This is a genomic window from Pseudomonas panipatensis (genome assembly GCF_900099785.1).
Lineage (GTDB): Bacteria > Pseudomonadota > Gammaproteobacteria > Pseudomonadales > Pseudomonadaceae > Pseudomonas > Pseudomonas panipatensis.
On sequence record NZ_FNDS01000009.1, the window covers coordinates 168,353 to 226,023 of the forward strand.

Consider the following 57,671-nt stretch of genomic DNA (forward strand, 5'->3'; position numbering starts at 1 on the left):
CTGAAGGGGAGGGGCTTCCGGCGTGGCGTTGATCCCTGGCAAAGGGCCTCAGGGTAGCGGCTGCGGTACGGGTATCCGCATGCCGTCTGTCAGATTTTGCGAATCTGTTTGTCGGTTGATTCCTTGCGTCGTGCAGGAATTTTTTTCCGCTCAGCGACTCCAACCCTGATCGAGTCAGGTGATGGATGAAAGATGAACCTCAAGTTGCTCCCGTTGATCGGCCTCGCCGTGTTGCTCAGTGCGTGCGGCAAGAAGGAAGCAGAAGTCTGTGCCAGCAAGGATGTGCGCAATCAATTGGTCAAGGTCTTCACCGACGGCCCCCTGGCGGGCCGCGCATCGCTGCTGGCGGACAGTGAACTGAAGGACGCGGTCATCCTCAGCAAGGACCCGGACAGCGGCGTGCTCGAATGCGTCGCCACCCTGAGTGTGCCGGTCGGCAAACAGGTGGTGGAAGGCCCCCTGCAATACCACATCGCGCCGGCGGCCAAGTCCGAACACGATTACCTGCTGCTCTACACCAAGGGTGAGCGCACCGTGGCCCTGGCCAATCGCATCCAGCGGGTGTTCCCCAGCGCTGACGCAGCGCCGGCGCAGTGATCGCTCGCCCTCGCCAATAAAAAAGCCCGGCCATGAGCCGGGCTTTTTTCATCGATACGTCGCTTAGGCGGCGTTATCGAACGGGCGCCCCTTTTTTCTCAGGACCTGCTGGCGACAGGCTTCGCCGAAGGCCTCGAAAATTTTCACCGAGTCGGGGTTCTTCGCCGCCTGCCATTCCGGGTGCCATTGCACCGCGAAGAGGAAGGGCGACAGGCTCGGTGCATGGATCGCCTCGACCAGGCCGTCCTCGGCATGGGCGATGGCTTCGATGCCCTTGCCGAGGGTCTTCAGGCCCTGGCCGTGCAGCGAGTTGACGCGGATTTCATCGCTCTGCAGGAGCTTGTGCAGCCAGCTGTTGGGTACCGGGCGTACGCCGTGGACCGCGCTGTATTGCACATCGACCGGGTCTTCCGTGTTCTCCCGATGGTCGTTGAAACCGGGTTCGGCATAGACCTTCTGGTACATGTCGCCGCCGAGTGCCACGTTGATTTCCTGCATGCCGCGGCAGATGCCGAAAATCGGCAGTCCGCGGGCGATGGCGGCCTTGATCAGGGGGATATCGAACAGGTCGCGATCCTTGTCCTGGGCCTTGCCGGGGGTCTCGTTTTCCTGGCCATACAGCGCCGGGTCGATATTGCTGCCGGCGCCGGTGAGGTACACGCCGTCGGCCATATCCAGGTACTGCTCGAGGTCTTCGGTGCCGCAGCAGGTCGGCATCAGCACCGGCACGCATTCGGCCAGTTCGACCAGCGGCACGATGTATTTGTGGGTCATCACCTGATAGTCGTGTCCTTTGCGCTCTTGGGCGCCCATGGACATCAGCACGACGGGTTTGCGGAGTTTCTGATTCTTATTGCCAATGTTGCTGTTGGACATATGTCACCTTGAGACAGGCGCAGCCTGTCGTTGTTGTGCAGGCGCGTCTGTCGGCAGGCGCTACCTGGGGTTCCGAGCACTGCCGCGAGGGGTGAAAAGGCACCCTTACACGGTCGAAACCTGGCTACCAGCCTGCCAGAGCCGTTAAATATGTCAAACGAATTTGCGTGCGAGCGTCAAAAATAATGGCCGATTATTAATGAAGATAAATATTTAACTAATTGATTTTTATGGATTTTTGTCTTGTTAAAAAATAAAAGAGTCCATTATTTTTGACGAAGACTGTTCGTGATCATGAAAGGATGGGCATGAGGGCGCGGGTTCGCTCGCCGCTAGCGAGGCAGAGCGGTCGGTGCTGGATGGAGGCAAAAGGCTGGAGCGTCTTGCGGAGGATTGGGCGGCGCGGAAGGGCGCGTATGCGGGCAGCCGATAAACCTCACCGCCCTTAGTCGGGGCGGTGGGGAAAGGGCGCTCAGGCGCTGGCGTGGTCGCCAATGGTGCGCACTGAGCGAATACGCACCGTCCTGGTGCTTTGTCGATCCTGGTGACCTGCCTTACTTGCCAGTCTTGATGGTGGTCCAGCTGCGGGTCATCAGACGCTGGGTGTCGGCTGGCAGGCCTGGGAAGGCGTACAGCTTTTTCATGACCTCGTCGCTCGGGTAGATACCCGGGTCCTTGCGGATTTCTTCCTTCACCAGCGGCGTGGCGGCGGCGTTGCCGTTCGGGTAGGAGATGGCATTGCTGATCTCGGCGATCACTTCAGGCTTGAGCAGGAAGTTGAGCCACAGCAGAGCGCCTTCCGGGTTCTCGGCGTCCTTCGGGATGGCTACGGTATCGAAGAAGGCGCCGGCGCCTTCCTTCGGAATGTTGTAGGCCACTTTCACGTTGTTCTTCGCTTCCACCGCACGGGCCTTGGCCTGGTACACGTCGCCCGAGTAACCGATGGCTACGCAGATGTTGCCGTTGGCCAGGTCGGAGATGTACTTCGAGGAGTGGAAGTAGGTGACGTAGGGGCGGATCTTCAGGAACAGATCGGTGGCTGCCTTGATCTGCTTGGGATCGTGAGTGTCAGGCTTGTAGCCCAGGTAATGCAGGGCCGCCGGGAGCATTTCGGTCGGCGAATCGAGGAAGCTCACGCCGCACTGCTTCAGCTTCTCGATGTTCTCCGGCTTGAACACCAGGTCCCAGGAATCCACCGGCGCGTTGTCGCCGAGCACGGCCTTGACCTTGTCCGGGTTGTAGCCGATGCCAATGGTGCCCCACATATAGGGAATCGCGTACTTGTTGCCCGGGTCGCTGACTTCCAGGGTCTTCATCAGGTCCGGGTTGAGGTTCTTCCAGTTGGTCAGCTTGGACTTGTCCAGCGGCTGGTAGACGCCGGCCTTGATCTGCTTGGCGAGGAAGTTGTTCGACGGCACGACCACGTCATAGCCCGACTTGCCGGCCAGCAGCTTGGCTTCCAGCACTTCGTTGCTGTCGTAGACGTCATAGACGACCTTGATGCCGGTTTCCTTGGTGAACTCATCGACGGTGGTCGGCGCGATGTAGTCCGACCAGTTGTACACGTGAAGCACTTTATTGTCCGCCTGCGCCATACCAGCCACAGCGCTCGCCAGAGTTGCAGCGAGCAGGGTCTTGCCGAAGGTCTTGAACATGCGGGTAGCTCCGATTTTTATGCATGCGGGGATGTTGGGTATTCCGCACGGTTCAACAGCAAGAACCATTCCCGATGCTGGCCGTCGGCCATGCGATAGGTGGTCGACCGAGCTGGGCCGGGCGCGGTAGCCCTGACAAGGGGGAGCGCACGCGAGGGGCGGTGGAGTCGGAACTCAGAAGGCAGACACGGATTGTTACAGGTAGTACCGATGTGCCGAATTGCGTCAATCGAGACGGTAACGGGTCAGCTCCGCCGCCGAGAGTACATGCATCCGTCCCGGCTCGATGCGCGCCATGTCTTCCAGCAGGCTGGGCGCTATGTCCATCTCGCGGAAGTAAGCCTCGGGGCTGTACCGGCTGCCGCCCGCGGCGTCGGCCAGCGAGGAGTCGCCATTGGGGAAATAGGGACGGTGCAGGCCGACGTAACCGCGCACCTGCCGGGTGCGCCCAGCGGCTAGCAGATAGACGCAAGTGCCCTGGCACACACCGTTGCTCGGCACCCAGGCATCGAAGCCGGCCTCGCGCAGCAGGCGGCCCATCTTGATCGCCTCCGCCAAGCTGCCACCGATGGAGTCGAGCAGGGCGACCTTGCTGGCGAACTTGCCGGGGTTCTTCTTCAACCCCTCCAGCAGCAACTGGTAGTCACCCGGAGCGATATCCTCGGTCACGCGCACCGCCAGGGTCTGCCCGAGGGTCTTGTTCTGCACCGCCTGCACCTCGACCCTGGCGTGCGCCATGGCGGAAAACAGCAGGGCAATGCCGAGGAGGCACGCGCGAACGGTGGCGGTGGTCATCTGAATCAGTCGTCCTTTACCAGTGTCTGTTTGAAGCGGCCGACGATACCTGCAGACGCGGCATTTGGCACGAGCCACGACGCACCGGCTGCCCTGCGCTGGCAGGGACTTCCGCGAACGCTTCGCTCCCGGGCAAAGGCCGAACCCCGGACAAGGCTTCACTAAGCCCGTGCCTTCTGGTAAAAAGGCACCCCCAAGCGGGCGTCGTATAATGGCATTACCTGAGCTTCCCAAGCTCATGACGAGGGTTCGATTCCCTTCGCCCGCTCCATATCCTCTGTTGAAACCGCTCTAGCATGCGGGTTTCAGCGCGATTATGGTGGGGGTTCTGATTAGGTCGGTCACGAAATCAACCATTTCGAGGACTGCCCCATGTCACAGCGTACCATCAGAACCCCGCACATGATCTTCAGCCGCGAGCGCGGCTTCCTCTACGTCCGCAGCCTGCCCAAGGCCCTCCTCACGGACGATCGCCTGCCCAAACAGGTGCGTTGGCCGCTCGGTCAGAACCATGAAATCGCCCGCGATGTCGCGCGCCAACTCAACGACGCCTTCGACGATTTGCTGCAGCTGATCACGGAGCGTCGCCTGGGTGCCGACTACCTGCTGCAGTCGCTGGGCCAGCTGTACCTGCAACACCAGCGGGTGATGCAGGACATGCGGCTGCCACTGGGCAGCTTGATCACCCCCAACGAACTGGCGAAAGGTGCCCTGGAGCTCGGCTACGAGCGCCTGGCCGACCAGGAGGCGGTGTCCACGGTGCTGTATGCGGACGCGCAGGGTGACTACGTCTTCGTGCTGCTCGATCGGGGCTATGCCGAGCGCCTGGAGATGCTGCCGTTTGAGCGCTACGACGTACCCCTGGGTACCCGCGATCTCGATACGGCGCGCTGGAAGGCCGCGTATCTGTTGGAGGCGCTGGAACAGCTGAAACGCTGGACGCGCGACGGCTACTTGCATGTGCTGCACCCGCTGCTCACCCGTACTCTGGCGTGGGAGCAATTCGTCCGCTGCGTCGGCAAGCCGCGTGAAGAGTCGCTACTGGAGCAGCGCCTGCCGACCACCCTGACTCAGCTGGAGGCGCTGCCGGGCTTGAAGTACCTGGCTTCGCCGCAGTCCGAACTGTTCCGTATTCACCAAGGGAGCGCCGGGGGCTATTTGCTGCGCATCGACTTCCACAGGATGGGAGTCGCACACTTGACGCCCGTGGGCGTCCTCGACCTGGAACTGCAGACGACAGACTGGATCCTCGCCAATCTGCTGTTTGCCGTTATTGCGCCGGATTTGCTCAGTTTCCTCACGGCCATCATCGCTCAGGAAGACATCGATCCGGCGGCGCTGCTGAAGCTGCTCGATCAGATTCATCAGCTCCTGGATGACTACCTCAAAGGGCTCCCCAAGGCCAACGGCTTGCCGGAGCTGCCGCCGCCGAGCGCACCGCAGGCGACACTGCCGGCACAGACGCAGTCCGTTCTGCAGGCCCTCTCGGGGCTGCTGCCCGAGACCCAGGCCATCGCCTTGAACCGCGCGCTGGTGCAGTCGGGGGCCTTTGCTCCACCGGCTGCTGGCGGCCTGCGTTATGCCGCGCTGGTGGAACGGTTCAAAACGCACCATGAGGTGAGTCGGACGTGGACCAACGCGGATACCCGCATCCAGAACCTGGCGCGCCTCGATGCATTGGTCGAGATCGTGGGCCCTGGCGTGGCGATCGAGCAGATCACCCGCGCGGACGTGGTCCGCGTGCGTGATGCGCTGCGCTTGTACCCCAGAGGGCGCAACAAGACCCCCAGCCTGCGGCAGAAACCCCTGGCACAGATCATGGTCGAGGGCGGCTACGAACCCATTCACCCCCGCACGCTGAAGCGCTATTTCGCGATGCTTAAGGCGACCCTCGACTTCGCCGTCGATCAGGGTTTTCTCGAGCAAAGTCCCGCACAGTCGGTGCAGTACAAGGCGCAGGCGGCCGGGCGCAGCAATCGCAGCTACACCCGTGAGCAACTGCGACTGCTGCTCAGCGGGCCGGTGTACACCTTGGAGGCCCCGCCTCGCTGGCGCCTGCACGACTACAAATTCTGGCTGCCGTTGCTGGGGGCTTTTCAGGGGGCGCGTCTCAACGAACTCTGCCAACTGCGCGTGGGCGATGTGCGTCAGGAGGCAGGAATCTGGTACCTGTCGTTGAACACCGAACAAGCGGGAAAACGCCTGAAAAACTCCAGCAGCGAGCGGGACGTGCCGCTTCATCGGCAGGTGCTGGGCGCCGGCTTCCTGGCGTTTGTCGAGCAGCGTCGCCAAGCGGTGGGCGGCGATCGCCAGGCCATGCTGTTCGATGGACTGCCCCCCGTCCGCAATAAGCTGCCCGGCGCCACCGCGAGCAAGTGGTTTTTGGGCAACGGCACCAACTATGGCGGCTACGTGCAGGCGTGCGGATTAGCAGAGCAGGGCAGGACCTTCCATGGTTTGCGCCACAGTTTCATTGCGCAGTTCCGTGCACAGAAACTCGATATCCAGATCGCCAAATCGCTCGTCGGCCATACCGATCATTCGGTGACCGGGCAATACGGTCGGGGTTATCCGTTGGAGGTTCTCCAGGAGGAATTGGATCGCCTGGATCACGGTGTGTCGCTCGAGCATATTCATTATCGACACTACCTGGCATTGCAGGAGCAGCAGGCGCCAACTCAAGGGGGCCCTACTTCTACGGTACGGCGTCCTGTGACGAAAACGCAGAAACGCAACTGGCGGCGGTTTATTCCCCTGAATGCGGCCGCTCGTTGATGTTAAGAGGCCCCGATGGGGCCTCTTTTCTTTTGCGACTAGTTACACCGATTAGATATAGGCGTTGAATTGTCGCGCGGGCAATTTTGATGGCAGGGAAGACGGGGCTTCGATACAGTTGTGCGGATGAAAACTAGTTCGAGAGGGTGACCGTAAATGTCCAGAATCGCAGAATTCCGCGCGGCTGAAAAAGCGTTGGCTGAACAGTTGGCACACCTGGAGTCCCTGAAGAAAGACGCGGGGCTGCAGCAGGAAATTCAGTTTGAAGAAAAGCTCCGCGAATTGATGGGCGCCTACGGCAAGTCCTTGCGTGATGTTGTAGCGATTCTCGATCCGGAATCGGCGCGCGGCGCGGTTGCTCGGGCGGCTGGTGCGGGCCGTGCCAAGCGCCGTCTGCGCGTGGTGAAGGTCTATAAAAACCCGCACACCGGCGAGGTGGTGGAGACCAAAGGCGGGAACCATAAGACTCTCAAGGCCTGGAAGGCCGAGCATGGCAGTGCTGCGGTTGAGTCCTGGCTTCAAGGCTAAGCGCACTCCTATTGGCGATGCGGCCACGTCGGCTGCACCGCTGCCCTCGTGCGCGGCGCTCCTCCAGGGCGCGGCGTACGCTTCCCCTCGTAGTCAGCGCCGCCCGCACGTTCTGGTGGGCTAAATGCACCGCAGCAGAGGTTGCTGTCGTGCGTGCGTCATGTATGCATTGGGCGTAATGCCTGGTGCAGGCGCCTCACTCCCTCGCAAGCGCCGCATCGCTCCCACCTCCACTGCTTCCTTTGCATCGTGCCACTCGCTAATGCCCCGCGCTGGGGCGTTGTGGTCAAGCTCTCGCTCGTGCGTGGGGCTTTCTCCTCGACAGAACCATGTCGTGGGCGCGTATGGTCGAACTCAGTATCTCTGAGGAGAATTCTTATCGTTCTGAAAATATTTTTTTCCCATCTGCACCAAGCATAATTGGCAGCTTGTAAATTTGCGGCCTAGTCCAGCTCTGGAGTTGATGGTCATCGCTTGGCTAAAGTTGTGCTAGTGGGATCTCGTGGGGTGGGCGAAGTTGCTGTGCTAGATGGTTGCAACCGCTTGTGTTTCTCTCGTGTCCTGTGTTTAGAATTTTTTGGCCGCTCACTGGGCGGCCTGAAAATCACTATCCGGAGACTGGAGTTCTATGACGTTCGTATATTCGGTTGATTTCCATGAGGACTTTGCGCAGGGCTATGGAAAGTTCTCGGGCCCTAGCAAGGAGCATGGCTCGACTCGGCGATCACAGTTTCAATGCGTCGGTTGGATTCTCAGCTGCGTTGATAGGGTGATTGAATACTCCCGTGATGCCAGTATCGAAATCTTCGCCAATGGCTATGGAATTGATGGGCTGATAGAGGTTGGTAAGTTACCGAACGAGGTTGCCTATGCGCTGCCGTGGGCAAATAGCTGGGAGGCGCGGTTTAATCTGGTATGGCCGGCGCTTGATGAAAAGCAGAAGCAAATTGCGCTAAAAATGAATTACAGCAAACATGAGAATTTTTGGCCCTATTTTGATGAGGTCACTAAAGACGCAGACACTAAATCGATCTTTGATCGCTACAGAGAGGAGTTGTGTAAGCCCAGAGAGTGTAAGGTTGAGCGCGAGCGTACTTATTACGCTATGATCAAGCCGGATAAGGATATTTCGCTAGTTAGAAATCTTGGTACCGCGCGTCATAATAAAGACTTTTATCATTGCTTTGGGGAGCTTGATAACTCTATAGCTTCTTAAGTTGTCCGATATCATGCCAGTTCTCTAATCGGCAACAGTGAGCACGGAAGCTCCCTCGAATTCTTCCTCTCTTCCTTTCCAACAGGTGCATGCTGCTCATTTCTGAGCGCAGTATGTAACCATCTCCCACAGCGCGCTGACGGCCGCAATTAAGGTCGACAGGCTCGCTACGTGCTTCGCACCGTATCGACGCTCTGCCTACTCCAGTCAGTGGCATGCTTGGATCGATACGCCAAGCGCTCTAGGTCCGCGGGCATCGCAGCAGCCACTCAATATCCTGCATCTCCCATCCGCTGCGCTGTAGGCAGCCAGGGGTTCCTTTGTCTGTTCAGGATTACCTGTTATCGGTCTTCGCCGACCGGACTGTGAGCAGGAGTCGCCTCAACGATTCCCTACCTGATCAAGGCTCTTCTGGCAAGAAAATTATTTTTGAGAAAGTTTGAATAACTGAATGAACTTTTGAGCGCCCGAAAGTCGCTTTGGAACTGAGTTATTCCTAATATTGACAACTTGCCAATAACTTCCAAGAGAGCTCTCTGTGGAAATTGGCTCTTGTCGAAGCGGGACTTTCTAAATACGATTTCTGGGTGTCAATCATTGACGGAGAGGCCTATGAGTGAAACCCAAGAACTGCGCTTCAGTGTGATGCCAGGTGTGGATGTTTGCTGCCGTACACCGGCGGGTGCCCCCTATGCGTTTGAACTGATCAAGGTCCTAGAGGCCCCTATTCGGCAGTTTCAACGGATGCAGTCGGCTCCGCTCTTGAGAGAGTTCGCGAGTGGCTTCATTGAATCGCATATACGAGAGAGTTCACCCAGCGTCAAACATGCGGCCCAATTACGTAGCAGAGTTGGGGGCTTGCTAGAGTTGCTGACGGCAACGGAGCCCGATAGGAGTGTAAGTTCGCTGGGGGCCTCTGATATTACGCTGCTGCGCACTAAGCTGCACCAGCATCTGGAGCGGTACTCGGACGGGCAGGGCTCTACACTGGAGCGCTATTACGCCCTGTTTAATAGCATGGTGCGAGCGGCTAAAGCGGAGGGGTACATTTCAGAGGACTTGGTGGTTGATTCCTCCTACGCGCGTCCTCCCGTGGATGTGACGCCGCCATTTAGCCTGTCGGATTTGCAGAAGTTGTTTGACGGCTACATCTATCAAGTGGGTGGCTACGTAGGTAGAAAACCGTCTTGGGATCCGCAGCCGTTTAAGTTTTGGATCGTGCCTCTTGGTGTATTCTGCGGGCTGAGACTGAACGAGCTCTGCCAGTTACAGCTCAAGGATGTTCAGCCTGAGGAGGCTATGTGGGTCATCCACGTAAACGATGATGGCAAACATCAGAGCATCAAAACGCCGCATGCGCGCCGTAAAATCCCGGTTTCGCAGTTACTGATTGATATGGGATTTCTAGAGTTTGTGGAGGAGCGGCGGAGCGAGTGCGACGGGAAAGAGACAAGCCAGTTGTTTCCAGAGTTGTCGTTTAATGAAATGCATCTGTTCTCCCGCCAGGCCAGTCGATTCCTGATGGGGTATGACCGTGTGGCTGGTTACCTGGATCGTAGTTGTGGCGTCGCGACCAGTGAGGGGGGGTGGGGTGCACGCAGCCTTCGCCGTACGTTTGCGGAGCAGTTGCGGCAACGAGGCGTCTCGGCTGAGGTTATTGCGGATCTGCTGGGCCATGCGGATCCTACAGGCTTGGAGGTTACGAGGCCCCACTATGCAGGTAAAACGTTGCTGGCCGCGAGAAAAGAAACCCTTGAGTTGCACCTAAACTACGGACTGGCGCTGACGCATGTGCGCTGGTCCAACTATCGTGAATTCCGTCGGAAAGTAGGTAAGCGCAAAACGAGAGGCGTTAATCGCTCATATTGATCTAGCACCGCACGCGCAGGATGCGCGGTCCTTATTTTTCCCACCACACTCCATCCATTCTCTAAAAATTCTCTCTCTAAAAAAGCGCCATCGCCATCCTAGGCGATCTGGTCTGACCTCTATTAGCCTTCGAGTGGTTCTTTACTTCGTGTAGGACGAGGCTTATAGCTGAAATCCCTTTCGTCGACTCTGTACACCTCCGCTAATAGCTCAATGAGTTCCTCGTTGGATGGCGTGAAGTTAGTAATCGTAAGTCCAGTCAGCGCGCACGCCAGCCACAGCTTGGTCAACGCTTGCCTGTCTGAACCGTGTATTTCGACACTACCCCAACCCTTATTCTTGGCAAGCTCGGCCATGGCTAAATAGATCGTTTGATTCTGCCGGCTGGTTGTTATGATTTTGTCGCCACGGTCTGAGAATGCCGGCTTTGTACAGCGCTTTTGGTTTCTCCAGTAATAATTCCTGGTGCCGTCGCTAGCGTTCTCGTATCTGAACCGTCGAAGAGCGTTGGTCCAGCTTCTGTTGGGTGATCCCAGTGTGAGGATTTTGCTCTCGGTTACACCTTGACTAGATTTGTGGGACTGTTTTATTTCAAGTTTTGACTCTGTCGGTTTGAGTCTTTCTAGTTCATCGACGATGTCTCGATGCTGCGCTTCGTCAAAATTCAACCTTCTGCTCAGTTTGCTCCATGACCAGTCGCGGTTGAGTTGACTGCCTTTGAAAGTAAGGCCGCTCGTCTTTTGGAATGAGATGCCAGAAATTCGCCCGCTTTGTGAACGTGTTAGAATTATTATTAGGCCGCTTTGTCGGCAGATCTGAATGAACTCTCGGAACTCGATGTTTTCCCCGCTCAGGATTTTGCTGAGTTGGAATTTTATTTTTCTCTTTTCGCTTTGAACACCGGTTCGTTTTTCAATTTGTATTGAGCCATGGTCGAGTGCGATATCGGCTACCTTCTCGCCACGAGATATCCGGTTGGGGGTGCGGTAAAGGCGGTGCTTTATTTCTAATCTCTCAGCCGACTCCTCCCATAGACGATAGTCAAAGCGTGGATTCCATACTTTGCCCTTACTGCATACGGTGGAGAACAACACATGGACATGTAAATGCTGGGTGTCACCATGCACCACGTAAAGAGCCAGTCGTTCGCCCGGCGCAACATCGCCAACCAACTCCCTCGCAATTTCGATAGCTCGTAATGGGGCGACTGGGTCTCTAGGGAAAGCGTCGCAGCCAGGGTAAAAGCTGACGGTTACGCTCTGCGCAATCGATTTGGGGGCCTTCTTATTTGCCCTATGCTGCGCTGTCCATTTTTCAGCCAAGTCGCCAAACCTTTTAGCGTAATCTATTGCGGAGTTACTGGAGTTTGGCGGGAGGGCATAGCTGGCCTCTGCCAGCAATACACGCTCACCATTAAGGAGGGGGTCTCCTTTATCGGAGAGTAAATACTTTACAAGCTTCTGTGCAGAGATGGCGTCAGAAACTTTGGAGGTTTCGATGATCATTGGGACGCCGCCCACAGCAACTCCAGGGAGTGCCAAATTCGTGCAAGGTCATCGGGTGTTATTGAGCTCCCGCTGTTGGCGTGTCTAGCTAGTTGATTCAGATTATTGCCGATCCGTGATAGCTCGTAAATCAGTGCTGCTGGGGCATGATTTTCTCTTCTGACGATAATTTCTTTGCCCAGCAAAACGCTACGTAAGTAGTCAGAAAGGCTCATCTCTTGTCCGGCCGCCAGGCGAACGAGTTCGATTTTTTCCTCTTCTGAAACGCGCACATCAATTCTGAGATTTCTCATGTGTTTGCCTGTTTTCTTATTCTTGTTATACGGCTGAGAACGCAGTGATTGGCCGTCGAGCGCTTCGTTAGGGGAAATGTACACACGTTAGTGCGTGCATTTGTCCTGACGAAACCTTTGCTCGCCGGTCCGATAATTGTTAGCAAAGAGAGTGGGGGAGGGCAACGACTTTTAAGTGGGCAGTTTCGTTGCTTGAGTTATATTTCGGTTGCAGGATTGCCATAGACCCGTATACGGCTAGTCCTGATGGTTGCGCTGGCGCTTGTACCTGGAAGTGTGGAGGCTACGTTCAGTATTGATAAATGGTGCGCGCCTCGGCCACTGAATACGGCTCCAGTGTCGAGAAATACGCTGTTCTCCAGTGCTCTTGCGGCGGGGACTATAGTATGGCCTGAGAATACATAATCGATTCCGCTAATCGGTGTGGTGTTTTGTGAGGTTAACCTTGATCGCCCCTCTAGAGCGCTTTTAATTGTTCTCTGGTCGCGTTTTTCTAGAAGGCTAAGGAATGTTTGCCAGCAGGTAATGCTCTTGGGGAGTTCTGCATGAACAATCTCCAGCGTCATTTGCGGCGTGGAAATCTCGATAGCTATAGGTAGGGGGTAGAGAATTTAGAATTTTTACCTGCTGCTCCTCATCTATCAGTAGCCACCACCACGCGCCGTAGTCGCGGACCAGTCGACTGAGAAGATCAAGGTCAACAGTCTCTTGCGAATGTGCAAGAAGCAGCAAGTGTTCGTTATTCCCACGCACTGCGAAGAAGTATGGCTGGGATAGTAACTCTAGGATTCTCTCGGACTGCTCGCCCCTATCGATGAGGTCTCCCACTGATATGAGGAGATCTTTGCTTTTGTTAAAGTGTATGAGGTCAAGTGCTTCATAAACTAAATCGAAAGCCCCATGAATGTCACCCACTACAAAGACTCTGCGCCCAGACGGGATGCAAAGCCTTAGAACTGGCTGTGGGGTGATTTCACAGGTTTTCATGGCAGTAAATTTTTACTCGAGATTCCGCCATCTCATCTGCTCGAATTGGATCGTCGGTGAATTCCCCGTCAGCAGTTTCCACGACAAAAGATGTGCCTCCCTGTGACGGGAATATCGCTTCAAAGATGTTGAGGATTTTTTTGCATTCCTGTTTCGGCTTTTCCTCATCATGTGAGCAAAACAGGACATAGAGTTCGTGGTCTTTCCAGATCGGATCGGTCGCCAGATTTACCGCATCGGGTAAAGATCGGATTAGGTAGGTTCGCCATATACTGGAGTGCTCGTCTACAGCTCGCAGTAGAAAGCTCCATTGCGACCCCTCAATTTCCACGATTCGGTAGCAGGCACGGTTCAGCCCTCTGTTGAAAATCGCGCCCCGTAATTCTGCATCGGCATCACGGAACGCTTCGAGAACACTAAAGGCCATCAGTCATGACCTCCTTCGTTGAGAGCTTTACGGCGAGAGGCCCGCTTTGGCAGCCGATCGTCCTGCAATTGACGCCCCTGGTCGTCGCTCTGCGCCCATAAGTCGATGTCCCCCGCGAGTCCCAGTACCTCCAGTACTCGTGCGTAGCTGCCCAGTGCAACCCCAGGATCACCACGCTCAACTTTGTTGAGCGTCTCCCGCGAGATTCCCGCCTCCTCGGCGACTGTCACCATGGAGATGTCCCGTCGCAGGCGGGCTAGACGGATGCGCTCGCCGAATCCGAGCAGCAGGCGCTCCAGCATTGGATACAGGTGAGGACGTTCGCGGCCCATTGCATACTCCGTTCAAAAGTGCTTTTAATGTCTATAGTATTTGGCATTAATCGGCTCAAGGCAAGCCTGCCAGCCTGCCAGCCTGCCAGCCTGCCAGCCTGCCAGCTTGGGAGCGAAGAGGGGAGTTCGTCGCCATGACAGCAGTGCCATACCCACCAGAGATCGTCCGAGCGCTCCGTCTGTGGCCTGCGCTAGACGAGAACCCTCCAACCGCCTACCTCGCCGACGTTGGCGAGGTTTTTGGCTATCTCGTTGGTCGAGTGTATGGCGACATCTATTGCCGATTCCTAGACGGGCGCCAGATAAGCACCTCGCCAGTTGTGAGCCTGAGTAGCCAATTTGGCTACCTAGTTGCCTACACGCTCTCCGGCAGCCGTTACGTGATAGTCACCTTCCGTCAGGAGCAGTATCAGTTATTTGAGGGATATTTGCGGCGGCTACACGAGGGTGCGCAATGAAAATACTGATCTTGTCGGATCTGCATAATGAGCTTGATATGTACCGGCATGCTGGTTGTGGTGAGGATGTGGTCATTCTCGCAGGCGATATCGACATCGAGGCTCGGGGCATTCGTTGGGCGGCAGAAAACTTTAGTTGTCCGGTGATTTATGTCTGCGGTAATCACGAGTTTTATCATGGTCATCTCGATAAAACGGTCTTGAAAGTAAAAGGCATAGCGCAGAGTGGAGTGCACTCTCTTGATAACGAAGAAGCTATTATAAACGGCGTCAGATTTCTGGGTGGGACGGCGTGGACTGACTATAAGGCGACCTCCAATTTGTATGAGGCGCAGGAATTGGCAGGGCGGTGCTTGCGTGATTTTCAACTGATCCGGGCTGAGAATTACCGAAAGATACGTCCGCATGATCTGATGCGGCGCGCGGTTGATTTTAAGATTTGGCTAGAAGGTAAACTCAGTGAGCCGTTTCCGGGAAAAACAGTTGTGGTCAGCCACCATGCCCCTTTGCTCGCCTCGCTAAATGGTAGTCCGCACCGTGGAACTCACCTAGATGCGTCATTTTCAAATAATTGGAGCGAGTTGTTCGCGTCAAAAATTGACCTGTGGGTGCATGGGCACACACACCAGTTCTGCGATTATGTTCATGGTGCTACGCGGGTTGTATGCAACCCTCGTGGCTACCCCGGCGAACTAACAGGTTTTAGGTCCGACTTCCTGGTGGATTTATAACCTGAATATGGTGATTTCCGTATATGCCGGCGGAATGGTGTGGGGCTGTCTTGGCTCAACGAACCCTGCTCATGCGTATTGGGGGAGAGCCAGTCGCAGGTATTTTCACTGTCCTCAACGGAGAGAAAGTTAATGAGCGAAAGAGAGCGTCCGGATGCAGAGAATTTAGGTGACATAGACCGGGTAGCCGCGCTTGTGGGGGTTGTATCTGGCGACACGCCCCAGTACGAATCTGTTGCAGGAAGCGGGCTTTCCGATGACGAAGCAGTGGCCCTTGCCAAGGAAGTATCTCCGCTAAAACGGTACTGCCTGGTTAGGGACTGGGTTCTGGTGGACGTTACATTTTCTCGGGGGGAGCGCCTACCAGAAGGATTTATGCCGAGAGTCCTCTATTCCGGATGCATTGTTCGTGATCAGGCCGCCCGATTCCCAGCGGGGGGATGGGTACGAAGTACGTTTGAGGTCAGTTTTACTCGCGGCTGCCTTTTTGAGACGCGAAATACGGTTTACGTTTTGTCTGGTGATGGTAGAAGGGCTACTTGTGATTGGCAGCACCTTGCTGCGCTGTTCTAGTGGTTGTGGCCAATGCAATCTTTGCTCTGTATGGGAGATTGAAGATGATAGTTGGTGATGAAGAAGAGCCTGCACAAGCTGTGAAAGCTTATTGTGACGCTTGCTGCAGGACAGCTGCTGCTGACGGGCATGAGCTGCAACTGGCTGTCCTTCAAGCCACTTGGCGATTAGGCTCAATCCATGATGGCGAGAGTTATCACATTCGTCTCTGTGAGGAGTGTTTTTTTAGAGTGCTTGGAGATCTTCGATTTCAGCGAGCGATTCAGGAACCCTTTGATGAGCCAGCAGAAGTCCTAAGAACCTTTGGGCGAGTTATATAAAAGGAGGAGAGGGGAAATTAGAAAAAGATAAGTAAAGTGAGTAACGCAACTCTGAAGCAGGTTATAGAGCATTGGCATTTCGTCGAGCCGCTACTGGCGCCGCCGCAGTCTGAGTCTCAATACGACGAAGTCGTGGCTATGCTAGATCAGCTGCTGACGTTGATAGGAGATGAAGAGAGCCATCCTCTGTCCACCCTTGCTCAGGCTATAGGAAATTCGATAAGCATCTATGACGCCGAGCGCTTCCCGATCTCAGACGTGGCTCCCCATGAGTTGCTGCGCTATCTAATGGCAGAGCACCGAGTCGCCCGGGACCAACTCCCAGAAGTTGGCACCCGGTCCGTCGTATCGGATGTTCTAGCTGGTAAGCGGCCGCTCAATATGCGCCAGATTCGTGCTTTATCGAATCGCTTCAAGGTGCCGCTCAGAGTGTTCATTTAGAAAATGGCCATAGACCCGAAGCGAGATCAGCATGTGGAGCGCGCGCTAACCTCCGCACGCCTTTCCGGAGTTAGACCTAGCGCAAAATTCCTAGAGCTTGCTGATCGATATCGACGGGGTGATATCTCTCTCGTTGAAATGATTTCCAAGATGAAGAGGCATTATGAGTATCCAGCAGACTAGGTTCTGTAAATAACGGGGTAAACGATGCGCTGGAAATTAACCTGCCGTGATGCTGGTGATGGCAGCGGCGATATGATTGTCGAATTGCCCGAGGGCTTGCTCCAGGCTACAGGATGGGAGGAGGGTGATTCCCTAGAGCTAACGCACGACCCTAGCGACAGCACAGCGCTTCAGCTGAGCAAGGTTGTAATATGCGACGTATGCGACGCAACTACGGCAGAAACAGGGCACGGAGTCCTGGAGGCGCACTGGCGCGATGGCGCGACCGAGGGCATGCGTTTGTGTAGGCCTTGCTTCAACTACGCGATGGCCACGCTGAGGAGAGCGCATCAGGTGAATCATCTATTCGACGACGATGAACCTGAGCGGTAGCAAGAAAGTGCAAATTTTGCACATGCGTAGCGAGTTCTGATCCTCCAGCGTTCCGTTGCCGCTATTGTGGGCGGTCAGGAGTTGCGGGATCCAAGCCTGGATTTGTGCTTCCTGATGGGCACCTGGATATCCGCTTTCATGATTATGGTTTAGCTAAGACGAACCATGGTTATGGCTACCGCAAGGGCAGCTATTGGCGGGGAGCCGCCGCCAGAGATCGGTCAGAAGCGGATGTTGCCAAGGCTCGATTTTGAGGTTTGGAGGCGTCTACGAAACCGGGGGCGGTTCAAGACTCGCTCCAGAACGTCTGGGCGAAGCCCGCATCGTCGGCCAGTAGTAGGTTCATTTTGCCGGTATAGCGTCGTCCCTCTAGGCTTCGGTAGCGAATCACTATGGGGATCAAAGTTCCGCTTTGCCATGCGCCAGGATTGTTCCCTAGGTGGCCAAAAGCGTTAGAGACCGTCCTCCCGTTAGCAATCACCGGAATCACCCTTTCCTCAAGTAAGCAACGCCTTGCGTCCGTAGGAGCGTCCCCATTGCTCGAGTCCACCAGAGCACTCAGGACGTGGTGTTCATCGGCTTTTATTGATATTTCCTTGGCAGGCCTGTTTCCGGTGTTCTCGACGATTATGTTCAAAGCGATCCCTTCATTGCCGCCTGCAACTGAAGTGACGCGTGCGCTAAGAATTGGGCGGTTTGTCCTTTGCCAGAGCCATACCGTAACGCACATGGAGGTAAACGCGATGGTTGCAGAGATGATTGCGATTTCAGTAGATACGTTTGACACTGCGGATCCTTGAGATTCGATTGACATTCATTGGCTCAGAGTGAATCGTCCTTGGTTTCGTAGACACTCGATGAACCCTCCTGGCCGCTTGGTGCCCCTGATGAGAGGCGGTTCCAGATCAATAGCTGACGAGGGGGCGGCTGCTACCGGCCAGAAGCGGATGAGCAAGCTTTCCTTACCCACGTCCGACGTATGACGAGCGACCGCACTCAAATCATGGGAGTGCATATAACTAGCAGATGCGCTGTGGTCGCGTGGATTCCAGGCCTCTGCATTATCGAGACGCTTTGCCGGCTAGTGCTCAATGGGTGATTTCGTGGAAATTGCCGCCGCTGATGATCTACGTGCCCATTGGCGTTGGGGCGAGTGTAGTAGCAATTTGCCTTGTCTTGTCTGAATGCGCACCTTAGGGTGGAACAGAGCTGTTGCATGGCGACTGGGGAGCTTGGCGGTGGGGCGGACATTCGCTTTCGTAGATGAGTCGGGGAATCATGATCTGGACACGACGAAGTCTGGCAGTTCTGGCTATTTCGTTGTCTGCTCAGTGATTGTCGTAGAGAAGAGTCTTCAGCAGGCTAAAGAGCTCGCGGAGGCGATCCGTACACGCAATTTTCAGACTGGCGAAATCAAATCCAGCAACCTTAAAGCGAAGGACTCTGAGCGTCGCAAGCGAATCCTGCTCGAGCTCTCTGAGCTCCCCGTAAAGCTCTTCTTCACTGTGGTCGATAAGAGCCGTGTGCACCGCGATGGTGGTTTGAAATTCAAACAGCCATTCATCAAGTACGTGAACGGGCTGCTGTACCAGCGCCTGTACAACCACTGTGAAAACCTGCACATGACGGTCGATGAGCACGGAGGACCGGAGTTTCAGGCCGGCTTGAAAGGCTACGTCGAGGCACGTTATGTGGATGATCTTTTCAGAGAGGAGGCATTTCAAACTAAGAACAGCAAAGATGATGTGCTGATCCAAGTCGCAGACTTCTTCGCGGGCTCTATCGCTCAGATCTACGAGGGGAAGGCGCCTGATGATGTTAAAGAGGCGTACAAGACCATTCTACGAGAGATCACGCTGGGCATTATCGAATGGCCCCCGAAATATCAATCGCTCTTGTCGCCAGTGAGCGCGGCAGCTTACGCAGATCATCGGGTGCATCAGGCAGCGATCAAGCAGGCCGATAGGTTCACGGAAGAGCTGCCCCCCTACCCCGACGAGGAGCAACGGCTTCAGCTTTGCATCCTGGATTACCTGCGCTTTCGAAGTGAGTTCGTAAGCGACGAGTATGTTTCAACTGCGGAGATCGTCGACCACCTAGCTGATAGAGGATTTGGCGACCTTGGAGAACAGAGGATTCGATCCAGCGGTATTGCAAAACTGAGGGATGCCGAAGTCATCATTGCTAGCTGTCAGAAGGGCTACAAATTCCCTAAAACGCGCGCGGACATCAACGATTTTCTGGAGCTTGCTGCGAGCCAAGTCGTGCCGCTTTTAGATCGAGTCAAGAAAGCCAGGGATGTCTACTTGCTCAGCAGTGTCGGTGAGTACGACGTTTTGGCGGAAGATAGATTTGCACAGCTCAAAAAGCTGTTGTCTTCACTTGATGCTTTCTGCGACCAGGAGCCCCGCACGTAGGGCCAGAAGCCCCGCATATCGTCGCTGAAGACCCTCGTGGGTTTGGTTGAGTTAGGCAATGGAGTGTGATGTATGTCTGAGGCGTTCTACCTCCCTGAGTCGTTGGCGGTTGCCGATGCAGCTGTTGCAGCGGTGCTCCATATGGAAAGTGGGCGCGTGCTGCCGGCCCGTGAGGTCATAGGGCATGACTACGACAAGGCCATTCAACTGCGCATGTCTTTGCAGGAAGGAATTTCGTCAGATGCCCCTCTGTACTGTTGCCCCCTCTGCGTCGTGCCAGTCAGACTCGTCTCTCAAAAGGAGAAGGGGCGCTTCTTCTTTCGGCACGACCTAGAAGATGGGCGCTGCCCTGCAAAGACAAAAGGGAGCCTCGACGAGCGCCAGATATCTGCCCTGAAATACGATGGCGTCCGGGAGTCGGTTGCGCATCAGCAGATGAAGCGCATCATCGCGGAGAGCCTTCGTAACGACCCTGATTTCTCCCAAGTCGAGATTGAGCCCATCTGGAAAGGTCGCGAGAAGAACAGCCGGAGAAGGCCTGATGTTCGTGCCGTTTGGAAGGGCGTCCTGCCGGTAGCATTTGAGGTTCAGCTTTCGACAACATTCCTCCGTGTTATTGCCGAGCGAAGGCAGTTCTACCTGCGAGAGGGGGGGCTGCTCCTTTGGGTGTTCAAGGCTTTCGACGCCAGCGAGTCCCGGCTCACGCAAGACGACATCTTCTACAACAACAACCGCAACGCCTTTGTCGTGTCAGACGAAACCCTGTCTGCCTCGCGAGAGAACAAGACACTTATGCTTGATTGTCTCTGGACAGAGCCAGTCATTGAAATGGCGGCTCGGGCATGGGTCGAAAAGAGTCAGCGCGTCGGATTCAGCGAGCTGACGATTGAGCGTGAACGGCAGCGTGTCTACTTCTTCGACGCCGAAGGCGCAGAAGCGAAAGTCGAAACGGGCCTAGCGGTGTTAGTCGACGACGACCTTCGGCAGGCGTTCCATAGCTTCTGGCTTTCCTCCGAGCACGATCCAGACATCTGGGCGGAACTGCGTGGCAAACTGCGCGAAAAGGGGATCAAGGTTCCGTACTCTTCAGGACATCCAGATGGCCCCTATCACCTGCTGAATACGCTGTACTCGGCGCGAGAGGGGAGGCCGGTAGGTTGGGGGCACGCTCAACTGATCAATGTTGCGCATCATGTTTTTGATCGCTACAAATCGCACCTGTGGGCGATGCGGCTAATGCTGATGGCGCACGATCAAGGAGAACTGATCCGCTCTCAAGACCGCACTAGCAACTGGCGGAATAATAAAGTCAAAACCTACTTGGGCGCATGGAAAAAGGGGAGTGCGGCTTACAAGCCGGATCGGCAATGGGATGGGCTGGTCTCTTTTTTGTTTCCTGAAATCGCAGCGCAGCTTGTCTCCTCGCCTGCCCCGATATGAGCTGCAGTGGAGCCGGCTGGGCTTGCTAGTACCGCCGAGGTCAGTGAGACATCGCCGGCTAGCACCACTGCCGCGATGATTTCCTCCAGCTTTTTGCAACCTTTTCGACTTGGTCGCGCTCCCACTAGCTCAGTAGCTGGATTGGGTCAGTGCCGCATCTATTCCATGCCTGAAATGAGCTGACTCTGCCGCCTAGAGATGCAAACCACGCAGTAGCCGCAGTCGGTTATATATAGCGGTCATGAGAGACAGCTATTGGCCGGTTTAGGCCATCTGCGAACGGCCGCAACGGCTCGGCAGCTGCCTCCCGTCAGGGGCTGAAAGCGGCCAATAGCTTCCGGTGACTATAGTTCGTCTAGCTAGGGTGAGCCCTGGTCATCGACAGCTATCGGTCCTGACTGGGTGAAAGCCATTGCTGAATTCTATCGCTGGGCAGACGGGCAGACGGGCAGATGGCCCGTATGCCCTGCTCCTGCAGCGTTCACTGAACGCTTCCCGCGACTTCGAGATGGAGAGGTAGTGCGTCTCAGACTCAAGGCACGGCATGCAGTTCTCTCCCCATTTTGGCTCGTTCGAAGGGAGCCTTTGGGAGCGAAAAATGACTAGCGGGTGGCAAACATTGCTTGCAGAGTAAGCTAACGTAGGGACGAAGGGTCGGTGTAGAACCCCTGCAATGCGGGTAAAATCTCCCGCGATCGTCGATTTACTACTAGAAAATGCTTTCACTGGGGGCGTACTCGAATTCCTCGAAAGGATTCGAACGGGACAAGCTATGGCACGTGGCGAATTGATGAAAAAGCTGCTGGCTAGCTATGGCCGGGACGAGGAGTTCCGTGCTGTTGCCGAGCAGATCATTCTTGAAGAAGAGCAGAAGAACAATCGTGTTCTTGCCAGGTCTCTTCGTCATACGCTCGACAACGCTACGTCAGCGAACGTTCGTTCAAGCAAACAGGCACCCTCCCAAAAGCTAGCTTCGCTGATCCCGTTCCCCGACGCTGCCGACGATTTCGTTGAGAGAGTCGATCCGGTTCATTCGCACAAAGACATCACCCTTTCGCACGCTAATACGCGCGTTTTTGATGGGCTCCTCCAGGAGTACCGGCGATCCGAAGAAATTCGGCGTCATGGGCTAGCCGTGAGGTCCAAGCTTCTGTTTTGTGGTCCGCCCGGGTGTGGCAAAACTCTTTGTGCTGAAGTCTTTGCCGCTGAACTCGGGTTACCTCTCTTTGTGGTAAAGCTCGATCGACTGATCTCGTCTTACCTAGGCGAAACAGCTGGAAACGTCCGGAAGATCTTTGAGTTTGCCAAGCGGCAACCGTGTGTCCTGTTCCTCGACGAGTTCGATGCATTGGCTCGTTCGAGAGATGACTCAGCAGAGCACAATGAGTTACGTCGGGTCGTGAATAGCCTCTTGCTATTCATTGATCGCATGCAGCCACGGGGCTTCATGATCGCCGCGACCAACCTCGATAGTTCACTGGATCCGGCGATATGGAGACGGTTTGATGAAGTTATCTGGTTCGACAAACCGGATCACGCACTCATCAAGCGCTTCTTGAAGGCCAAGTTCAAGAATGTTGTGATCGACTTTGATCTGGATAGATACGTTGATCGTCTGGAAGGTTATTCTTTCGCGGAAATCGAACGAGTCTGCATTCAAACTATCAAGGCGCCACTAATTGCTCGCCGCAAGGGCATCGCCGAGTCCGACTTCACCGCTGCAATTGCAGACGAGAGTCGTAGGCGGGCTGGACGCGCAAGGCTGTGAGCTAGCAAGCGAAACGTGAGGTCAGGATGGCCCGCTACGATCACCTCCATTTAATTCGACTCCCAACGGAGCTTCCCCGCAGGAAAAAACCGGGTTTCGGAGCGGCAGTCCCCCGGGTCCCCGGAGAGCACAGTGCTCGGCTCACCGATGAGCTGGCACATGCTGTTGATCAACAGGTTGCTCGTAAGCGGCCAGGCATTGTTGACCCGTCGCTCATTCTTCGGGTGAGGATGGCAGAGGGGCTACTGGAGCAGGACTGGCATAATGCGGGGTTTGAGCTCTTATCCAGTGATCCGGACAAGACGCTAGTTCTCTTCTCTTCCAGCGGTGACCTGGCTCATTTTCGTGGGCAACTTGCTGCGTTCGGTGGAGGCATTCCCGCTGGGAAGAAAAATCCTCCTTATGCTGGCTTTGTCTCTGGAATTGAATCTATCGGGGCGGTCGAGCCGCGCGATCGACTCGGCATGCGTCTCAGAGAAGAGGGATTTGGGGGGCTGGACGACATCGATCCAGCTGCTCTAATGCTGCTCGATCTTGAGATATGGAACATCGGGGCGGCCCAAATACGGGGCGCAAAGCTTGATGAGCTCACCGACCTTATTGAGCAGCAGGGCGGCAATGTCTATGACCGGTACAACGGGCCCGCGATCTCTCTGCTGCGCATTGAAGTGCCTGGCCACCTGCTGATCGATCTCCTTTCCATAGAGGTCATCGCGGTCATCGACCTTCCCCCGCAGCCCGATACGTTCACTCGCGATGCTCTCGAACTAAACTTGGCGGATTTCCCGCCTGTCGAGATTATCGAGAACGCCCCGGTCATTGGGATTCTCGACAGCGGCATCAACGCACATCCGTTGCTTGAAGGCGTCGTAGTCGGGGCTATCGGTGTTCCTGAAGAACTTGGCACTGCCGATGAGTTTGGGCATGGAACTCGGGTGGCCGGGGTTGCCGCTTTCGGGGATCTGCGAGCTCAGCTAGCGGAAGGTGGCGATCTGGTTTGCGCAGCGAGAATATGCTCGGCGCGCGTCGTCAATCATCGTGGGGGGTTTGACGACCACAGCCTGATTACCAACCAGATGCGCGATGCCCTGACCACCTTGAACCGAGAGTTTGGCTGCCGGATTTTTAGTATCTCGCTGGCTGACATTAAGAGCGCGCCCTATGCCGGCGGCAAAGTCGGTCCCTGGACAGCCACCTTGGATGAGCTTGCCCGCGAGCTTGATGTTCTGATCCTAGTATCGGCGGGCAATCGTATGCCGCGACAAGGGGAGCGGCAGGAGGAAAGTGTCACTGGATACCCAGACTATCTGCTGGAGCCTTCTAACCGCTTTCTGGAGCCCTCTGCAGCTCTCAACGTCCTGACCGTTGGATCCATCGCTCATGGAAATGGGATTGACCAAGCGCTCCAAGATGCTGGGGTTGGCATTCGACCGATTACCGGTCCATATGAGCCATCGCCATTCTCTCGCGTCGGTCCAGGCATTGGTGGGGCAATAAAGCCAGACCTGGTGGATCTGGGAGGAACACTGGTTTACGACCCGCTTGCCGGCCCGCGTACCGGATACGATCAGCCAAGCGCTGGGATTCTTACGTTGAATCATCGCTACCTTGAGCAGATGCTGAGGACGGCTTCAGGTACCTCATACTCCACACCCATGGCCGCTCATAAGGCGGCCCAGTTGCTGGGGCGTTTCCCCGAGGCTTCGGCAAACCTGTTGAGGGCACTTCTAGTTGGAGCTGCAACAGTGCCGGACCAGGCCAGGCAGCGTTTGATCCATTTGGACCCTGCGGCTACTCGTCATATCTGCGGCAACGGATTCATTGGTGTTGAAAGAGCTGTGTATTCCGATGACGCGCGTGTTGTGCTGTATGCAGAAGATGCTCTTCCCCTGGATAACTTTGCCGTCTTCGAGATCCCGATTCCTGAGCCGTACCTCAATCAACCGGGGGACAGGACGATAACAGTCACCCTGGCATATGACCCGCCGGTTCGACACACAAGAGTTGACTATGCCGGCGTACACATGAGCTACCGGGTGCTTCGTGGCGTGAGCGTAGGTGAAGTAGTGGAGCATTTCCGCTGGAGATCCAAGCAGGAAAGCGCCGCCCCTCCGATCCCCGCCGCCAAGGTTTGCGACATGATTCCCGGGCCTACCTTGCGGGAGAAAGGCACGGTACAAACAAGCTGCGTTACTTTTAAGCGTGGCGAGCTAGCGCAGTACGGGGACACTTACTATCTGGTCGTTCGCTGCGAGTCTGGTTGGGCCGATTTCCTCACTGAGCAGAGATACGCAGTCGTTGTTGAAATTGCCCATCAGGCAGGTGTTCAGATCTACCAGCATGTTGAGGAACGTGTCCGTATCCGTCCGCGGATTTTGCTCTGAGCCTCCGAATCTATCTGTGGCGCGCACCTCTACACTGCGTGTTGATCTGCCTCTACTCAGCTAGAAGCCAACCGATAGCAAGATTCTGCCACTCAAGTTGACAGGGAATGCTGCAGCGCCGGTTCGGCAGTCTGAGGGGGGCCCGTAGGCGCCTTGAGGAGAGGGCTGAGGAGCTAGCAGGGTGTCGGGGATTCGCCCGGTCTGTGCGGTGGGGGAAGTGCCTGGAAACTGAAGCGGGTACGCTTTTACGTCTCAATCTAAGTGCCGGTATCGACGTAGATGCCGATCATGGCCGCCCCGCAGTTGCGGATTGCGCAGGAAGTCTAGGCTCCGTAGCCTCACCGTCGCCCTTTATTGGCAGGCTTTAAATGTTTGGAGGCGGCTAACGCCGGGGCTTGTAGAGCAGCTGTAAACCTTTTTATGAACTGTAAAGCAGCCAGGTTTACAGTGCGGAAAAAGGTTTACAGGCAGCGGGCTGAGGCGGGGTAGGGTGGCCGTAGAGACCTGGGGCTGTTGCAGGTCAACGGCCCCTAGTCTCGATTGCCGTAGTTAATTGATGGCGATGCCCTTAGTTGCTTCTGTAGTACTGCTCGTAAGCAACAGCGTCGTCAGCTTCACGCATCAAGTTGTCGAGTTCCTCCTGAGCTGCGCGGGCGCTTCTCGCCTTCAGTCGAATTCCGTGCCAGTCGTAGTTGCGGGGTTCGTAGCATAGGAGGTAGTAGCGCCGCATATGCGAGCTGTACCAAATCCCCCAATCCTCGGAGTGGACGTCGGCGTCATCGCATACTGATCGCAGATCGGTAGGGAGGCGCAACCCGTATCCGGCATCGCGGTCGGGTCCAACCCAATACCCACGGATATGGCGGATTTGAGTGTTTTCGCCGGTCGGTCCTTGTATGAACTGCATTAGGTCTCCAGTAGGGTTTGCTCACTGAGCAGGCATCCAGATTCGCCATAGCATCCAGCGGTAGGCGAATCGTCACCACCGCGCCCTCTCTACGGGCGTGGCGAACCCCTAGATAAATATCCAGTGATTTCTTGGTCGTCAATAGGCTTGAATGGCCCGCCGTATGGGCTTCCAAGGCGTTATGGGGGCTTCGCCCGATGCCATAAGGGTTTGGCTGTTTTTGCTTGAAGTGTGACTGGTCAGTCGCTGATCGGTCATTGAGGGACTTTCGACCACCTGCTCATCGCCTGGCTCACATGAGCACGGTTCGCTCATCTAGAACGAACCATGATCGACGCCATGAAATCGTCGGCGAAGGGCTGCATCCGACCCATTGCAGCCGTCCGTGACGGCAGGATCCGGTCGCTTTCAGCCCTTTGACAATGGCCGCGTCGACAAGGATTCCGGTCAGTAAGCTACCTGCATTCGACTTAACCGACCTAACGCGGAAACCCTGATTCGTGGGTAATCGCCAGTCTTCCGCCGCCCGTATTCAGCGAGACATCAGCGACTGGTGTGCCGCGCAGCCCGTGCGTGCGCCGTCCCCCACGGCGATTGCGACATTGCCTGCGCCTATCGCTGCATCCCCGCAGGCAAACACTCCGGACACGTTGGTTTCGCGCATCGCATCGACCTTGATGAATTCGCCCGTCGGCCCCGCTTCAAACTCACAACCCAGTTGCGCAGCCAATGGGCTGCCCATACGGGTCCGAGGCTGGGTGAACAATCCGGCAAGTTTGATCACTCGACCGCTGGCGAGGGTCACATCGGCTTGTTCTCCGCCGACCGACAAGACAGGCTCTGCCACTACCGTAACCCCGCGCCTGGTCAGATTGGCCAACTGATCGGCATCCGGCTCGAATACCTCGTTGAGGAATAATGTGGTTGGCCCCCAGTCCGGTAGCATCAGTGCATGGTGAATCGCCAGTGGCGATGCCGCCAATACACCAATTTGTCCGCCGTGAAGTTCATATCCGTGGCAATACGGACAATGAAACACTCGCTGCCCCCATCGTTCTGACAGCCCGGGAACCTCAGGCAGCTCATCCACCACCCCTGTGGCAAGGATCAAACGCCGCGTCGCGAATTGTTGCCCATTCTCGATGGTTACCACAAAGCCACCGTCGCCCGTTTTCGCCTGGACGGCGGGTTGAGAAAGCCACTCCACCGTTGGGTAAGCCAGTAACTGGGCTCGTGCCTCACTGGCTATCGCACCGGGATCGCGGCCGTCCTGACCAAGAAATCCATATGAGTGGTTAGCAAACCGATTGCGGCGCTGACCTGCGTCGAGCACCAGTATTTTTCGGCGCGCCCGTGCCAGTTGCAAGCCTGCGGAAATTCCGGAATAGCTACCGCCGACGATGATCACATCATGAACCATGGATCAATTCCTCTGGATGTTTGACCGGTCGAAAGAAATCTAGATGCAACGTAAGTTGCATGAAATTGGGGTGTCAACAATCTCGTAACTTTTGGTGTATCGAGCGATACTCCCCGACAGTAATTCAGGAAACCGTCCTACATGAGAAATGACACGCGTCTGTCCCGCATGCTGCACGTATTGATCCATATGGCTCGCCATGATCAGCCCGCCACGTCCGATACCATCGCGCAGATGCTCGGTACCAACCCGGTGGTGGTCCGGCGGACCATGGCGCTGCTCAAGGACAAGGGTTATGTGCGCTCAGAAAAGGGGCACCGGGGAGGGTGGACGCTGGCGAAACCGCTGGCGGATATGACCCTGCTGGATATTCATCAGGCCTTGGGCTCGTCTTCGCTCTTCGCCATCGGTTTGTCGACCGACCATCCACAATGCCTGGTCGAACAAGCGGTGAACGCAGCTCTGACAGACGCGTTTGACGCGGCACAGGCGTTGCTTCTAAACCGCTTGGGAAGCATCACACTTGAACAGTTAGCCAGTGATTTCGAGCGGCGCTATCAGGGTCTTTGAACCAGTGTGATCTGCAAACCTGCGTTTCGATGGGACTGGCCGAAAGGCATGCGAATGTCTGCTCTTGGCTTGCTGCCCTTGGCGAGAGTCAGCTGCCTCCCCAGGTTGTGTGAAAACAGCAGAAGGTTTTACACCAGAACCGCTTTGGAGTTGGACCCAACGAAGATGGACGCGCCGATATCGACCAGAGGCTGTTAACAACTGCCAGAGTCTTCTGGGGGCGATCCACTGGGGCGATTTATCACCTGCCTCCAAATCGCCGATTTGCTTCTGCCTCTGCGGTGGTTTCCTAGCCGAAACATTGTCCCTTCCGCGCGCTTGGCCTCCCTCACCCTGTCGTGGCCGGCAGAGGGCGACCCAAATTCGGCAATTGTGACCGGCAAAGCGGGGGGCACGGTTCCCTATCCAAGACTGCGACGAATGCGGGCTCGCCCTTGGCTATGCTTCTCGCATTGAATTGTCCTGATCGACCGGATTCCGTGACCCTGCGCTTACCGGTTGGCGGCGCTATTCACTCTCTCCTTAATGGTTCGAGGAGCAACGAGCCTTGATTGACGTCCAACTCTATCGCTACCACCCGGAGCAGGCACGGCAGCCCTGGATGCAGTCATTGTCGTTGCCCGAGGAGTTCCGTGCACGAATGGTGCTGGATGCACTGGAGTTCCTACACGAAGCAGATCCGACGCTGGTCTACCGGCGCTCCTGCCGGGAGGGTGTTTGCGGCTCGGATGGCATGAATATCAATGGCAAGAACAGGCTGTCCTGCATCACGTCGGTAGCGGAGGCGCTAGACAAGACCAGCACACTGATCATCAGGCCTCTGCCCGGCATGCCGGTCATCCGTGACCTTGTGGTCGACCAGAGCCTTTTCTTTCGGCAATACCAGAGCATCAAGCCCTGGCTGATCAACCAAGAGCCAGCGCCAGCCATTGAGCGTCTCCAATCCCCCGAGGAGCGTTCCAGGCTCGACGGCCTGTATGAGTGCATCCTCTGCGCCTGCTGTTCCTCGCAATGTCCGTCCTGGTGGTGGAATCCGCAGAAGTACGTCGGTCCCGCCGGGCTGCTACAGGCCTGGCGCTTCATCATCGACAGCCGTGATCAGGCCACAGTGGAGCGGCTCGAGCAGCTGGAAGACCCATTTAGCCTGTTCCGTTGCCGCAGCATCGGCAACTGCTCATGGGTCTGCCCCAAGGGACTTAATCCCATGTGGGCCATCGGCAACATTCGCCGGGAGCTGTTGAAAAAATCCACCTAGGCCGTCGGATCGAGCGCGCATTCGCCCATTGCGCGAGGTTGATGCTGCCTCAATCCGAGGATGAAGCAATGGCTTCCGCAATGGTGAGGAAAACGTGACCGGCCGCCACGCTACGGCTGCATGGCAGGCGCGGCAAACGTGAGCAGATGCTGGGCGCCTAGTGGTGAGCGGTGTTTTGCACGTATGTGACTTTCGTCGAGCTGCGGCTACCAACGGGCAATTAGGCGGCAGCCAGTAAACGAGCCTTTATCCGGTTAGCGTTGTTGGCAATATGTCCGTACACGGGCCATGAAACCTGGGAGGCCGTCAGGTTCGAGATACGCCGTGTTCGGGTTCGTCTTCCAGATGGATGCCTTCGACGCCAATTTCCGCTTCCAGGGCCAGCAGGTACTGGCGCAACGCCTGGCGAGTGGCCTCTTCGCGCAAATAGTGATGGACCCTTTGTGCTACCTGGGCGAAGGGCAGGGGCGTGCTTTCGAGGCGCTCGTCGATGCTGACGACGTGCCAGCCGTAGCGTGAAGCCAAGGGCCGTTCGTAAAGACCTGGCGGTAGACGATGCAGGGCCAGGTCGAGTTCGGTGACGGTCTGCCCCGAGGCCAGCCAACCGAGTTCTCCGCCCTGGTCGCGGGAGGGGCACGCGGAATGGCGCTGAGCCATTTCGCTGAAGCGCTCAGGATGCTGCCGCAGTTCTTCCAGCAGGCGCTCGGCGAGATGGTAATGGGCGTCCCGTGCCTGCGCATCGTCCGGGGCCGCCGGCAGGAGGATGTGGCGGACCTTGACCCTGCTGGGCTCGGAGAAGCGTTCGCGGTGCGCCTCGAAGTAGCGCCGGCAGGCGCTATCGTCCGGCTCCGGGACCTTCAGTTCGCGCTCCAGCAGGCTCGCCAGCGCCTGGTCGTCGTCCTCGCTGGTCGGCGCCAGGCCGAGACTGGCGGCGCGTTGCGCCAGCAGTTCGCGCACGACCAGGGCGCGAGCCGCCTTGAGCTGCGCCTCGGCCAGGGAGCCCGCCGGGTGGAAGGGGGTTTCCCGGGCGATGTCGGCCTCACTGAACAAGGTGTCGCCAACGCGGATCACCGGAGCGGGCGTGTCCGGCAGGGTTTCGAGCGAGATCATTTCCATGCTGGGACTCCTCAGCCGCGCCGGCGAACGATCTGGTAGTTGCGTCCGAAGTAGCCCAGCGGAACGCTCCACACGTGCACCAGGCGGGTGAAGGGGAACAGCAGGATGATGGTGAGGCCGACGAAGATGTGCACCTTGAAGATCAGCGGGGTACCGATCAAGAAGCTGGCAGCGTCGCCGTGGAAGAACACGATGGACTGCGCCCATCCGGCCAGGGCCAGCATCATTTCGCCGTCGAGGTGGTGCAGGGAGAAGAAGATGCTGATCAAGCCGAGGCACGCCTGCAACAGCAGCAGGGCGATGATCAGGTTGTCCATCACGCTGGAGGACGCGCGTACCCTGGGGTTGAACAGCCGGCGCCAGAGCAGCATGGCGCCGCCGATCACGCAGAGCACTCCGGCAATACCACCGAAGACGATGGCCATGAGCTGCTTGTGGCCGGCGGAGAGGAACGGTTCGTAGACCCAGTGCGGGGTCAGCAGGCCGACCAGGTGGCCGAAGAAGATCGCCAGGATGCCGATGTGGAATAGGTTGCTGGCCAGGCGCATGTTCCTGTTGGAGAGCAACTGGCTGGAGCCGGTCTTCCAGGTGTACTGGCCGTAGTCGTAGCGCAGCAGGCTGCCGAGCAGGAACACGGTGCCGGCCAGGTAGGGGTAGTAGCCGTAGAGCAGGTGGAGCAGGTAGTCCTCGAACATGGCGAGCCTCCGTTCAGTGGCGGTCCGGCAGGGCGGACGGCATGACCTGGATGACCTGGGGCTGGGTCTCGTACTTGCGCTCGGCCAGGCGCCGGCCCTCGGCAGACTGCAGGCTGCAGTCGCGGTCGGATTCGGCGTTGAAGCGCACCACCTCTTCCTCCCAGACCGCGTCCAGGGCCTGGGGCGTGTTGTCCGGTTGTTCCGCTTCGACCGCCGTGCGCTGCGCGTCTATGGCGTCGGTGGCGCCGATCAGCGCGAGCAGGGCGCGTGGCACCAGCGCGTAGTCGCTGCCACGCTCCTCCAGGCGCGCGGCGAGCAGGGCAAGGATGTGTTGGATGTCGCCCAGCCACTGGCCGATCTCGTCGTGCTCACGGGTGGACAGGTATTCCAGGAACAGCGGCAGGTAGTCCGGCAGCTCGCGTGCGTCGAGCTGGAAACCGGCAGCCTCGTACTGGGCGAGGAGGTCGACCATGGCCTGGCCACGGTCGCGCGATTCGCCGTGCACGTGCTCGAACAGCAGCAGCGAGGTGGCGCGGCCGCGGTCGAACAGGTCGACGTAGTCTTCCTGCAGGTCGAGCAGATCCGTGGCGGCCAGTTCGCGGCACCACTGGGCCAGTTGCGTGCGCAACCCCGCGGGCAGGCGCTCCTCGGCGTCGAGGATGTCGATGGCCTGGGCGCTGGCGGCCTGCAGTTCGGCAACGGGGTAGTCGAGCAGCCGCGCCAGCACGCGCAGGCTGAGCAGGCCCACCGTCGCCCCTTCACAGGGTTCGTGGTTACCCATGGCGGCCGTCCTCCACGGGGTCGAAGGTCTGCACCGGCTTGACCAGGGTGGCGGTCTGCTTGCGTCCTCCGAACAGGCTGACCTGGCTGTTGCCGCCGTTGCAGCCGTCGCCAAAGGTGAAGCCGCAACCGCTGCGTTCGGCGTAGGCCTCGGGGATGTGCTCGCGGTGGCCAGTGGGGATGACGAAGCGGTCCTCGTAGTTAGCGATGGCCAGGTAGCGGTACATCTCTTCCACCTGGTGCTGGGTCAGGCCCACCTGGTCGAGCACTTCAGTGTTCAGCGTCTTGTCGACGTGCTTGGCGCGCATGTACACGCGCATCGCCATCAACCGCTTGAGGGCCAGGATCACCGGCGCTTCCTCGCCGGCGGTGAGCATGTTGGCCAGGTAGCGAACCGGAATGCGCAGCGACTCGATCTTCGGCAGCACGCCGTCGAATTCCAAGTGGCCGGCCTCGGTGGCGGACTGGATGGGGGAGAGCGGCGGCACGTACCAGACCATCGGCAGGGTGCGGTATTCCGGGTGCAGCGGCAGGGCCAGTTTCCAGTCGATGGCCAGCTTGTACACCGGCGAGGCCTGGGCGGCGGCGATCACGTTGTCGGGCACGCCGTCCTTGTGCGCCTGGGCGATCACGGCCGGGTCGTTGGGGTCGAGGAAGATCTCGCACTGGCGGTGGTAGAGGTCGCGGTCGTCCGGCGAGGCGGCCACTTCCTCGATGCGGTCGGCGTCGTAGAGCAGCACGCCGAGGTAGCGGATGCGCCCTACGCAGGTCTCCGAGCACACCGTCGGCTGGCCGCTCTCGATGCGCGGAAAGCAGAAGATGCACTTCTCGGATTTTCCGCTTTTCCAGTTGTAGTAGATCTTCTTGTACGGGCAGCCGCTGATGCACATGCGCCAGCCGCGGCACTTGTCCTGGTCGATCAGGACGATGCCGTCTTCCTCGCGCTTGTAGATCGCGCCGCTCGGGCAGGAGGCGACGCATGCCGGGTTCAGGCAGTGCTCGCACAGGCGCGGCAGGTACATCATGAAGGTGTTCTCGAACTGTCCGTAGATATCCGCCTGGATCTGTTCGAAGTTGATGTCCTTGCGCCGCTTGGCGAACTCGGTGCCCAGCAGTTCCTCCCAGTTCGGTCCCCATTCCACCTTGTCCATGCGCTGCCCGCTGATCAGCGAGCGTGGCCGCGCCACCGGCTGGTGTTCGCCCTGGGCGGCGCTGTGCAGGTGCTGGTAGTCGAAGGTGTAGGGTTCGTAATAGTCGTCGATCTGCGGCAGGTCGGGGTTGGCGAAGATGTTCGCCAGCACCCGCCATTTGCCGCCGATGCGCGGGTTGATCGAGCCGTCGGCGTTGCGTACCCAGCCGCCGTTCCACTTCTTCTGGTTCTCCCACTCCTTCGGATAACCGATGCCGGGCTTGGTCTCGACGTTGTTGTACCAGGCGTATTCGATGCCTTCGCGGCTGGTCCAGACGTTCTTGCAGGTGACCGAACAGGTGTGGCAGCCGATGCATTTGTCGAGGTTCAGGACCATGCCGACCTGGGAACGGATCTTCATTTCGCGGCCTCCTGCTGGTAGTCGTTGCCTTCGCCGTCCAGCCAGTCGATGTTGCGCATCTTGCGCACCATCACGAACTCGTCGCGGTTCGATCCCACGGTGCCGTAGTAGTTGAAACCGTAGGAGAGCTGGGCGTAGCCGCCGATCATGTGGGTCGGCTTGGGGCAGACCCGGGTGACCGAGTTGTGGATGCCGCCGCGGGTGCCGGTGAGTTCGGAGCCGGGGACGTTCAGGATGCGCTCCTGGGCGTGGTACATCATCGCCGTGCCCCGGCGGACCCGCTGGCTGACCACCGCCCGCGCGGCGATGGCGCCGTTGGCGTTGTACAGCTCGATCCAGTCGTTGTCGCTCACGCCGATGGCGCGGGCGTCGTCCTCGCAGATCCAGACTATTGGGCCGCCACGCGACAGGGTCTGCATCAGCAGGTTGTCGCTGTAGGTGGAGTGGATGCCCCATTTCTGGTGCGGCGTCAGCCAGTTCAGGGCGATCTCCGGGTTGCCGTTGGTGCGCGGCGCGGCGACGCTGGCGGCGGCCTTGGTGTCGATCGGCGGACGGTAGACCATCAGACTTTCGCCGAAGGCGCGCATCCAGGGATGGTCCTGGTAGAACTGCTGGCGCCCGGTGAGGGTTCGCCAGGGAATCAGCTCATGGACGTTGGTGTAGCAGGCGTTGTAGCTGACGTGCTCGTCTTCCAGGCCCGACCAGGTGGGGCTGGAGATGATCTTGCGCGGCTGCGCCACCAGGTCGCGGAAGCGGATCTTTTCGTCTTCCTTGGGCCGCGCCAGGTGCGTGTGGTCGCGCCCGGTGATCTTCGACAGCGCCGCCCACGCCTTCACCGCCACCTGCCCGTTCGTTTCCGGGGCCAGGGCGAGGATCATCTCCGCCGCGTCCACCGCCGAGGCCAGCTGCGGTCGACCGGCGGCCGGGCCGTCGGGCTTGCGGTAGTTGAGCTTGCCGAGCAACTCGACCTCTTCCTGGGTCTGCCAGGCGATGCCCTTGCCGCCGTTGCCGATGCTCTCCAGCAGCGGGCCCACCGAGCTGAAGCGTTCGTAGGTTTCCGGGTAGTTGCGCTTGACCTCGATGAGCGAGGGCATGGTCTTGCCGGGGATCGGCTCGCATTCGCCCTTCTTCCAGTCGCGCACTTGTGGCTGGGCCAGTTCGGCGGGGCTGTCGTGCTGCAGCGGCAGGGTCACCAGGTCGGTTTCCTCGCCCAGGTGGCCGACGCAGACGCGGGAGAAGGCGCGGGCGATGCCATCGTAGATCTGCCAGTCGCTGCGCGCCTCCCAGGCCGGGTCGGTGGCGGCGGTGAGCGGGTGGATGAAGGGGTGCATGTCGGAGGTGTTGAGGTCGTCCTTCTCGTACCAGGTAGCGGTGGGCAGCACCACGTCGGAGTAGAGGCAGGTGGTGGACATGCGGAAGTCGAGGGTCACCAGCAGGTCGAGCTTGCCCTCGATGGGCTCGTCCTTCCATTGCACTTCCTCGGGCTTCTGCCGGCCGGCCTCGCCGAGGTCCTTGCCGAGCAGGCCGTTGCGGGTGCCGAGCAGGTACTTGAGCATGTACTCGTGGCCCTTGCCGGAGCTGCCGAGCAGGTTGGAACGCCAGACGAAGAGGTTGCGCGGATGGTTCTGCGGGTTGTCCGGGTCCTCGCTGGCGAAGCGCAACTGTCCGCTCTTGAGCTGCTCGACCGTATAGTCGACGGCGCTCTTGCCGGCAGCTTGCGCCGCGGCTGCCAGGCGCAGGGGGTTGATGCCCAGTTGCGGCGCCGAGGGCAGCCAGCCCATGCGCTCGGCGCGCACGTTGAAGTCCACCAGACTGCCGCTGAAGTCCTGCGGACGGGCCAGCGGCGAGAGAAGTTCGCTGACTTCCAGCTTCTCGTAGCGCCATTGGCTGGAGTGGTTGTAGAAGAACGAGGTGCTGTTCATGTGCCGGGGTGGGCGGTGCCAGTCCAGGGCAAAGGCAAGGGGCGTCCAGCCGGTCTGCGGGCGCAGCTTCTCCTGGCCGACATAGTGCGACCAGCCGCCGCCGCTCTTGCCGACGCAACCGCAGAGGATGAGCATGTTGATCAGCCCGCGGTAGTTCATGTCCATGTGGTACCAGTGGTTCATCCCGGCGCCGACGATGATCATGGAGCGGCCATGGGTCTTGTCGGCGTTCTCGGCGAACTCGCGGGCGATGCGGATCATCTGCGCCGCCGGAACCCCGGTGATCGCTTCCTGCCAGGTCGGCGTGTAGGGCTTCAGCTGGCCGTAGTCGGTCGCGCCGTCGTCCTCGCCGGGGCCTCCGACGGTGGCGGCGAGCCCCCGGTCGATGCCGTAGTTGGCGGCGGTCAGGTCGAACACGGTGACTGCCAGCACCTCGCGGCCATCGGCCAGTTTCAGGCGCTTGGCCGGCACGTGGTGGTAGATGACGTCGCGCAGCGGCACATTGGGGAAGTGCTTGCGCTCGATGCCGCCGAAGTAGGGGAAGGCTACCCGCGCCACTTCGTCGTGATGGCCGAGCAGCGACAGGCGCAGGCGCACCTCCTGGCCGTCGGCGTCAACCGGCTCCAGGTTCCAGTGGCCGCTCTCGCCCCAGCGGAAGCCGATGGAGCCGCGCGGCACCACCAGGCGCTCGCCGGTCTCGTCCCAGGCGACGGTCTTCCACCCGGGGTTGTTGGCTTGCGCCAGGCCACCCGCGAAGTCGCTGGCGCGCAGTTGCTTGCCCGGCACCAGGCTGCCGTCGTCGCGCTGTTCCAGCTCCACCAGGATCGGCATGTCGGTGTAGCGGCGGATGTAGTCGCTGAAGTAGGCGCTGGGTTTCTCCAGGTGGAATTCCCTGAAGATCACATGCCCCATGGCGATGGCCAGGGCCGAGTCGGTGCCCTGCTTGGCGCTCATCCACTCGTCGCAGAGCTTGGAGATCTCCGCATAGTCCGGGGTGATGGCCACGGTCTTGGTGCCCTTGTAGCGCACCTCGGTGAAGAAATGCGCGTCGGGCGTGCGCGTCTGCGGGACGTTGGAGCCCCAGGCGATGAGGTAGCCGGAGTTGTACCAGTCGGCCGATTCGGGCACGTCGGTCTGCTCGCCCCACACTTGTGGCGACGCGGGAGGAAGGTCGCAGTACCAGTCGTAGAAGCTCAGGCACACCCCGCCGAGCAGCGAGAGGTAGCGGGTGCCCGCGGCGTAGGAAACCATGGACATGGCGGGGATCGGCGAGAAGCCGGCGACGCGGTCCGGACCATATTGCTTGATGGTGTAGACGTTGGCGGCGGCGATCAGCGTCTGCATCTCGTCCCAGTCGGTGCGCACGAAGCCGCCGCGGCCGCGGATGGACTTGTACCGGTGGGCCTTCTCCGGGTCTTCGACGATGCTCGCCCAGGCTTCCACCGGGTCGCTATGACGGCCCAGCGCCTCGCGCCACAGCTGCACCAGGGCCTTGCGCGCCATCGGGTACTTCAGGCGGTTGGCGCTGTACAGGTACCAGGAGTAACTGGCCCCGCGCGGACAGCCGCGCGGCTCGTGGTTGGGCAGGTCGGGGCGGGTGCGTGGGTAGTCGGTCTGCTGGGTTTCCCAGGTCACCAGACCGTTCTTCACGTAGATCTTCCAGCTGCACGAGCCGGTGCAGTTCACCCCATGGGTGGAGCGGGCGATCTTGTCGAACTGCCAGCGCTGGCGGTAGCCGTCTTCCCAGTCGCGGTTCTCGTCGCGGGTTTCGCCGTGGCCGCCGGCAAATCCCGGTGGGCGTTTGACCAGATAGCGCAAGCGGTCGATGAAGAAGCTCATTTCCATCCTCCTTGGCAGGGAGCTGCCGACTGCTAGCAGCGAACCTCGGCGTTACCACGGGTGTAGAAGAACCAGGTGAGCGCGATGCACAGCGCGTAGAAGGCGATGAAGCAGTAGAGCGCCCACTCGGGGCCGCCGGTGAGGGCGAAGGAACTGCCGAACGATTTCGGAATGAAGAAGCCGCCATAGGCGGCCACTGCGGAGATGAAGCCGACGGCGGCGGCAGACTCCTTCTCGCTGCGCAGTGCCTGTTCTGGCGCCGGCAGGTCGGGATGCAGGCGCGGGGTCTGGATGCGGAAGATCGCCGGGATCATCTGCGTGGTGCTGGCGTTGCCCACCCCGGAGAAGAAGAACAGCAGCAGGAACATGGCCAGGAAGCCCCAGAAGGCGCCTGGCTGCTCCTTGATGCCGATGAAGAACAGCACGCCGAACACGCAGGCGGCCATCGCCACGAACACGCAGAGGCTGATCCGCGCGCCGCCGAAGCGGTCGGCCAGGCCGCCGGAGAAGGCTCGGCTGAGGGCGCCGATCAGCGGCCCGAGAAAGGCGAACTTGAGCACTTCCACCGACGGGAACAGACGCCCGGCAAGCAGCGGGAAGCCTGCGGAGAAACCGATGAAACTGCCGAATGTGCCGGTGTAGAGCAGGCTCATCAACCAGGTGTGCTTGCGCTTGAAGATCGCCATCTGGTCGCGGAACGACGACTTGGCGCTGGCGATATCGTTCATCCCGAACCAGGCGGCGATTGCGGCGATGGCAATGAACGGCACCCAGATGAAGCCGGCGTTCTGTAGCCACAGCGGCGTGCCGCTGGCGGTGCTCTGGGGTTCGCCGCCCAGGCTGCCGAACACCGAGGTGGTGATCGCCAGCGGCACGAGGAACTGCATGACGCTGACGCCGAGGTTGCCCAGCCCGGCATTCAGGCCCATGGCGCCGCCCTTGGCCTGCTTGGGATAGAAGAACGAGATATTGGCCATGCTCGACGAGAAGTTGCCGCCACCCAGGCCGCACAGCAGGGCCAGGATCAGCATCACCAGGTAGGGCGTCTGCGGGTTCTGCACGGCGAAGCCGATCCATAGCGCAGGCAGCAGCAGCGAGGCGGTGGAAAGCGCCGTCCAGCGCCGGCCGCCGAAGATCGGCACCATGAAGCTGTAGAAGATGCGAAGGGTCGCGCCAGACAGACCGGGCAGGGCGGCCAGCCAGAACAGCTGGTTGGCCGTATAGCTGAAGCCGGCCAGCGGCAACTTGGCCACCACCACCGACCAGACCATCCAGATGGAGAACGCCAGCAGCAGGTTGGGAATAGAGATCCACAGGTTGCGGGCGGCGATGCGCTTGCCCTTGTCCGCCCAGAACGCCGGGTCTTCCGGATACCAGTCCTGCAGCACCAAGCCGCTGGGCGTGGCCAGTTCCGGCAGGTCGCGGGCTTCATGCCGCGCGGCCCATTCCACGCGTTCGGCCATGCGGATCGAGTAGTGCATCCACACCAGCGCACCGGCGGCGATCAGGAACAGCAGCATGAAGCAGCTCTGCCAGATGCCGATCACGTCGTTGAGCATGCCGAAGGTCAGCGGCAGGAGGAAACCGCCGAGGCCGCCGATCATGCCCACCAGGCCGCCCACCACGCCTACGTGCTGCGGGTAGTAGGTGGGGATGTGCTTGAACACCGCGCCCTTGCCCAGGGACATGAAGAAGCCCAGGACCATGATCACCAGGGTGAAGGCCGGCAGACCGAACTTCATGGTGAATTCCAGCTCGCCGCGCACTCCGGTGACGATGTAGCGAGTAGGTGGATAGCTCAGCAGGAAGGTACACAGCACCGACATCGACAGCGTCCAGTACATCACCTTGCGCGCGCCGTAGCGGTCGGACAGCCAGCCGCCGAGGATGCGGAACAGCGACGCCGGCACCGTGTACAGCGCCGCGACCATGCCGGCGCCGGCCAGGCTCAGGCCGAACACCTGCATCAGGTAGTGCGGCAGCCACAGTGCCAGGGCCACGAAGGCGCCGAAGACGAAGAAGTAGTACAGCGAGAAGCGCCACACACGCAGCTCCGCCAGCGGCGCCAACTGCTCCTTCATCGGCACCGGGCGGGCCTGGCGCGTGGCGCTCTGCGGGTCGCTCTTCGCCAGCAGGATGAACAGCACGCCCATGGCGCCGAGCACCGAGGCGTACACCAGCGCCGCACCACGCCAGCCAAGCGCCAGCAGCAGGAAGGGTGCGGTGAAGTTGGTCAGGCCGGCACCGACGTTGCCGGCGCCGAAGATGCCCAGCGCCGTGCCCTGGCGGCCGGGCTCGAACCAGGTGGCGGTGTAGGCGGTGCCGACGATGAATCCCCCTCCCGCCAGCCCCACGCCGAGCGCTGCGAGCAGCAGCAGGGCGAAGCTGTTGGCGAAGGTCAGCAAGTAGACGCACAGGGCCGAGGCGAGCATCAGGATGCCGAACACCCAGCGCCCGCCATAGCGGTCGGTCCACAAGCCGAGGAACAGCCGCGAGATGGAGCCGGTGAGCACCGGCGTCGCCATCAGCAGGCCGAGTTGGGTGTCGGACAGGCTGAACTCGTCCTTGATCTGCAGACCCAGGATCGAGAACAGCGTCCAGACGGCGAAGCAGAGGGTAAGTGCCAGTGTCGAGAGGCCGAGGGCCCGATACTGATCCCGAGCAGCGATGGTTGCAGCCATGGACACGAATCCCTCAGTGTCTCAGTTACTTTACCAGCCTGGGCAGGCTCTACCTGATCCGAGTCTTAATACGCTTGAGAGGTTTGCCCGAAGCCGAGTCACGGATAAACGCTGTTCTCATTGTCGTGTAGCTGTATGGCGTAGGTTCTTAGCGTAGACAGCCTGATTGGAACGTGCCAAACGGGAGACTCGCTCGGGGCGGGGTGACAGCGTTGGAGCATCGGATTGGATGCAGCGTCAAGTGATAAGTAGACAGTAGGAATCCGCGTTGATGCGCATGACTGCGATGGAGCAAATAGCTCAAGGAAATGGCCAGGGAGCATGGCCCGCCTCGGCGGCCAGCTCCCGATCGAAGCCCAGATAGTCTGCCCAAGGCTCCTCTGAAGCCGATTGGCGATGCTTCGTGCTTACATAAAAAAGGGCCCTCCCCACGGAACATGAAGGAGGGCCCTGGAAAGTGCCATCGAAGGGCACGCGGGAGTATCCATCCCTGGATACGGAAAACTCAGGCGAGCAGGCTTGGTTCGGGGATGCTGTCGTCCAGTGGGTTGACCAGGCGTTCGCATTGCAGGCCGGTGGCGGCGCTCATGCGCCCGGCGGCTTCGGGATCATCGGCGAAGGGCAGCAGTGAGGCCTGTTCGAGGTCGCGCTCGCTGCTCCGGCCTATGTGCAGGTACAGTCCCAGCGCGAGGGCGGTCAGGACAAGGAGAGCGAGTGGCATGTCGATCACCTCAGGCCCGGCCCGGAATGGGCAGTTGGTCTATACGCCGGCCGGCGCGGACGGTGAGCCAGGTATTAGCGGCCATCAGGAACATGCCGCTGGCGAACAAACTGCCGCCAATCAGGCGCACAACGTAGCCTGGATGACTGGACTGTAGCGCCTCGACGAAGGAATAGGTGAGCGTGCCGTCGGCGTTCACCGCGCGCCACATCAGGCCCTGGGTGATGCCATTGACCCACATCGAGGCGATGTACAGCACGGTGCCGATGGTGGCGAGCCAGAAGTGCGCGTTGATGAGGCCCACGCTGTGCATCTGCTCGCGTCCGTAAAGCTTGGGAATCATGTGGTACAGCGCGCCGATGGAAATCATCGCGACCCAGCCCAGGGCGCCGGCGTGCACGTGGCCAATGGTCCAGTCCGTGTAGTGCGACAGCGAGTTGACGGTCTTGATCGCCATCATCGGGCCTTCGAAGGTGGACATGCCATAGAAGGCCAGGGACACCACCAGGAAGCGCAGGATCGGATCGGTGCGCAGCTTATGCCAGGCGCCGGAGAGGGTCATCATGCCGTTGATCATGCCGCCCCAAGAGGGCGCCAGCAGCACCAGCGACATCACCATGCCCAGGGACTGCGCCCAGTCGGGCAGGGCAGTGTAGTGCAGGTGGTGCGGGCCGGCCCAGATGTACAGAGTGATGATCGCCCAGAAGTGCACGATGGACAGGCGATAGGAATAGATCGGCCGTTCGGCCTGCTTGGGCACGTAGTAGTACATCATCCCGAGGAAGCCCACCGAGAGGATGAAACCGACCACGCTGTGGCCGTACCACCACTGCACCATGGCGTCGGTGGCGCCGGAGTAGATCGGGTACGACTTCAGCAGGCTGACCGGGCGCGCCAGGTGGTTGACCACGTGGACCATGCCGGTGACCACGATGAAGGCGCCGTAGAACCAGTTGCCGACGTAGATATGCTTCACCGTGCGGCGCGCGATGGTGCCGAAGAACAGGTAGGCATAGACGATCCATACGAGGGTGACCCAGAGGGCGATCGGCCACTCCATCTCGGCATATTCCTTCGAGGTGGTGATACCCAGCGGATAGCTCGCCAGCATGGCGATGATGGTCGCCTGCCAGCCCCAGAACACGAAGTTGGCCAGGCCGTCGGAGATCACCCGTACCCGGCAGGTGCGCTGGACCACGTAGAAGGAGGTGGCGAACAGCGCGCTGCCGCCGAAGGCGAAGATCACCAGGTTGGTATGCACTGGGCGGATCCGCCCGAAGCTGGTCCAGGGTAGGCCCAGGTTGAGTTCGGGCCAGACCAGCTGGGCGGCGATGACCACGCCCATGCTCATGCCGAGGATGCCCCAGAACAGGGTGGTCAGGGTGAAACGGCGGACGATCTCGTAGTTGTAGCTGCCCTGTCTGTCGAGGGAATGCACGCTGTCCATCTGGGCTCCGTGTACGGCGAAAGGCTGACGGCTCCCTGCCGCTACCGAAGGGGGCGGCAGCGGTGGCGGAAGACCGGCCATGGCCGCCGCCCGGGGAGCTCGAGCAGTCTGCAGGGCCCCGAAAGATGCAACAAACTAATAATAATGAATGATGACTAAACTTATTTTGATATTAAGACCTTTCATCCCGCCCGAGCGCCGGTGGCGGCCCAGCGGCAGCGGCGGGCGCCGGGTATACCGCAGCAGGGGCGAGTCAGGGGGGGGGTATTTGTTTTATTGCACTAATATGCCATTAAATTTCATTTAATTTCAGTTATCCGCCACGGCTAGTATTGCCCTGACGCCGCTCTACCCAGCGGCTTGCGGAGTACCGCCATGCCTCATCCTGCCCTGCATACGCCCCTCGTTGACCTGCTTGGTTGCGATTTGCCGATCATCTGCGCCGGCATGGGAGGGGTGGCACGCCACGAGCTGGCCGCTGCGGTTGGCAATGCCGGCGGCTTCGGTTGCCTGGGCATGGTGCGCGAACCGGTCGAGCTGATACGCCGGGAAGTGGAAGCGTACCGTGCCCTCAGCGAAAGGCCGTTCGCCGTGAACCTGATCCCCGCGGCCACGCCGCCGGAGCTTCTTGCCGCGCAGGTCGAGGCCTGCCTCGCACTGCAAGTTCCAGCCATGGCTCTGTTCTGGGATGTCCAGCCGGCGCTCGTCCGGCGGCTGAAGGAGGCTGGCGTGCTGGTCTTGCACCAGGTCGGCCGGCGCAGCCAGGCCGAGGCTGCCCTGCGCGCCGGCGTCGACGTGCTGATCGCCCAGGGCGTCGAGGCCGGCGGTCACGTATGGGGCGAGGTTTCCACCTTGGCCCTGGTGCCGGAGCTGGTAGCGCTCGGCGAAGTCCCGGTGGTGGCCTGCGGCGGCATCGCCAGCGGCGCCGCGATGGTGGCGGCGCTGGCCCTCGGCGCCCAGGGCGTGGCCTGCGGTTCGGCCTTTCTCGCTACCCGCGAGTCCTATGCCCACGACTACCACAAGCAGCGCCTGGTGGAGGCAACCGCCGACGAGACCCTGCTTACCGAGGCCTTCTTCCGCAACTGGCCGATGCCGGCGCCGGTGCGTGTGCTGCCCAACGCCGTCACCCACGGCGAGTACGCCGAATTGCACGCACGTCGCGAAACGCCGGTCATCGGCAAGCAGGACGGCGGGCCCATCTACCTATTCTCTACCGACTCGCCGCTGCGTGACGCCGAGGGCCGCCTGGAAGACATGCCGATCTACGCCGGGCAGTCCTGCGCGCAGCTGCGCGACATCCCCGCGGCCGCGCAACGCGTTGCGCAGCTGGTGGAGGAGGTCGAAGCCTGCCTGGTCCGCCTGCAGGGTGCTCCCGAGGACGAGACCGGTCTGATTGACTGGCTTCAACAACTGATGTGCGCCGAACGCGCCGGAGCCCGGTTGATGCTCGACAGCGCGCGGCAGACCGACGATCCGCAATTGCTGCGCCACCTGGACGAGCTGCACCGCGGTGAGGCGCAAAGCTGCCGGCTCCTGCGCGCCAGCCTGCAGCGACTGGGCGCCGAGCCCAGCCGCGAGATCGGCGACTTCCATGCGAGGGCCATGGCCATCGACGATCTGCATGAACGCCTGCGCTTCATCGCCCGAGGCCAGCGATGGGTCGCCCGGCGGATCGTCGAACGCCTGCCGCACATCCGCCAGGCCTGGCTACGCAAGGAGCTGCGGGCGGTCCTGCGCCTGCACCGCGACGAAGACGCCGTCTGAGCACGCTGAACTCGAAAACGACAAGGGAAACACCATGCCTTCCGAGCTTTCCAACGCCAGCCCGTCGACCGAGGCTGCTCCCGATCGCGCCCAGCGTTTCGCCCGGGCGCTGCTCGAAGAGGCCGGTCTGGGCCTCGACGCACAACATCCCTGGGACATGCGTCTGCATAGTCCGGACGCCATCCGACGCGCACTGGCCCAGGGCAACCTCGGTCTGGGCGAGTCCTACATGGACGGCGAATGGGACTGCGAGGAACTCGACGAATTCTTCGCCCGCCTGCTGCGCTCCGGGGTGGTCGACCGGGTCAGCCCGGTGGCGCTGCTCTTCCATGCGCTGCAGGCGCACCTGCTCAACCGGCAGACGGCGCGGCGCGCCTGGGCCGTGGGCGAGCGCCACTACGACTTGGGCAACGACTTCTACGCAGACATGCTCGACCCACGCATGACCTACACCTGCGGCTACTGGAAGGACGCGAGCAACCTGGCCGAGGCCCAGGAGGCCAAGCTCGACCTGGTCTGCCGCAAGCTCGACCTGCGCCCAGGCATGCGCGTGCTGGACATCGGCTGCGGCTGGGGCAGCTTCATGGCGTTCGCCGCCAAGCGCTACGGCGTGCAATGCGTCGGCGTGACCATTTCCCGCGAGCAATGCGAATGGGCACGCCAGCGCTACGCCGGGTTGCCGCTGGAGTTCCGCCTGCAGGACTACCGCGAGCTCGACGAACGATTCGAGCGCATCGTCAGTATCGGCATGTTCGAACACGTCGGGCGCAAGAACCACCGCACCTTCATGCAGACGCTGGCCCGTTGCCTGGACGACGACGGGCTTTGCTTGCTGCACACCATTGGCAAGAACCGTCGGCGCAGTGTGCCGGACCCCTGGATTGACAAATACATCTTCCCCAACGGCGATCTGCCTTCCATCGGTCAGATCGGCGATGCGCTCGATGGTTTGCTGGTGGTCGAGGACCTGCACAACTTCGGCGCCGACTACGACCGCACTCTGATGGCTTGGTACGCCAACTTCGAGGCGCACTGGCCGCGTTTTGCAGAGGAGTTGGGCGAGCGTTTCCGGAGGATGTGGCGCTACTACCTGCTGTCCTGCGCCGGAGCCTTCCGGGCGCGGGACATCCAGCTCTGGCAGTGGGTGATGTCGCGGCGCGGCGTGCCGGGCGGCTACCGGCGGGTGAGCTAACCGGCGTAGCCGGACGCTCGTCCAGAGTTCGCTCCGGGCGGGCGATCCGCAACGCTGGTATAGAATTGCGCCTCCGCTTTCCGGCCCGCACCGACCTATGGACATCGACCTTACCCGCACCTTCCTGGAGATCGCCCGTCATGGCAGCTTCGTCGCCGCGGCCGAGCGCCTGCACGTCACCCAGACCGCTATTACCGCGCGCATCCAGAAGCTGGAGGGCCACCTCAACTGCAAGCTGTTTGTACGCAATCGCGCCGGCGCGCGCCTCACCGCCGATGGCGAGGCGTTCATCCTCTATGCCAACCAGATGCTGCAGACCTGGGAAGCGGCGCAGCGCGACCTGCCGCTGCCCGACGGCTTGCACAACGTGCTGCATATCGGCGGCGAGGTCAGCCTGTGCAACCCGCTGATGCTGCGCTGGGTCAGTCGCATCCGCACGACCATCGTCGACTACGCGGTGCAGGCCGAGATCGGCAGCGGCGAGACCCTGCTGCGGCAGCTGGAACTCGGCGTGCTCGACGCCGCGCTGGTCTACCAGCCGAACTACTGGCCCGGCATGCAGGTGGAGCAGCTGCTGGAGGAGAAACTGATCCTAGTGCGCGCCAGGACCGCCGAGCCCTACGTCTACATCGACTGGGGCGAGGGCTTCCGCCAGCGGCACGACAGCGCCTTGCCCGACAAGGCCAAGGCCGCTGTCTCCTTCAATCTCGGGCCACTGGCCCTGCAGTACATCCTGGAGAACGGCGGCTCGGGATACTTCCGCACGCGCGTGGTGCAGAGCTACCTGGCCAAGGGCGTCCTGCGGCGGGTGCAGCGTGCCCCTGAGTTCAGCTACCCAACCTACCTCGTCTACTCCCGCGAACGCGATTCTGTGGCATTGCAGCAGGCGTTCGCGTTGCTGCGAGAGTTGGTTCGTGAGGATCCGGACTGGTCGCAGCGCTGGGACCCGATGATATAGAGCCCATTGGGCCAATGCGTGCTGCACCTCGTTGGGTGGGTGTTGAGCCGCCGACGCCCATGGCCCCATGCTTCGCAATAGCCTGAGTAACCTTTTCGGATGACTGTCCCAGGTTGATTGGGATTCGGTTGCTAAGGACTAATCATGGTACTGATCGGCAGCTATTGGCCGATTGCTGCCTGTCGGCAGGGCCTGCTTCTGACCGGAGGCGGACCAGGAGGCGTTGTTATCCAACGCTTCCTGATCATCGGGGGAACTCAACGCCAGCGACTCCACCCGCCAAAAAAGCAAAGGGGCCACGAGGGCCCCTTCAGCAGTTAGATTCGATTAGCGCAGAGCGCTCTGCTCGGCACTGGAGACCCGCTTGATCGGGAACTGATTCTGGCGTTTGCAGGACACTGCCTGGAGCGTATTGGCGTCGGCCATGTTGCCCTCGATAGGACCCATCATGAAGTCTTCTCGGCTACGCTGGATCAGCTGTTTCGGCTTGAGTACCACGTGACCGCCGATGTTCGAGCCTACCACGGTGTACTTTAGGTACTGCGGTTGGCCAGCGTAGATCAAATGGTTCTCAACGACACCATTCACGGCGCCCGGCAGATTGCCGTCCTGCAGAGTTATGGTTATCGACTGCTTGCTCATCTGCAGCTGCGGGCAGATGAAATCGCCTTTCCAAACGCCTGCCATGGGCTTCTGTCCCATATCGAGACCCAGCGGAGCGCCTGCGCAACCTGTTAGAAGCAGCGATGCGGCGCCGGTGATGAGAAGGCTCTTGAGTGCGTAAATTCTTTTCAGACTCACTTATTGCATCCTTGTTTTTGCAACCAATAACTGCCTGTGGTTGGATTTTTTCTTAGTAAAAGCTCGGCTCTAGCTGTTCATCCAGTTATCGGGCGAATTTCGCTTTGGACTTGAAAATAGAGGCTCAACTTCTTGTGTGAAGTTGTCTATGTTTCCCTGCTGCCAGTTTTCGGGAGTGGAGATTTTGGCAAGGGCTTTTCCGCCTCGAAAAATAAAGAATACGGCGGTAATTATCCAAATCCAGAAAGATGCGGAGTCTTGGTTCCTATGTCCGACCAGAGCAGGCAAGAAAAAGTAAGTGGCGGCCCATGCAATTGAGGCGTTTAGGATGCTGCCGAGTAGCACGCCGAGGCCATCTTTCGCTTGAGACTTTGGTTTGTGAATCTCACCAGCCTCATTCTGTACGGAAATGATCATTATCGGATCTTTCTTCTTCGCCACTACAAACCAGACGCGATGCTCTTTTCCATTGCCCGCACCTTGGAAGTAGTTGTACATCTCTGAACTGAACATGACCTTTGGGGCAGATCTTCCGTTGATCTTCGCACTTGCTGTCACTGTATTTGTTTGAAATGGGGTCTGTGGTTTGCCAATGCCCGTTATGACGCAGTTGCTATAAAAGTATTTGGCCACGTTATCTTCCTTTTAGGTTTATTCGCCTACCAAGGCTGGGCTCATGCAGCTGGAAACGGCTGGTTTGAGTGGGTCCAAACGCCATTGGCAACATCGGCTTTCCCGTAAGCGCAGCAGGTAGGACGCCTGCATGGCGTGTGCTTGTGGCAAAGCGCTACCACGTAAAATATCCGAAAATCAGATATTTGAAAATCAGATATAGGTTGCTGGGCTGACCCTCAAAGGCCGGCCCTATGACGAAAGCGATTTACCGGGAGGAGTACGGCGTCTTCCTCGCTGTCCTGAAGCGACGCCGCCTAGAGGCGGGCCTTACGCAGGAGACTTGCTCGACTGCCTTGGGCCGACCGCAGTCTTTTATGAGCGATGTTGAGCGGGGTGTCCGTCGGCTGGACATCATCCAAATTCGGGATCTGTGCAAGGTAATGGGCTGCGATCTACCCGAGCTAATAGCCGAGTTCGAATCCGAGCTTCGTAGGGGCTGAGGTTACCCAGCGCACTGGGTTGAGGTAGCTCTGGCGAGTCACGCAGTGTTTTGCCGCTCGAGCGCCGACCGGAGCAAAGGACCATGGTTCGTCCTGGTTAGACGAACCATGGTCAATCGCAACTATCGATCTAACGCGAACGTTGAGCTTTCATACGGGCGCGAATTTGCACTTGGTCTGCGCTATATCACTTCCCTTGTTGCTCATGCTTGCGCGCATCGAGCTGAGACCAGGCTTTCCCAATTTCTTCCCTTTGGGCGTCGGAGAATCGCTCGGGTAAAAACAGGCGGCGTTTCTCGTCCGATGTCAGCGGCGCCACGTCCGGAAGCAGCTTGCGATTGTTTGGGTTCTCCAGGTCAAGGCTGGGCGTGAAGTGCGTGGCCTTTGCGTTTCGCGCTGCTATCGCGGGTGCGAGCATGTAGTTGATGAACTGGTAGGCCGCCTTGCGGTTCGGTGCATTACGCGGAATGGCGAAGCTGTCGATGAAAACCAGTGCCCCCTCCTGGGGAATGCTGTAGCGCAAGTTGCCCTTGGCGTTGGCCATGGAGGCAATTCCATTCCAGGTCATTGCCGCACAGATTTTACCTTCCGACAGCTGGGATATGAGCGACGATAGCGAGTCTGTCCACAGCGGCAGATCTAGAGCATGTAGCTCGAGCGCCGCTTTCTGAATGACCCGGGCGCTCTGGTTCTGCAGGCTTCGGCCCTTGTAGTTCAGGAAGAGGGAGAGGGTTTGTTCCGGTACGCTGCCCAGAGTTGCGCCGCAGGTCTTCAGCTTGCTGGCGCTAGCTGGGTCGAACAGGACACTCCAACTGTTCGCGACGGGCCTCTGCAGCGTTTGCGATGCCAGGCTCTCGTTGACGAGCAGGCCGACGGTCCCCCACATGTACGGGGTGACATAGCGGTCCGCCCGATTCCGAGCGGTGATCCGGGCCAGCAACTCCTTGCTGACCTGCGATCGGTTCGGCAGTAGCTCCTGATCGAGCTCGAGTAGCTGCTGTGCTTCGATCATCTGGTCGAGCTGAAAATCGGAGGGGACTATCACGTCGAAACGTTGGCCAGACGCCAGCGTCTTTTCCAGCTCGATCGCTGTCTGGTACTCGCTGTATTCGACGTGAATACCCGTGTCCCTTTCAAATCCCTGCAGCACCTCCGGGTCGATGTAGTTGGCCCAGTTGTAGACCCTGACGGTCTCGTCGGCGGCTACCGTCGTTACCGCAATTACCAGGCAGGTCCCGATCAGCCAGTGGTATCCCTTGCGCTGCGTTTTCCTCTCACTGGGGATGTCTCCAGGTCTCTCGTGCAGCGGTGACTCGATAGTTCCCCTCATCGTTTCCGCCTCCTTCAGACATTATTAATTGTTATATCTATCGTTACGCAAAATACATGACGTGGAAGAGTCGTGCAAAGGGGGGAGGAAAAGGTGAAGCAGGGCAATCACAACGACTTGCTGAAGCACCTCGGTCTGCAGGTGCAAATCAGCGCCCGGAGAACGGGGCGTAGCGTCTGAGTCGAGGCAGGGGCACGAAGGTACTTCGATGCATCGGTTGCGACGCTCGTGCTGGTGGCCTCTGTCTTGGAGGGGGCTGCAGTCCGTCGCTTTCGTACGGCGCATTAACAGCTTGCTTGCAAGGAATTTCCTGAATTAAGATAACTGTCGTTATCATAAATTACGCGATCAGTTGCTTCAGGCCGCCAAGGGATCGTGGCTACCGCTCAGGATGACGTTGGCGGGCTGAGTGGCGACCGCTTTGATTGGTTCTGATGCGTACTGGTTTTACCGAACTCCCCGGTATCCCTGGGCCAAGTCGGTTCAGTGCGCGATTACCGCTTACCCGAGGGCAATTGGTAGTGCCTTGGGAGAGCACCCAACCGCATTCCTGCGAATGCCGGAGGTTGCATATGCGTCGGGTCCTATTTGCCTGTCTGGCCGTCGCCTTGGTCGCCGTTGTCGTCCACTCCATCAAGTCTCCGATCCTGCTCGCCGTTGCCCGACCGCATGCGGGATATCCAATCGTCAGCATTGGCCAGGTATTCGGCCGCTTCTGAAGCGCCGGTTCCGATAGGTGTCATCTGTATTTCCAGACCGGCTTCCATCCCGCTGAGCAAGAGCGCCCGCATAGGCGGGGACACTGCTGATGAGTGAGCTGGATAACACAACAAGAAGGACCCTCTCCATGAGCGACTTGATCCATTACTGCCTCGAAGACGGCATGGCCTTGATCGGCCTGTGCCGGCCACCCGTCAACGCCCTCAGCCAACGCATGCGCGTGGCCATCCTCTCCGCCTGCGAACGCGCAGCTGCGGATACCGAGGTGAAGGCGATCATCCTGCATGGCGTGCATGGGTTGTTCTGCGCAGGGGCGGATATCGCGGAGTTCGGTACCGATGCTGCGTTCGCCGAGCCGAGCTTGCCCGACACCCTGATGCGCATCAGCGAGATCGACAAGCCGGTCATAGCCGCTATTGGGAAGCTTGCATTGGGGGGAGGGCTGGAGCTGGCTCTGGCCTGCGGTTATCGCATTGGTGAGCCGGGAGCGCGCTTGGGATTGCCTGAAATCAATCTGGGGCTGATTCCCGGTGCTGGCGGTACCCAACGCTTGCCGCGGCTGATTGGCGCCGAGTCGGCGCTTAACCTGATCCTTTCCGGCGAACAGGTCGATGCCGAACGTGCGCGCCTACTGGGAATCCTGGACCGTGTGGCGGATAACGCCGAGAGCCTGCTGGATGAGGCGCAAGCCTACGGACGGGAACTGATTGGCGCAGCGGCTCCTGCTAGGCCGGCTGAGCAGTGCCCAAAACCGGCCTCGGACCTTCCCGAAGATTTCTTTTCCCGCTTCCGTGAGAGCCAGGAGCCACTCTGGAAGAAACGCCTGGCGCCGCGCCTGGTGACGTCGGCGTTGGAGGCCGCCTGCCTGCTGACTTTGAAAGAGGGGCTGGCGCGTGAGTTGGCTCTATTCCAGCAGGCTGAAGCCTCCACGCAATCGCAGGCTCTGCGTCATCTGTTCTTCGCCGAGCGAGAAGCCGGACGTATTCCAGACATTCCCGCTGACTTGCCGCTACGCAGCATCCGCAAGGTTGCGGTGATAGGTGCTGGCACCATGGGCGGCGGTATCGCCATGAATTTCGTGAACGCCGGTATCCCGGTGGCGCTGCTGGAGCAGCAGAGCGCGGCGCTGGATCGAGGGCTGACACAGATTCGCAACAACTACGAGATCAGCGTCAAGCGCGGCAAGCTGACTACCGCGCAGGTCGAAGCACGCATGGAATTGCTGTACGGGACCCTTGATTACGCGGACCTGGCCGACGCCGATCTGGTGATCGAGGCCGTGTTCGAGAAAATGGAGATCAAGCAGCAGGTATTCCAGACCTTGGATCAGGTGTGCAAGCCCGGCGCCATCCTGGCGACCAACACGTCGTCCCTGGACGTCGATGCCATTGCTATGTCCATTTCACGGCCGCAAGACGTGATCGGCCTACATTTCTTCAGTCCGGCCAACGTCATGCGTCTGCTCGAGGTGGTGCGTGGTAAGGCTACTGCGCCTGACGTGCTGGCCACGACCATGCAGATCGCCAAGCGTATTGGCAAGCTCGCGGTGGTTTCCGGGGTTTGCTTCGGTTTCATCGGCAACCGCATGCTCGAGCCGTATTCGCGCGAGGCACACCGCCTGTTGCTGGAAGGGGCCACGCCGGCGCAGGTGGACCAGGTGCTGACTGGCGTAGGCCTGAACATGGGTATTTTCAGCATGCAGGATCTCGCCGGTGTCGACGTGCTCTATCTGATTCGCCAGGCGAATCGCACCGCCAGCGTTCATGACGAGAGTTATTGCCGCATGGGCGACGAGCTGTATGCATTGCAGCGCTATGGCCAGAAAAGCGGACGTGGGTTCTATCGCTATGAAGGCCGGGACCGCCGTGAGGATCCGGAGGTGGTTGCCCTGGCTGAGCGGCTGTCCAGCGAACTGGGTATTTCGCGTCGCGCCATCGACGATCAGGAAATTCATGATCGCTGCCTCTTCATGCTGATCAACGAAGGTATTCAGTTGCTCGATGAGGGCATCGCCCTGCGTGCCAGCGATATCGATCTGGTCTGGATCAACGGCTACGGCTTCCCCGCTCTTCTCGGCGGACCGATGCATTACGCCGAACAGATTGGGTTGGCGAGCGTGCTTGCTGGCATCCAGCGCTATCGCAGCGAACTGGGCGCCTATGGCGAGATGTGGTTCAAGCCTGCGCCGCTGCTGGAGCGCCTGGTCGCCGCCGGCAAGACGCACATCGAGCGATTCTGAGCATTCCCTTGCGCTTCGGGAGAGCCGGGCGGTGATAGGGACCACGCATCCCTCGTCCAGGTGATCTCCCGAAGTGAAAGGGAACCTATTTGCAAAGCCAGGGCCCCGGTCGTGGGGACGTCGTTGAAGCGTCCTTGGCCGCCGGTCATTTTTCCTCCGAGAGATGTCGATGAACGAGATAGTCACCCAGCGTTTTTCCCTTGCCGGTCGAACAGTTCTGATTACCGGTGCGTCTAGCGGCATTGGCGCGCACCTGGCCAGGCTCGCCGCGCGCTCTGGCGCTCAAGTGGTACTTGCAGCTCGACGGGTCAGCAGGTTGGAGCAACTGGCGCTGGATATCGAGTGGGAGGGAGGAAAGTCCTTGCCTGTTGCCATGGACGTCACCAGTCGTGCCAGCGTTGAGGCCGTCTTCGATGCGGCCGAAGCGCATTTCGGCGTGATCGATGTCGTTCTTAACAATGCCGGGATTGGCAATGGACAGCGGCCGCTGGAGATCAGCGAAGAAGACTGGCGCGCGATGCTTTCGACCAACCTCGACGGCGTGTGGCGCGTTGCCCAGGTCGCCGCACAGCGATTAGTCAAGGCGGGGCGGGGCGGCAGCATCGTCAATGTCGCCTCGATCCTCGGTCTGCGTGTCGGGACTGGCTACAGCCACTACTGCGCTGCCAAGGCGGGGGTAGTGCAACTGACCAAATCGCTGGCGCTAGAACTGGCACGATTCGGGATTCGAGTGAATGCCATAGCTCCTGGTTACTTCCGAACCGAGATGAACGAGGAATTCTTCGACAGCGAAAAGGGCAACGATTACATCCGCCAGTTGGTACCCATGCGCCGGCTCGGGGAGCTGAGCGAGCTGGATGGGCCCTTCCTCCTGCTGGCCAGTAATGCTGGCTCATTCATGACCGGCAGCATCCTGGCGACCGATGGCGGCCATCTGCTGAGCAGCTTGTGAGTCGATGATTCAGGGGGGCGGCTAGACGGCACCAGCCGGGCTGGCCGCGCCATGCAGGAACATCTGCTCCAGCACGCTGGCTGAGCCGGAGCTGGCTGCACGTCCGCGCCGCTCAGCATCGACCATCCCGTAGATCAGTGTGATGAACAGCTCAGTGAAGACGGCCGCTGTGATGTCGATGCGGAACACTCCGTTTTGCTGGCCGCGCAGGAAGAAGGCATCCAGGGCGTCGATGTAGGACTGCCAACGGGAGCCGTCGGCGTCGGGCGAGAGGAAGTCGGGGCTGTACTGGAACATCAGGAATGCCAGCAGTTCACGGTGGGTGAGGTGCTCGCCGATGAGCCGGCGCAGGGCGTCCAGCGGCTCGGAGCGCTGCAGGTCGCAGGTGTCGATGACTTGCTTGAGGACCGTTTCGCCATGGCTTTGCAGCATTTCCACGAGGTTGTCGCGGGTGCCGCAGAAGCGGTGCAGCGTGGCTTTACTGACACCGGCCGCTTCGGCGAGCTCCTTCAGGGTCGCGCGCGGGCGTTCGACGATGGCCACGGCCAGTGCCTTGATCAATCGTTCGTCATGCGCAGTCAGGGTCATCGGCGGACCTCGGGTCGGTTTGGGCTGGGCGCATTTTGCAGAAATCCCAGGCTCATCGAAAGGGGAAGACGCAGAAAAGCAAAAAATAATTCATATGAGACAAAATTGACTCATATGGTTTTTGGTGAAATCATCTGCGCCGTTTTTAATCAAGGTCCGGGTGAATCATGGGCAGTGTGCGTGCAATGGGGTGGGTCGGCGTCGTGGTAGCGGCCTTGGGGTTGGTGGGCTGTGGCCCTGAAGAGGCGCAACAGGCGTCGGCCGAGGTGCCGCGCCCGGTGGGCGTGGTGACGGTGATCGCCGAGCCGCTGGTGCTCACCGCGGAATTGCCCGGGCGGATCGAGCCCATGCGGGTCGCCGAAGTGCGCGCGCGGGTCGCCGGTATCGTGCTGAAGAAGCGCTTCGAGGAAGGCGCCGACGTCAAGGCGGGCGAGCTGTTGTTCCAGATCGACCCGGCACCGCTCAAGGCTGCCGTGTCCCGCGCCGAGGGTGAACTGGCGCGTGCCCAGGCCGCGCTGTACGAAGCCCAGGCTCGGGTGAAGCGCTATGCGCCGCTGGTGAAGATCGAGGCGGTCAGCCAGCAGGACTTCGACAGCGCCACGGCCGACATGCGCAGTGCGCAGGCCGCTACCCGTTCGGCCGAGGCCGACCTGGAAACCGCCCGCTTGAACCTGGGCTATGCCTCGGTCACCGCTCCGATTTCCGGGCGTATCGGTCGTGCGCAGGTCACCGAAGGTGCGCTGGTCGGTCAGGGCGAGGCCACGCTGATGGCGCGCATCCAGCAACTCGATCCGATCTATGCCGACTTCACCCAGCCTGTAGCCGACGCCTTGCGCCTGCGTGAAACGCTCAGCCAGGGTGGGCTGTCGGCCGGCGATCGCAATGCGCTGACGATCCGCGTCGAGGGCACCCAGTACGAACGACAGGGCTCTCTGCAGTTCACCGACGTGTCGGTGGATCGCGGCACTGGCCAGGTCGCCCTGCGCGGCAAGTTTGCCAATCCCGACGGTGTGTTGCTGCCTGGCATGTACGTGCGCGTTCGGGCGCCGCAGGGCACCGATAGCCAAGCCATCCTGGTCCCGCAACGTGCCGTGCAGCGAGCCAGCGATGGCAGTGCGGGCGTGCTGGTTGTGGGCGAGGGCGAGCGCGTCGAACTGCGCCCGGTGAAGACCGGCGTGATGCAGGACTCGCGCTGGCAGATCAGTGAAGGGTTGAAGGCGGGCGACCGCGTTGTCGTCGGAGGCCTGGCCGGCTTGCAGCCTGGCGCCCTGGTCGTGTCGCACCCTGAGCAACAGGCGTCGCGCCAGTAGCGCCGGTTTCGCCGCGAGGAATCTTCAATGTCCGAGTTCTTCATCAAGCGCCCGAATTTTGCCTGGGTCGTGGCGCTGTTCATTTCCCTGGCCGGCCTGCTGGTCATTCCGCTGCTGCCAGTCGCGCAGTACCCCAACGTCGCACCGCCGCAGATCACCATTACTGCGACCTATCCCGGCGCCTCTGCAAAGGTGCTGGTGGATTCGGTCACCAGCGTGGTTGAGGAGTCGCTCAACGGTGCCAAGGGTCTCCTGTATTTCGAGTCGACCAGCAACTCCAACGGCATCGCCGAGGTGGTTGTCACCTTCCAGCCCGGCACCGATCCGCAGTTGGCTCAGGTCGACGTACAAAATCGCCTGAAGAAGGCCGAGGCACGCATGCCGCAAGCCGTGCTCACCCAAGGCATGGAGGTCGAGCAGACCAGCGCCGGCTTCTTGCTGATCTACGCGCTCAGCTACAAGGACGGCGCGAAGCACGACGACACCACGCTGCTCGGTGACTACGCCGCACGCAACATCAACAATGAGCTGCGTCGTGTTCCCGGTGTCGGCAAGCTGCAGTTCTTCTCCTCCGAAGCGGCCATGCGGGTCTGGATCGACCCGCAGAAGCTGGTGGGCTTCGGACTGTCTATCGATGACGTGAGCAACGCGATTCGCGGCCAGAACGTGCAGGTGCCGGCCGGCAGTTTCGGCAGCTCGCCCGGCAGCGCCCAGCAGGAGCTAACCGCGACCCTGGCGGTGAAGGGCTCGCTGGATGACCCGGAGGAGTTCGGCCGCATTGTCCTGCGTGCCAATGGTGATGGTTCGGTGGTGCGCCTCGCGGACGTTGCGCGCGTGGAAGTCGGCAGCGAGAGCTACAACTTCTCCTCGCGGCTGAACGGCAAGCCGGCGGTGGCTGGTGCAGTGCAGCTGTCACCGGGCGCCAACGCCATCCAGACCGCCGAGGCGGTGAAGCATCGTCTGGACGAGCTGTCGGCGAACTTCCCGAGCGATGTGGAGTATTCCGTTCCCTACGACACTTCCCGCTTCGTCGACGTCGCCATCGAGAAGGTGCTGCACACCCTGGCCGAGGCCATGGTGTTGGTGTTCATGGTGATGTTCCTGTTCCTGCAGAACGTGCGCTACACGCTGATCCCGGCGATCGTGGTGCCGGTGTGCCTGCTCGGCACTCTGACGGTGATGTACCTGCTGGGCTTCTCGGTGAACATGATGACCATGTTCGGCATGGTGCTGGCCATCGGCATCCTGGTGGACGATGCCATCGTGGTGGTGGAGAACGTCGAGCGGATCATGGCAGAGGAGGGGCTGTCGCCGGCGGCGGCCACGGTCAAGGCGATGGGGCAGGTGTCCGGCGCCATCATCGGCATCACCCTGGTGCTCTCGGCGGTGTTCCTGCCTCTGGCCTTCATGGCCGGCTCGGTCGGCGTCATCTACAAGCAATTCTCGCTGTCGCTGGCGGTGTCGATCCTGTTCTCCGGCTTCCTCGCCCTGACCTTCACCCCGGCGTTGTGCGCCACTCTGCTTAAGCCGATTGCCCACGGGCACCATGAGAAACGCGGCTTCTTCGGCGCCTTCAACCGCGCCTTCGCTAGCCTCACGCAGCGCTATAGCTGGCTGAACAGCGGGCTGGTGCAACGCTCCGGGCGCGTGATGCTGGTCTATGCCGGTGTGCTGGCGCTGCTCGGCTACACCTATCTGCGCGTTCCGGAAGCCTTTGTCCCGGCGGAAGACCTCGGCTACACCATCGTGGACATCCAGCTGCCGCCAGGCGCCACCCGGGAGCGCACCAACGCGACCGGCCAGGAGCTGGAGCGCTTCCTGCAGTCGCGCAAGGCAGTCGACTCGTCCTTCCTGGTGATGGGTTTCAGCTTCTCCGGCATGGGAGAGAACGCCGCGCTGGCTTTCCCGACCCTGAAGGACTGGTCCGTGCGCGGCAAGGAGCAATCCGCCGAGGCGGAAGCGACTGCGATCAACGCGCACTTCGCCGCGCTCGACGACGGCGCAATCATGGCGGTGTCGCCGCCGCCCATCGACGGCCTAGGCAATTCCGGTGGTTTCGCCCTGCGCCTGCAGGACCGCGCCGGTCTCGGCCGCAAAGCCCTGCTGGCCGCCCGCGACCAGTTGCTGGAACAGGCCAGCCACAACCCGAAGATCCTCTACGCGGTGATGGAGGGGTTGGCCGAGGCGCCGCAGCTGCGCCTGGAAATCGACCGCGACAAGGCACGCACCCTAGGCGTGAGCTTCGAGTCGATCAGCAGCGCGCTGTCTACGGCTTTCGGCTCGGCGGTGATCAACGACTTCACCAACGCCGGCCGCCAGCAGCGTGTCGTGGTGCAGGCGGAGCAGGGCGCGCGGATGACGCCGGAAAGTGTGCTGCAGCTGTACGTGCCCAACGTCAGCGGCGAGCTGGTGCCGCTCAGCGCCTTCGTCAGCACCCGTTGGGAGGAGGGGCCGATGCAGCTGGTGCGCTACAACGGCTACCCGTCGATCCGCATCTCCGGCGATGCCATGTATGGCACGAGCACGGGCGAAGCCATGGCCGAGATGGAGCGTCTGGCATCGCAGCTGCCGGCCGGTATCAGCTACGAATGGACCGGCCTGTCGTACCAGGAGAAGGTCGCCAGTGGCCAGGCGGCGCAACTGTTCGCCCTGGCCATCCTGGTGGTGTTCCTCTTGCTCGTGGCCCTCTACGAGAGCTGGGCGATCCCGCTGACCGTAATGCTGATTGTGCCCATCGGCGCGTTGGGTGCGGTGCTGGCCGTGATTGTGGTCGGCCTGCCCAACGACGTTTACTTCAAGGTCGGCCTGATCACCATCATTGGCCTCGCGGCGAAGAACGCCATCCTCATCGTCGAGT

The 57,671-nt window shown here is 59.8% G+C and carries 45 protein-coding genes and 1 tRNA gene (1 of these 46 cut by a window edge); 24 read left to right on the top strand and 22 right to left on the bottom strand.

Going from position 1 to position 57,671, the window contains the following annotated elements:
* Positions 1 to 192 precede the first annotated feature (192 nt).
* A complete protein-coding gene (locus BLQ74_RS20790) occupies positions 193 to 597 on the top strand; it encodes a hypothetical protein (RefSeq protein ID WP_090265851.1) in 405 nt (134 codons plus the stop codon).
* Positions 598 to 660: 63 nt separating this feature from the next.
* Here BLQ74_RS20790 and BLQ74_RS20795 read toward each other — a convergent pair whose 3' ends face one another.
* The 3 genes from BLQ74_RS20795 to BLQ74_RS20805 all read right to left on the bottom strand — a co-directional run bounded on the left by BLQ74_RS20795 (position 661) and on the right by BLQ74_RS20805 (position 3,923).
* A complete protein-coding gene (locus tag BLQ74_RS20795; protein WP_090265853.1) occupies positions 661 to 1,473 on the bottom strand; it encodes a gamma-glutamyl-gamma-aminobutyrate hydrolase family protein in 813 nt (270 codons plus the stop codon).
* A 554-nt stretch (positions 1,474 to 2,027) separates the two neighbouring features.
* Positions 2,028 to 3,128, bottom strand: coding sequence for a polyamine ABC transporter substrate-binding protein (locus BLQ74_RS20800; protein WP_090265856.1), 1,101 nt, complete (start codon positions 3,126 to 3,128; stop codon positions 2,028 to 2,030).
* A 225-nt stretch (positions 3,129 to 3,353) separates the two neighbouring features.
* Positions 3,354 to 3,923 carry a COG3904 family protein gene (locus BLQ74_RS20805; RefSeq protein WP_090265858.1) on the bottom strand — a complete coding sequence of 190 codons (570 nt, stop codon included), beginning with the start codon at positions 3,921 to 3,923 and terminating at the stop codon, positions 3,354 to 3,356.
* Positions 3,924 to 4,120: 197 nt separating this feature from the next.
* Here BLQ74_RS20805 and BLQ74_RS20810 point away from each other — a divergent pair.
* The 5 genes from BLQ74_RS20810 to BLQ74_RS20830 all read left to right on the top strand — a co-directional run bounded on the left by BLQ74_RS20810 (position 4,121) and on the right by BLQ74_RS20830 (position 10,311).
* Positions 4,121 to 4,194, top strand: a tRNA-Gly gene (locus BLQ74_RS20810).
* 101 nt (positions 4,195 to 4,295) lie between these two features.
* Entirely contained in the window at positions 4,296 to 6,698 is a 2,403-nt protein-coding gene (locus tag BLQ74_RS20815; protein WP_090265860.1) for a site-specific integrase, read from the top strand.
* A 156-nt stretch (positions 6,699 to 6,854) separates the two neighbouring features.
* Entirely contained in the window at positions 6,855 to 7,226 is a 372-nt protein-coding gene (locus tag BLQ74_RS20820; RefSeq protein ID WP_090265862.1) for a histone-like nucleoid-structuring protein, MvaT/MvaU family, read from the top strand.
* 628 nt (positions 7,227 to 7,854) lie between these two features.
* Positions 7,855 to 8,442, top strand: a complete 588-nt coding sequence (locus BLQ74_RS20825; RefSeq protein ID WP_090265865.1) for a hypothetical protein — start codon at positions 7,855 to 7,857, stop codon at positions 8,440 to 8,442.
* Between the two features lie 612 nt (positions 8,443 to 9,054).
* A complete protein-coding gene (locus BLQ74_RS20830; protein WP_090265867.1) occupies positions 9,055 to 10,311 on the top strand; it encodes a tyrosine-type recombinase/integrase in 1,257 nt (418 codons plus the stop codon).
* Positions 10,312 to 10,433: 122 nt separating this feature from the next.
* On the opposite strand, the gene BLQ74_RS20835 is transcribed toward BLQ74_RS20830, so the two are convergent.
* The 5 genes from BLQ74_RS20835 to BLQ74_RS20850 all read right to left on the bottom strand — a co-directional run bounded on the left by BLQ74_RS20835 (position 10,434) and on the right by BLQ74_RS20850 (position 13,855).
* On the bottom strand, positions 10,434 to 11,816 hold the full coding sequence (locus BLQ74_RS20835) for a relaxase/mobilization nuclease domain-containing protein (protein ID WP_090265869.1): 1,383 nt from the start codon (positions 11,814 to 11,816) through the stop codon (positions 10,434 to 10,436).
* On the bottom strand, positions 11,813 to 12,193 hold the full coding sequence (locus tag BLQ74_RS20840; protein ID WP_139199090.1) for a plasmid mobilization protein: 381 nt from the start codon (positions 12,191 to 12,193) through the stop codon (positions 11,813 to 11,815). The genes BLQ74_RS20835 and BLQ74_RS20840 overlap by 4 nt, the downstream gene beginning before the upstream one ends.
* Positions 12,194 to 12,610: 417 nt before the next feature.
* Positions 12,611 to 13,096, bottom strand: a complete 486-nt coding sequence (locus BLQ74_RS28195) for a metallophosphoesterase (protein WP_090265874.1) — start codon at positions 13,094 to 13,096, stop codon at positions 12,611 to 12,613.
* Positions 13,083 to 13,523: a hypothetical protein gene (locus BLQ74_RS27140; RefSeq protein ID WP_139199091.1), complete on the bottom strand. Its 441-nt coding sequence runs from the start codon at positions 13,521 to 13,523 to the stop codon at positions 13,083 to 13,085. The genes BLQ74_RS28195 and BLQ74_RS27140 overlap by 14 nt, the downstream gene beginning before the upstream one ends.
* Complete coding sequence (locus BLQ74_RS20850) at positions 13,523 to 13,855, bottom strand: helix-turn-helix domain-containing protein (protein ID WP_090265877.1); 333 nt, start codon at positions 13,853 to 13,855, stop codon at positions 13,523 to 13,525. Before BLQ74_RS20850 ends, BLQ74_RS27140 begins: the two co-directional genes overlap by 1 nt.
* Positions 13,856 to 14,309: 454 nt before the next feature.
* Between BLQ74_RS20850 and BLQ74_RS20860 the strand changes: the two genes are divergently transcribed.
* From BLQ74_RS20860 to BLQ74_RS28205, 4 genes are all read left to right on the top strand, one after another.
* Positions 14,310 to 15,044: a metallophosphoesterase gene (locus BLQ74_RS20860; protein ID WP_090265882.1), complete on the top strand. Its 735-nt coding sequence runs from the start codon at positions 14,310 to 14,312 to the stop codon at positions 15,042 to 15,044.
* Positions 15,045 to 15,176: 132 nt separating this feature from the next.
* On the top strand, positions 15,177 to 15,617 hold the full coding sequence (locus BLQ74_RS28200) for a DUF6957 family protein (RefSeq protein WP_425287509.1): 441 nt from the start codon (positions 15,177 to 15,179) through the stop codon (positions 15,615 to 15,617).
* 356 nt (positions 15,618 to 15,973) lie between these two features.
* Positions 15,974 to 16,378 carry a helix-turn-helix domain-containing protein gene (locus tag BLQ74_RS20865; protein ID WP_170842828.1) on the top strand — a complete coding sequence of 135 codons (405 nt, stop codon included), beginning with the start codon at positions 15,974 to 15,976 and terminating at the stop codon, positions 16,376 to 16,378.
* Between the two features lie 3 nt (positions 16,379 to 16,381).
* Positions 16,382 to 16,561 carry an antitoxin VbhA family protein gene (locus BLQ74_RS28205; protein WP_170842829.1) on the top strand — a complete coding sequence of 60 codons (180 nt, stop codon included), beginning with the start codon at positions 16,382 to 16,384 and terminating at the stop codon, positions 16,559 to 16,561.
* Between the two features lie 658 nt (positions 16,562 to 17,219).
* On the opposite strand, the gene BLQ74_RS27150 is transcribed toward BLQ74_RS28205, so the two are convergent.
* The gene (locus tag BLQ74_RS27150) at positions 17,220 to 17,747 is read right to left on the bottom strand and encodes a hypothetical protein (RefSeq protein ID WP_139199092.1); all 528 of its coding nucleotides are present in this window, start codon (positions 17,745 to 17,747) and stop codon (positions 17,220 to 17,222) included.
* Positions 17,748 to 18,171: 424 nt separating this feature from the next.
* Here BLQ74_RS27150 and BLQ74_RS20875 point away from each other — a divergent pair, with 424 nt between their 5' ends.
* From BLQ74_RS20875 to BLQ74_RS20890, 4 genes are all read left to right on the top strand, one after another.
* On the top strand, positions 18,172 to 19,350 hold the full coding sequence (locus BLQ74_RS20875; RefSeq protein ID WP_090265886.1) for a DUF3800 domain-containing protein: 1,179 nt from the start codon (positions 18,172 to 18,174) through the stop codon (positions 19,348 to 19,350).
* A 72-nt stretch (positions 19,351 to 19,422) separates the two neighbouring features.
* Entirely contained in the window at positions 19,423 to 20,790 is a 1,368-nt protein-coding gene (locus tag BLQ74_RS20880; protein ID WP_090265888.1) for a DUF6035 family protein, read from the top strand.
* A 790-nt stretch (positions 20,791 to 21,580) separates the two neighbouring features.
* Complete coding sequence (locus BLQ74_RS20885; protein WP_244507230.1) at positions 21,581 to 22,558, top strand: AAA family ATPase; 978 nt, start codon at positions 21,581 to 21,583, stop codon at positions 22,556 to 22,558.
* Positions 22,559 to 22,584: 26 nt separating this feature from the next.
* Entirely contained in the window at positions 22,585 to 24,942 is a 2,358-nt protein-coding gene (locus BLQ74_RS20890; RefSeq protein ID WP_090265893.1) for a S8 family peptidase, read from the top strand.
* Positions 24,943 to 26,381: 1,439 nt separating this feature from the next.
* On the opposite strand, the gene BLQ74_RS20900 is transcribed toward BLQ74_RS20890, so the two are convergent.
* Positions 26,382 to 27,269: an NAD(P)/FAD-dependent oxidoreductase gene (locus tag BLQ74_RS20900; RefSeq protein WP_090265898.1), complete on the bottom strand. Its 888-nt coding sequence runs from the start codon at positions 27,267 to 27,269 to the stop codon at positions 26,382 to 26,384.
* A 141-nt stretch (positions 27,270 to 27,410) separates the two neighbouring features.
* On the opposite strand from BLQ74_RS20900, the gene BLQ74_RS20905 reads away from it, so the two are divergent.
* Positions 27,411 to 27,839: an Rrf2 family transcriptional regulator gene (locus BLQ74_RS20905; RefSeq protein WP_043254360.1), complete on the top strand. Its 429-nt coding sequence runs from the start codon at positions 27,411 to 27,413 to the stop codon at positions 27,837 to 27,839.
* 547 nt (positions 27,840 to 28,386) lie between these two features.
* Entirely contained in the window at positions 28,387 to 29,094 is a 708-nt protein-coding gene (locus BLQ74_RS20910) for a succinate dehydrogenase iron-sulfur subunit (protein ID WP_043254358.1), read from the top strand.
* Positions 29,095 to 29,400: 306 nt separating this feature from the next.
* On the opposite strand, the gene BLQ74_RS20915 is transcribed toward BLQ74_RS20910, so the two are convergent.
* The 8 genes from BLQ74_RS20915 to ccoN form a co-directional block, all read right to left on the bottom strand.
* Positions 29,401 to 30,210 (bottom strand): peptidylprolyl isomerase, encoded by an 810-nt coding sequence (locus tag BLQ74_RS20915; protein ID WP_043254357.1) that lies wholly within the window; start codon positions 30,208 to 30,210, stop codon positions 29,401 to 29,403.
* A gap of 11 nt (positions 30,211 to 30,221) precedes the next feature.
* Positions 30,222 to 30,905: a respiratory nitrate reductase subunit gamma gene (gene narI, locus BLQ74_RS20920; RefSeq protein WP_043254355.1), complete on the bottom strand. Its 684-nt coding sequence runs from the start codon at positions 30,903 to 30,905 to the stop codon at positions 30,222 to 30,224.
* Between the two features lie 13 nt (positions 30,906 to 30,918).
* Positions 30,919 to 31,686, bottom strand: a complete 768-nt coding sequence (narJ, locus tag BLQ74_RS20925; RefSeq protein WP_043254353.1) for a nitrate reductase molybdenum cofactor assembly chaperone — start codon at positions 31,684 to 31,686, stop codon at positions 30,919 to 30,921.
* Positions 31,679 to 33,235, bottom strand: coding sequence for a nitrate reductase subunit beta (narH, locus tag BLQ74_RS20930; protein ID WP_090265900.1), 1,557 nt, complete (start codon positions 33,233 to 33,235; stop codon positions 31,679 to 31,681). The genes narJ and narH overlap by 8 nt, the downstream gene beginning before the upstream one ends.
* Positions 33,232 to 36,996: a nitrate reductase subunit alpha gene (locus tag BLQ74_RS20935; RefSeq protein ID WP_090265902.1), complete on the bottom strand. Its 3,765-nt coding sequence runs from the start codon at positions 36,994 to 36,996 to the stop codon at positions 33,232 to 33,234. The genes narH and BLQ74_RS20935 overlap by 4 nt, the downstream gene beginning before the upstream one ends.
* A 32-nt stretch (positions 36,997 to 37,028) precedes the next feature.
* Positions 37,029 to 39,677: a nitrate/nitrite transporter gene (locus BLQ74_RS20940; RefSeq protein ID WP_090265905.1), complete on the bottom strand. Its 2,649-nt coding sequence runs from the start codon at positions 39,675 to 39,677 to the stop codon at positions 37,029 to 37,031.
* A gap of 505 nt (positions 39,678 to 40,182) precedes the next feature.
* A complete protein-coding gene (locus BLQ74_RS20945) occupies positions 40,183 to 40,398 on the bottom strand; it encodes a hypothetical protein (protein ID WP_090266025.1) in 216 nt (71 codons plus the stop codon).
* Positions 40,399 to 40,408: 10 nt separating this feature from the next.
* Positions 40,409 to 41,845: a cytochrome-c oxidase, cbb3-type subunit I gene (gene ccoN, locus BLQ74_RS20950; protein ID WP_043254344.1), complete on the bottom strand. Its 1,437-nt coding sequence runs from the start codon at positions 41,843 to 41,845 to the stop codon at positions 40,409 to 40,411.
* A gap of 375 nt (positions 41,846 to 42,220) precedes the next feature.
* Between ccoN and BLQ74_RS20955 the strand changes: the two genes are divergently transcribed.
* The 3 genes from BLQ74_RS20955 to BLQ74_RS20965 all read left to right on the top strand — a co-directional run bounded on the left by BLQ74_RS20955 (position 42,221) and on the right by BLQ74_RS20965 (position 45,759).
* Positions 42,221 to 43,609 carry a nitronate monooxygenase gene (locus tag BLQ74_RS20955; RefSeq protein ID WP_052355355.1) on the top strand — a complete coding sequence of 463 codons (1,389 nt, stop codon included), beginning with the start codon at positions 42,221 to 42,223 and terminating at the stop codon, positions 43,607 to 43,609.
* Positions 43,610 to 43,643: 34 nt separating this feature from the next.
* Positions 43,644 to 44,801, top strand: coding sequence for a cyclopropane fatty acyl phospholipid synthase (gene cfa, locus BLQ74_RS20960; protein ID WP_090265908.1), 1,158 nt, complete (start codon positions 43,644 to 43,646; stop codon positions 44,799 to 44,801).
* Between the two features lie 97 nt (positions 44,802 to 44,898).
* Positions 44,899 to 45,759, top strand: a complete 861-nt coding sequence (locus tag BLQ74_RS20965) for a LysR family transcriptional regulator (protein ID WP_090265910.1) — start codon at positions 44,899 to 44,901, stop codon at positions 45,757 to 45,759.
* 327 nt (positions 45,760 to 46,086) lie between these two features.
* On the opposite strand, the gene BLQ74_RS20970 is transcribed toward BLQ74_RS20965, so the two are convergent.
* Positions 46,087 to 46,560: a hypothetical protein gene (locus tag BLQ74_RS20970; protein WP_090265913.1), complete on the bottom strand. Its 474-nt coding sequence runs from the start codon at positions 46,558 to 46,560 to the stop codon at positions 46,087 to 46,089.
* 69 nt (positions 46,561 to 46,629) lie between these two features.
* Positions 46,630 to 47,193, bottom strand: coding sequence for a hypothetical protein (locus tag BLQ74_RS27160; RefSeq protein ID WP_139199094.1), 564 nt, complete (start codon positions 47,191 to 47,193; stop codon positions 46,630 to 46,632).
* A 233-nt stretch (positions 47,194 to 47,426) separates the two neighbouring features.
* Here BLQ74_RS27160 and BLQ74_RS20975 point away from each other — a divergent pair, with 233 nt between their 5' ends.
* A complete protein-coding gene (locus BLQ74_RS20975; protein ID WP_090265915.1) occupies positions 47,427 to 47,675 on the top strand; it encodes a helix-turn-helix domain-containing protein in 249 nt (82 codons plus the stop codon).
* A gap of 187 nt (positions 47,676 to 47,862) precedes the next feature.
* Here BLQ74_RS20975 and BLQ74_RS20980 read toward each other — a convergent pair whose 3' ends face one another.
* Entirely contained in the window at positions 47,863 to 49,005 is a 1,143-nt protein-coding gene (locus BLQ74_RS20980) for an extracellular solute-binding protein (RefSeq protein WP_090265917.1), read from the bottom strand.
* Positions 49,006 to 49,852: 847 nt separating this feature from the next.
* Here BLQ74_RS20980 and BLQ74_RS20990 point away from each other — a divergent pair.
* Positions 49,853 to 51,964, top strand: a complete 2,112-nt coding sequence (locus BLQ74_RS20990) for a 3-hydroxyacyl-CoA dehydrogenase NAD-binding domain-containing protein (protein WP_090265924.1) — start codon at positions 49,853 to 49,855, stop codon at positions 51,962 to 51,964.
* Positions 51,965 to 52,133: 169 nt separating this feature from the next.
* Positions 52,134 to 52,916: an SDR family NAD(P)-dependent oxidoreductase gene (locus tag BLQ74_RS20995; protein WP_090265927.1), complete on the top strand. Its 783-nt coding sequence runs from the start codon at positions 52,134 to 52,136 to the stop codon at positions 52,914 to 52,916.
* Between the two features lie 21 nt (positions 52,917 to 52,937).
* Here the strand turns inward: BLQ74_RS20995 and BLQ74_RS21000 are convergent, their stop codons facing one another.
* Positions 52,938 to 53,504, bottom strand: coding sequence for a TetR/AcrR family transcriptional regulator (locus BLQ74_RS21000; RefSeq protein WP_090265929.1), 567 nt, complete (start codon positions 53,502 to 53,504; stop codon positions 52,938 to 52,940).
* A 167-nt stretch (positions 53,505 to 53,671) separates the two neighbouring features.
* Here BLQ74_RS21000 and BLQ74_RS21005 point away from each other — a divergent pair, with 167 nt between their 5' ends.
* Together BLQ74_RS21005 and BLQ74_RS21010 are read left to right on the top strand one after the other, a co-directional pair.
* Positions 53,672 to 54,814: a MexC family multidrug efflux RND transporter periplasmic adaptor subunit gene (locus BLQ74_RS21005; RefSeq protein ID WP_090265931.1), complete on the top strand. Its 1,143-nt coding sequence runs from the start codon at positions 53,672 to 53,674 to the stop codon at positions 54,812 to 54,814.
* 27 nt (positions 54,815 to 54,841) lie between these two features.
* Positions 54,842 to 57,671, top strand: partial view of an efflux RND transporter permease subunit gene (locus tag BLQ74_RS21010; protein WP_090265933.1) — the 5' portion only. Its footprint extends 302 nt past the window's final position; only the first 2,830 of its 3,132 coding nucleotides appear in the window; it begins with the start codon at positions 54,842 to 54,844; its stop codon lies off the right edge, out of view.

What these genes read in the sequence shown, in the direction of transcription:
- BLQ74_RS20790 (WP_090265851.1), top strand. Translation starts at nt 193, where the DNA reads ATGAACCTCAAGTTGCTCCCGTTGATCGGCCTCGCCGTGTTGCTCAGT.
- BLQ74_RS20795 (WP_090265853.1), bottom strand. Translation starts at nt 1,473, where the DNA reads ATGTCCAACAGCAACATTGGCAATAAGAATCAGAAACTCCGCAAACCC.
- BLQ74_RS20800 (WP_090265856.1), bottom strand. Translation starts at nt 3,128, where the DNA reads ATGTTCAAGACCTTCGGCAAGACCCTGCTCGCTGCAACTCTGGCGAGC.
- BLQ74_RS20805 (WP_090265858.1), bottom strand. Translation starts at nt 3,923, where the DNA reads ATGACCACCGCCACCGTTCGCGCGTGCCTCCTCGGCATTGCCCTGCTG.
- BLQ74_RS20815 (WP_090265860.1), top strand. Translation starts at nt 4,296, where the DNA reads ATGTCACAGCGTACCATCAGAACCCCGCACATGATCTTCAGCCGCGAG.
- BLQ74_RS20820 (WP_090265862.1), top strand. Translation starts at nt 6,855, where the DNA reads ATGTCCAGAATCGCAGAATTCCGCGCGGCTGAAAAAGCGTTGGCTGAA.
- BLQ74_RS20825 (WP_090265865.1), top strand. Translation starts at nt 7,855, where the DNA reads ATGACGTTCGTATATTCGGTTGATTTCCATGAGGACTTTGCGCAGGGC.
- BLQ74_RS20830 (WP_090265867.1), top strand. Translation starts at nt 9,055, where the DNA reads ATGAGTGAAACCCAAGAACTGCGCTTCAGTGTGATGCCAGGTGTGGAT.
- BLQ74_RS20835 (WP_090265869.1), bottom strand. Translation starts at nt 11,816, where the DNA reads ATGATCATCGAAACCTCCAAAGTTTCTGACGCCATCTCTGCACAGAAG.
- BLQ74_RS28195 (WP_090265874.1), bottom strand. Translation starts at nt 13,096, where the DNA reads ATGAAAACCTGTGAAATCACCCCACAGCCAGTTCTAAGGCTTTGCATC.
- BLQ74_RS27140 (WP_139199091.1), bottom strand. Translation starts at nt 13,523, where the DNA reads ATGGCCTTTAGTGTTCTCGAAGCGTTCCGTGATGCCGATGCAGAATTA.
- BLQ74_RS20850 (WP_090265877.1), bottom strand. Translation starts at nt 13,855, where the DNA reads ATGGGCCGCGAACGTCCTCACCTGTATCCAATGCTGGAGCGCCTGCTG.
- BLQ74_RS20860 (WP_090265882.1), top strand. Translation starts at nt 14,310, where the DNA reads ATGAAAATACTGATCTTGTCGGATCTGCATAATGAGCTTGATATGTAC.
- BLQ74_RS28200 (WP_425287509.1), top strand. Translation starts at nt 15,177, where the DNA reads ATGAGCGAAAGAGAGCGTCCGGATGCAGAGAATTTAGGTGACATAGAC.
- BLQ74_RS28205 (WP_170842829.1), top strand. Translation starts at nt 16,382, where the DNA reads ATGGCCATAGACCCGAAGCGAGATCAGCATGTGGAGCGCGCGCTAACC.
- BLQ74_RS27150 (WP_139199092.1), bottom strand. Translation starts at nt 17,747, where the DNA reads ATGTCAATCGAATCTCAAGGATCCGCAGTGTCAAACGTATCTACTGAA.
- BLQ74_RS20880 (WP_090265888.1), top strand. Translation starts at nt 19,423, where the DNA reads ATGTCTGAGGCGTTCTACCTCCCTGAGTCGTTGGCGGTTGCCGATGCA.
- BLQ74_RS20885 (WP_244507230.1), top strand. Translation starts at nt 21,581, where the DNA reads ATGAAAAAGCTGCTGGCTAGCTATGGCCGGGACGAGGAGTTCCGTGCT.
- BLQ74_RS20890 (WP_090265893.1), top strand. Translation starts at nt 22,585, where the DNA reads ATGGCCCGCTACGATCACCTCCATTTAATTCGACTCCCAACGGAGCTT.
- BLQ74_RS20900 (WP_090265898.1), bottom strand. Translation starts at nt 27,269, where the DNA reads ATGGTTCATGATGTGATCATCGTCGGCGGTAGCTATTCCGGAATTTCC.
- BLQ74_RS20905 (WP_043254360.1), top strand. Translation starts at nt 27,411, where the DNA reads ATGAGAAATGACACGCGTCTGTCCCGCATGCTGCACGTATTGATCCAT.
- BLQ74_RS20915 (WP_043254357.1), bottom strand. Translation starts at nt 30,210, where the DNA reads ATGGAAATGATCTCGCTCGAAACCCTGCCGGACACGCCCGCTCCGGTG.
- narI (WP_043254355.1), bottom strand. Translation starts at nt 30,905, where the DNA reads ATGTTCGAGGACTACCTGCTCCACCTGCTCTACGGCTACTACCCCTAC.
- narJ (WP_043254353.1), bottom strand. Translation starts at nt 31,686, where the DNA reads ATGGGTAACCACGAACCCTGTGAAGGGGCGACGGTGGGCCTGCTCAGC.
- narH (WP_090265900.1), bottom strand. Translation starts at nt 33,235, where the DNA reads ATGAAGATCCGTTCCCAGGTCGGCATGGTCCTGAACCTCGACAAATGC.
- BLQ74_RS20935 (WP_090265902.1), bottom strand. Translation starts at nt 36,996, where the DNA reads ATGAGCTTCTTCATCGACCGCTTGCGCTATCTGGTCAAACGCCCACCG.
- BLQ74_RS20940 (WP_090265905.1), bottom strand. Translation starts at nt 39,677, where the DNA reads ATGGCTGCAACCATCGCTGCTCGGGATCAGTATCGGGCCCTCGGCCTC.
- BLQ74_RS20945 (WP_090266025.1), bottom strand. Translation starts at nt 40,398, where the DNA reads ATGCCACTCGCTCTCCTTGTCCTGACCGCCCTCGCGCTGGGACTGTAC.
- ccoN (WP_043254344.1), bottom strand. Translation starts at nt 41,845, where the DNA reads ATGGACAGCGTGCATTCCCTCGACAGACAGGGCAGCTACAACTACGAG.
- BLQ74_RS20955 (WP_052355355.1), top strand. Translation starts at nt 42,221, where the DNA reads ATGCCTCATCCTGCCCTGCATACGCCCCTCGTTGACCTGCTTGGTTGC.
- cfa (WP_090265908.1), top strand. Translation starts at nt 43,644, where the DNA reads ATGCCTTCCGAGCTTTCCAACGCCAGCCCGTCGACCGAGGCTGCTCCC.
- BLQ74_RS20965 (WP_090265910.1), top strand. Translation starts at nt 44,899, where the DNA reads ATGGACATCGACCTTACCCGCACCTTCCTGGAGATCGCCCGTCATGGC.
- BLQ74_RS20975 (WP_090265915.1), top strand. Translation starts at nt 47,427, where the DNA reads ATGACGAAAGCGATTTACCGGGAGGAGTACGGCGTCTTCCTCGCTGTC.
- BLQ74_RS20980 (WP_090265917.1), bottom strand. Translation starts at nt 49,005, where the DNA reads ATGAGGGGAACTATCGAGTCACCGCTGCACGAGAGACCTGGAGACATC.
- BLQ74_RS20990 (WP_090265924.1), top strand. Translation starts at nt 49,853, where the DNA reads ATGAGCGACTTGATCCATTACTGCCTCGAAGACGGCATGGCCTTGATC.
- BLQ74_RS20995 (WP_090265927.1), top strand. Translation starts at nt 52,134, where the DNA reads ATGAACGAGATAGTCACCCAGCGTTTTTCCCTTGCCGGTCGAACAGTT.
- BLQ74_RS21000 (WP_090265929.1), bottom strand. Translation starts at nt 53,504, where the DNA reads ATGACCCTGACTGCGCATGACGAACGATTGATCAAGGCACTGGCCGTG.
- BLQ74_RS21005 (WP_090265931.1), top strand. Translation starts at nt 53,672, where the DNA reads ATGGGCAGTGTGCGTGCAATGGGGTGGGTCGGCGTCGTGGTAGCGGCC.